We start from the raw sequence: 57,671 nt of genomic DNA, 5'->3' as shown, positions 1-57,671 counted from the left end.
GGCGGACATCATCGTGGACGACTCCGGGGTCTCCCGGCGCCACCTGGAGATCCGCCTGGCCCAGGGCAACACCATCGCCACCGATATGGGATCGACCAACGGCACCTTCGTCGAGGGCCAGAGGGTCGACGCCGTCACTCTGGTCGACGGCAACACCCTGACCATCGGCCGCACCCAGATCATGTTCTGGGATGGCACGCAGTCCGTCGGGGCCAACGGGTGAGCGAGCTCGCCTTCACCATCCTGCGGCTGGGCTATCTCGTCCTGCTGTGGGTCTTCCTGTTCCTCGTGGCGCGCACTCTGCGCCGCGATGTCGCCGAGGTATCCTCCTCGGCGCCCCGGCGCCGCTCGGGCCAGCAGCCCTCAGCCGAGGCCCCGCGCGGCCGCCGCCGCTCGGCCTCCCGCCTGGTCATCACCGAGGGCCCCCTGGCCGGGTCGACGGTGCCGCTGAGCCCGTCCTCGATCATCATCGGCCGATCCCCGTCATGCACCCTGGTGCTGGACGACTCCTACGCCTCCTCCCGGCATGCCCGGGTCTTCCCCAAGGATGGCGCCTGGTGGCTGGAGGACCTGGGGTCCACCAACGGCACCACCATGGACGGCAGGCCGGTTCACGGCGCTGTTGAGCTTCCCATGAACATTCCTGTCCGCATCGGCCAGACGACGCTGGAGCTGCGCTCATGACCATCTCCCTGCGCTTCGCCGCCCGTTCTGACGTCGGCCTCGTGCGCCAATCCAATCAGGACGCCGGCTATGCGGGCCCCCACCTGTGCATCCTGTGCGACGGCATGGGCGGGCCCGCCGGGGGCGACATCGCCTCGGCGGTCGCCGTCGAGCACCTCATGCCCCTGGACGCCGACTCCCACCAGGCCGGTGAGCTGCTCGGACTCATGCGAGAGGCGGTTCAGGCGGCCCACGGCGAGCTCGTGTCCCTGTCCGCCCAGGACCCCGAGCTCGCGGGCCTGGGCACGACCTGCATCGCGGTCATGCGCAGCGGCAACAAGCTGGCCATGGTGCATGTGGGGGACTCGCGCGCCTACATGCTGCGCGATGGCACGCTCACCCAGGTCACCACCGACCACACCTTCGTGGAGTACCTGGTGGAGACCGGGCGCCTGACCCGCGACCAGGCCCGCCAGCACCCCCAGCGCTCCGTTCTGCTGAGAGTCCTGGGCGACGCCGAGGGCGATGTCCAGCTCGATGAGTCCATCCGCGAGGCCGTGCCCGGCGACCGCTGGCTGCTGTGCTCCGACGGCCTGAGCGGCCCGGTGACCGCCGAGACCATCGGCGAGGTCCTGGCCACGGTCCCCGACCCCGGGCAGGCGGCCGACCAGCTCATCGACCTGGCTCTGCGCGCAGGCGGGCCGGACAATGTCACCGCGGTGGTCTTCGACGTCGTCAGTGACGACCCCGAGACCGGCACCGACCCGCAGGTCGTGGGCTCGGCCGCCACCGAGCGCCTGGCCCGCGAGCGCGCCGCCGCGGCCGCCCGCTCCCAGCAGCGCAGCGCGGCGCGGAGCGCTGATGAGGAGAGCCAGCCCTCCACCCCGGCGGCCAAGGCCGCCGCCCTCATGGCCACCCTGGACGACAAGGGCGAGTCCCCGCGCTCGGAGGTCGATGAGGCCATCGCCGCGGAGGCGCAGGCCCAGGCCACGGCGCGCCGCAAGAACCGCAAGCGCGCCGTGTTCGGCTTCGTGCTGCTGCTGGTCGCCCTGGTGGGCGCCGGCGCCCTGTTCTACTCGTGGACCCAGACCAACTACTACGTCGCCTCCCACAACGGCCAGGTGGCGATCTACCGGGGCATTCCCCAGTCCCTGGGCCCCGTCAAGCTCAGCCATGTGGTCCAGGTCTATGACAAGCCGGCCGTCAAGGATCTCGACCAGCCCATGCAGAGCCGACTGGAGGAGGGGGTTCACTACAACTCCCTGGAGGCGGCCCGCAAGTACGTCGAGAGCACGGTGACCGCTCGCGCCGAGCCCGAGGCACCGCCCTCGCCCAGCGGCTCGCCCAGCGCCCCGCCGTCGGGCAGTGCCTCGCCGGGGGCCTCGCCCAGCTCATCCGCCAGCCCCACGGCCACCGGCTCGCCCAGCGCGGGCTCGGCCTCGCCGAAGCCCTCGGCCTCCACGACCCAGGGACCCTGAGATGAGCTCCCTCCCTGCTTCCGGCCCCGCGGGCGTGGCCACGATACGCCCAATGCCCCGCAGCTCGGGCCGCTGGGCCGAGGCGGCGCTGCTGGGCATCGCCCTGATCATCGGTCTGGGCGGCTTCCTGCTGACCGCGCTGAACCGCACCGGCTCCTCTCCGGCCCAGATCGCGGTGCTGGGAGGCTCCCTGGCCGCCATCGCCCTGCTGGTCCACCTGTGGGTGCGCTACACGGCGCCCTGGGCCGATCCGGTCATCCTGCCCACGGCGGTGGCCCTCAACGGCATCGGCCTGGCCATGATCCAGAGGCTGGACCAGTCCTATCTGGCCAGCGATCAGATGCAGTACTACGTGGGCAACAAGCAGCTGGTGTGGACGATCCTGGGCGTCATCCTGTTCTGCGCGGTCCTGCTGCTGCGCGATCATCGCCGTCTGCGGCGCTGGGACACCTGGGCGATGTGGACGGGCCTGGGCTTCCTGGTCCTGCCCTTCCTGCCCTTCATCGGCCGGGAGATCAACGGCGCCAGGATCTGGATCGTGGTGGGCCCGATGAGCTTCCAGCCCGCCGAGCTGTCCAAGGTGCTGCTGGCGGTGTTCTTCGCCTCCTTCCTGGTGGCCAACCGCGACAACCTGGCCCTGGCGGGCCGGCGCGTGCTGTGGATGAACCTGCCGCGCGCCCGCCACCTGGTGCCCCTGCTGGTGGTGTGGGGCGTGAGCATCCTGGTGCTGGTCCTTCAGCGGGACCTGGGATCCTCGGTGCTGATCTTCGGGCTGTTCGTCGTGGTGCTCTACGTGGCCACGGACCGGCCCTCCTGGCTGCTGATCGGCGGGGCCCTGTTCCTGCCTGCCGCCTGGTTCGCCGCCACCAACCTCAGCCACGTCCAGCAGCGGATCAACGGCTGGCTTCACGCCATGGACCCGGAGGTCTACGACGCCGCAGGCGGCTCCTGGCAGCTGGTGACCGGCATGTTCGGGCTGGCCTCCGGAGGCCTGATGGGCACGGGCTGGGGGAAGGGCTACCCGACCCTGGTGACCTTCGCGAACTCCGACTTCATCATCGCCTCCCTGGGTGAGGAGCTCGGGCTGACCGGCTCACTGGCCATCCTCATGCTCTACCTCATCCTCATCCAGCGGGGCCTGCGCACGGCGATGAGCCTGCGCGACGGCTTCGGCAAGCTCCTGGCCACGGGCCTGTCCTTCGCCATCGCCCTGCAGGTCTTCGTGGTGGTGGGGGGCGTGACCCGCCTCATCCCGCTGACGGGTCTGACCATGCCCTTCCTCGCCTACGGGGGATCCTCGCTGATCTCCAACTGGATCATCCTGGCCCTGCTGATGCGCCTGTCCGACGCCGCTCGGCGCCCGGCCCCCCAGGCTCCCCGCATCATCGACACCGCCGAGCTCCCCACCTCCCTGCGCGAGCAGGTCCAGTCCGCCGAGGAGGATCAGTCCTGGGCCGACGACGCCGAGGTCGACCCGCATGAGGACCCGGGCGGCTCGGGCGGCTCGGGCGGCTCGGACGACCCCGACAACCCGGCGCCCTCGCCGTGGCCCACCGGCGCCCAGGGCTCGGGGCATGGGGCCCCGGCTCCCGGCGTCCAGGCCCAGCGGCCCCGGTTGCGCGGCCATCAGGCTCCCGCCGCCCCGATGCCCGGGCATCCCCAGGACGCCCAGCCCACAGGGGTGGTCCCCGCGATGCCCGGGCCTGAGGCGCCTCAGCCGCCGGCAGTCCAGGCCCCGCCGGCGCCCGCCCCGCCCGAGCGGCAGAATCAGGGGCCCACCGTCATCCGGCCGCAAGGGGAGGAGCACGCATGAACCGTCAGATCCGGCAGGTCACCGTCCTCATCTTGGCGCTCTTCCTGTCCCTGGCCCTGTCCCTGACCTCGGTGCAGGGGCTGGCGCGCCCCTCGCTGTGGGAGGCCGCCTCCCCCCTGGGGACCCTGACCTCGGACTCGCGCAACATCCGCACGGTCTACGCCGAGTTCGGCACCGACCGCGGCGCGATCCTGGCCGGGGACCTGGTCATCGCCGAGACCGTCGAGTCCGATGACAACTACGCCTACCAGCGCCAATACCCCGGCGGGGCGGCCTACGCCCCGATCACCGGCTACTTCTCCACCGCCTTCGCCTCGATGACGGCCATGGAGAAGGCCGGCAACTCGGTGCTCAACGGCGATGACCCCTCCTTGTTCTCCTCGCGGGTCAAGTCCCTCATCACCGGGGGCTCTCAGCGCGGGGGCTCCCTGGAGTTGACCATCGACCCCGAGGTTCAGCAGGTCGCCTATGACGCCCTGGACGGGCGCGAGGGCTCCGTGGTGGTCATGAACCCGTCCACCGGCGCCATTCTGGCCATGGTCTCCACCCCCTCCTACGATCCCAACACCCTGGCCAGCCATGACAATGCCGCGGCCTCCAGCGCCTGGGACTCTCTGAGCCAGGACGCGAGCAGCCCCCTGGTCAACCGGGCGATCGGCGGCAACCGCTACCCGCCCGGCTCGACCTTCAAGGTGATCACCACCGCGGCCGCCATGCGCGCCGGGATGGTCACCCCCGAGACCGAGGTCGCCGCCCCGGACACCCTGACCCTCCCGGGCACGGAGCACGCGCTGAGCAACTACGCCGGCGAGTCCTGCGGCGACGGCACGGTGACCTTCTCCCACGCCTTCAAGGAGTCCTGCAACACGCCCTTCGCCCAGCTGGCCATCGACCTGGGGGACAAGGCCCTGGCCCAGGAGGCCGCCGCCTGGGGCTTCGACTCCGAGCTGTCCATCCCCCTGAAGGTCACGCCCTCGGTCTACCCGACCAATGAGACCCAGGCCCAGACCGCCATGGCGGGCATTGGCCAGGCCTCGGTGCAGGCCACGCCCCTCATGATGGCGATGGTGGCCTCCACCGTGGCCAACGACGGCGACCAGATGACCCCTCACCTGATCGCCCGCACCCTGGACCCCGATCTCAACGTGGTCCAGACCACCTCGCCCAAGCGGGCCCGCAAGCCGATCGACAAGGCCACCGCCGACTCCCTGACCGATCTGATGATCGAGACCGTCCAGGACGGCACCGGGCGCACCGCCCACGTCGCCGGGGTCACGGTGGCCGGCAAGACCGGCACCTCGGAGACCGGCTCGGAGGAGGGCGGCCCCACCACGTGGTTCATCGGCTTCGCGGGCACGGATATCGACAAGCCCGACGTCGCGGTCGCCGTCGTCCTGGACGGCGGGGCCCAGACTGAGGACACGGCCACCGGCGGCTCCCTGGCCGGCCCCATCGCCTCCAAGGTCATTGACGCGGCGGTGGACCAGTGAAGCCGGCAGCCGGACTGGAGATCCAGGGGCGCTACGAGCTGGTCGAGCGCATCGCCCTGGGCGGCATGGGTGAGGTGTGGCGCTCCCGCGACCTGCGCTCGGGGCGCAATGTCGCGGTGAAGATCCTGCGCCCCGAGCTGGCCGGTGATGAGATCTTCCTGTCGCGGCTGCGAGCCGAGGCCGCCAACTCCCGGGGCCTGCGCCACCCCAACCTGGCAGTCACCCTCGACTCTGGGGAGAAGGGCGGAACGGGGTGGATCGTCATGGAGCTGGTCCAGGGCCGGGCGCTGTCGGAGATCATCGAGGAGAAGGGGACGCTGACCCCCGCTGAGATCCTGCCGATCCTGGCCCAGGTGGCCCGCGCCCTCCAGGTGGTCCACGACTCCGGCGTCGTCCACCGCGATGTCAAGCCCTCCAATATCCTCATCAACCGCGAGGGCCTGGCCAAGCTCACGGACTTCGGCATCTCCACGGGCCTGAACCAGCGGCCCCTGACGGCCTCGGGCATGGTCATGGGCACGGCCCAGTACCTGGCCCCCGAGCAGGCCATGGGGAATATGGCCACGCCCGCCGGGGACCTGTACGGCCTGGGCATCATCGCCTATGAGGCGCTGGTGGGATCGCGGCCCTTCTCCGGCGCCACCCAGGTGGATATCGCCTTCGCCCATGTCAACGACGATGTCCCCGCCCTGCCCGCCTCCATCCCCCCCGCGGTCAGTGACATGGTGATGCGCCTGCTGGCCAAGAAGCCCGCGGACCGCCCGCCCACGGCGCGGGATGTGGCGCGCGCCCTGGATCGCCTGGTGGTCAACCTGCCCAAGGACTGGGACCCGGCCGAGCCGCAGTGGGCCGCCACCGGCAGGCCGGGCCGGCATGCGGCCGCGTCTGCGTCCGCACCCGCGGGACCGCGGCCGGTGGCCCCTCCGGCCGCGCCGCCTCGTCACCGGGTGGTGGAGCTGGCCGGCGCTGAGCGGGCCGCCGCCGAGCGCTCGGGCATTGGCGAGGCGATGTCGAGCGGTGCTCCGGCTGGAGCGTCCGGGGAGGGGCAGAGCCCCACCCCGCGCCAGGGAACGGCCTCCCAGGAGGCGGCCGGCTCCGATCCTCTCTCCGGCGCCCCCCGGCACGCCTCCGGGCGCAGCTTCATGGGGATGCGCCTGCCCTCCATGAGGTTCTTCTCGTTGAATCTGGCTGTGATCGCGGTCCTGGCGGGCCTGGGTACGCTTGACCCAGTGCACCCGACCATGACCTCAATGGTCGAGATCCTTGTCAAGGAGGTACCGTGACCGGTCAGTTCCCCCAGGTCCTCGCGGGCCGCTACGAGATCCGCGACCTGATCGGGCGAGGCGGCATGGCCGAGGTGCACCTCGGATACGACACACGGCTCTCGCGCTGGGTGGCGATCAAGCTGCTGCGCTCCGACATCGCCGGAGACCCCACCTTCCAGGCCCGCTTCCGCCGGGAGGCCCAGTCGGCCGCGGCCCTCAATCACCCCGCCGTCGTGGCCGTCTACGACTCCGGCGAGGAGGAGCTGGCCCAGCCCTCGGGCGCCCATCGCCTGGTGCCCTACATCGTCATGGAGTACGTCGAGGGCCACTCGGTGCGCGAGCTGCTCAGCGAGGGGGAGGCCGTCCCCATCGCCGAGGCCGTCGAGATCGTCTCGGGCGTGCTCGACGCCCTGGAGTACTCCCACCGCGCCGGGATCGTTCACCGCGACATCAAGCCCGGGAACATCATGCTGACCTCCACCGGCGCGGTGAAGGTCATGGACTTCGGCATCGCCCGCGCCATCGAGGACTCGGCATCCACGGTCACCCAGACCCACACCGTGGTGGGCACGGCCCAGTACCTGTCCCCGGAGCAGGCGCGCGGGGAGAACGTCGACGCCCGCTCCGACCTGTACTCCACGGGCTGCCTGCTCTACGAGCTCCTCACCGGCCAGCCTCCCTTCCAGGGGGACTCGGCGGTGGCGATCGCCTACCAGCATGTGCGCGAGATCCCCAAGCGCCCCTCGGCCCTGGCCGCGGATGTGCCCGAGTCACTGGACCGGGTGATCCTCAAGTCCCTGGCCAAGAACAGGGACGATCGCTATCAGGATGCCTCCCACATGCGCACCGAGCTCATGGCCGCCGCGCGCGGCATGGCGGTGGCAGCGCCTGCTGCGGACTCCTGGAATGAGGCGACCTCCGTCATCGCCCCGGCGGCGGCGGCCACTGCGGCGCAGCCGGCTGAGGCCGCCGCGGCGAGTGAGGAGGAGGAGCCGCCCAAGAAGCGCACCTGGCTGTGGGTGCTGGCGGCGATCCTGCTCATCGGCGCCGCGGCCCTGGCGGGCATGTGGACGGCCGGCGCCCTGGGCGGCAGCCCCGCCCCCACTCCCACCCCCTCGGCGGCGGCCGTGGTGATCCCCGACGTCAAGAACATGTCCGAGGCCGAGGCGAAGAAGGCCATTGAGGACCTGGGCCTGGTCTACGCCCGGGCGGAGACCGACGTCGCCAATGACGAGGTCGCCATCGACCATGCGGTGGAGTCGAATCCCGCCGCGAACTCCAAGGTACCGGCGGGCTCCACGGTGACGGTCACCTTCTCCGGCGGCTCGGCGATGATCAACGACATTCCGGACGTGGCCGGCAAGAGTCAGACCGAGGCCCGCCAGATCCTGGAGGATGCCGGCCTGACGGTGGGCAACTCCACCAGCGAGGACCATCCCACGGTCCCCAAGGACCACGTCATCCGCACCGACCCCTCCAAGGGCCCGGTGCAGCGCGGCTCATCAGTCTCCCTGGTGCTGTCCACCGGTGAGACCACGGTGCCCGACCTGCTGGGCATGACCCAGGAGGAGGCCCGCCAGGCGCTCTCCGACGCGGGACTGAGCGTGGGCAACGTGACCTACGAGGAGTCCTCCGACTACCCCGAGGGCCAGGTCGCCCGGCACAGCCCCAACAAGGGCGGCCAGGTCGACCAGGGCAGCGAGGTCGATATCGTCATCTCCTCGGGCTCCAAGGCCACGGCCTCTCCCACGCCTCAGCCCTCGGGCGGCGCATCGGCGTCGCAGCAGGCGCAGGTCACCGTCCCCGATGTCACGGGCAAGTCCCTGTCGGATGCTGTCGCCGCCCTGCAGTCCGCGGGGCTCGAGGTCGAGTCGGAGGGCGACCAGGTGCCCTCGGACTCGGTTCCTGAGGGCAACGTCATCAGCTCCAGCCCGGGAGCGGGCTCCCAGGTGGCTCCCGGCTCCAAGGTGCGCCTGACGGTCTCCAGCGGCCCGAACAACTGATCGGCGCCGGCCCGCGCCCGCCGACCAGAGGCCTCTCGCCAGGCGTCGGCGGGCGCTCGCCCGGGGTCAGTCGTGCGCCCGTGCGCGCCTCATGGGGTTGTGGGGCCGCCTGCGGGACGGGGCTCAGCCGACGTCGGCGTTGCCGGACAGGTCCCAGGTCTCATTGGCCCAGGGGAAGACCACCTCCATGAGGAGGTAGACGGCTCCGGCGATGAGCAGGAGCGCCTCAATGGCCCGCAGCCAGGTGGGACCGGGAAGGTGCCGCCAGATCCACCCGTACATCAGTTCACCTCCGGGTCGTTGAGAACGGATGCGGGGCGCCCCTCGGAGCGCTCCATCCAGTAGGAGAGCTCTGCGTGGACGATCCACCGGTGGTCATTGCCCCATTCGCCGGTGGTGATGCCGTGGCAGGTGGTCAGGGTGATCATCGGCTTGGTGGGGGCGGCGTCGGGCTGCCCGGGCACCGGGGCCAGGACCTCGACCTGGTCGGGGGTGACGATCTCGTGGCTGGTGACGGTGTACACGTACCAGGTGGAGGCCGTCGAGACGATGATCTCGTCGCCCTCCTGGAGCATGTCGATGCGGCGGAACGAGTTGCCGTAGGTGCGCCGGTGGGCGGCCACGGCGAAGTTGCCGTTCTCGCCGAGTTGCTGGGTCTCCGTGTAATGACCGGCGGCCGCCTGGTCCAGGACATCGTGCCCGGTGCCCTCGAGGATGGGCATGTTGTTGTTGGTCACGCCGTACCACTTGGGCACGACCAGCATGCCGATGGTCTCCCCGTAGCCCACCGGGTCCATCACCGGGGGGGCGTCAGTGCGACGGGTGCCCTCGACCTGGGGGGACTCGACCTGTGTCTGCTGGAAGCTGGTGGCCACGGTTGCCGCCGACGCGTTGGCGTCGATGCCCGTCCACCACAACTGCCAGACCAGGAAGAGCGCGATGACCAGACCTGCGGTGATGAGCAGCTCGCCCACACCGGTCAGGATGCCGTTGACGACGCGCACGGCGCGGCTGGCGCGCCGAGCACGGGCGCGGTGCCGCACGGGGCTGTTGCCTGCCATGACACCTCTTCACTGTTGCGGATACTGCTGATCGCCGACCAGTCTACGGGCGCGGGCAACCGCACCCCGCTGATGGTCGGTGGTGGACGGATCACAGTACCAACACCCAGGAAGCCCCAAAGTTTGCTCTAGGCTTGCTGCTGGACACCGTTGGCATGAACTGGAGGGGTGTCTGTTGGACAACCGATCGCCAGTGAGGAGACCTACGTGGCCCTGAGCAAGACGTCCGGTAAGGACTCCAGCAAGGACTCTGGGAAGGACTCGAAGAAGAAGAGGACTCCCCGCCCCGAGCGCTCGGGCAATCCCGCCAAGGCGGCCAAGGCCCGTGAGGAGTCGCGCGCCGCGGCCAACCGCGTCTCGCGCGCGCCCAAGAAGATCAAGGACACCGCCTCGCCTCGCTGGTACGCGCCCTCCATGGTCACCCTCATGGTCATCGGCCTGCTGTGGGTGGTCATCACCTACCTCTTCCAGGGCCGCTACCCGATCCCCTACTTCGTGGAGAACCACGCCACGGACTGGCTGATCAACGGCAATCTCTACGTGGGCTTCATCATCATGATGGTCGGCTTCCTGGGCCTGCTGCGCTGGAAGTAGCCCGCACCCGCCCGCCGCGCCCCAGCGGCGCGCCTGACGCGAAACGGCCCCCGGACATCCGCTCCGGGGGCCGTTCGTCATGCGCTCCTCCCGGTCATCACCCGATCAGCGGCCCTCTGCCCCCAGTCACCTGTGGATCCGTGGAGACCAGAGTCCCCAGGAAGCCACCCTCCTCATCCCCAGGTGTGGAGACGAATGTGGAAAACTACACCGATGTATGTCCACAGGTGTGTCCACAGATGTGGATGAACAACATCCATGTCATTCGCCAAGCCGACACGCCGCACGATGCCCGCGCAGGACACGCTCTACCGCCCTCTACCGCCTCCGCAGCACAAGGCTCACCCGGACGCGCCGGGCACGCACGTCACACCAGGGCGGCCCGCAGGGCGATCAGCCCCACCAGCGCCACGGCCAGGCCCACCGTCCCGGCCAGGCCCACCTGGGTGCGCCGCCCACGGGGGGCCCAGGCGAAGACCGCGGCCAGGGCGCCTCCGGCCAGGAGCCCGCCCAGGTGCCCCTGCCACGAGATATTGGCTCCCATCACGGAGATCGCGGCATTGATGACCAGCAGCACCACGATCTGCGAGGTGTCCCGGCCGAATCGCCGCTGAATGATGAACATGGTGGCGAACAGGCCGAAGACGGCACCGGAGGCCCCCACGGTCACCGTCCACCAGGCATCGGTGCCCGGCGAGGCCAGCCAGTAGATCGCCGTCGAGCCGCCCAGGGCCGACAGCAGGTAGAGGGAGGTGAAGCGCCACCGCCCCAGCAGGGGCTCCAGGCTCCCGCCCAGCACCCACAGGGCCCACATGTTGAAGGCCAGGTGCATGATCCCGCCGTGCAGGAAGGCGGTGGTCAGGAAGCGCCAGGGCTCGACGACGGCCACCACCGGGGCGAAGCCCAGCTGCGTGGTCAGGCTCGGGATGACGAACTGGGCGCCGTAGGTCACCAGGCACAGGCCGATGAGCGTGGTGGAGACCAGGGAGCCCTGCCCCGGCGTGGCCCCCAGGACCGTGCGCGCACCGCGGCGCCTCGATGAGGCCGCGCGGGCGCAGTCCACGCAGTGCACGCCCACCGCGCTGGGAACCTGGCAGGCGGGGCACACGGGCCTGTCGCAGCGCTGGCAGCTGACATAGGCGACGGTGCCGGGGTGGCGGGGGCAGGTCGGCGCATCCGGCAATGACTGGGTCATCAGGCCCTCCTCATCGGGGTCTTGCTCATGCGCGACGCCGCCGGGCCCAAGGGCTCGACGGCGTCGCAACGGGGGAATCGCACGGCTCAGTGAGCCGCATCACTGGGAGACGGTCACCGAGGTGATGACGACGTCCTCCAGGGGGCGGTCGCGGGGGTCGGTGGCCACCGCGGAGATCGCGTCGACGACCTGCCGGGAGCCCGCATCGGTGACCGCGCCGAAGATCGTGTGCTTGCCCTGAAGCCACTCGGTGGGGGCGGTGGTGATGAAGAACTGGGAGCCGTTGGTCCCCTTGCCCAGTCGCCGCCCGGCGTTGGCCATGGCCAGGACGTAGGGGGCGGCGAAGCTCAGCGAGGGGTCGATCTCGTCGTCGAAGACGTAGCCGGGGCCCCCGGTGCCGGTGCCCAGGGGGTCGCCGCCCTGGATCATGAATCCGGGGATGACCCGGTGGAAGATGACATTGTCGTAGAGGGGCTCATGGGACTCCTCTCCACTGCGCGGGTCGGTCCATGCCTTCTCGCCGGTGGCGAGGCCCACGAAGTTGGAGACGGTCTCGGGGGCCTGCTCGGGGTACAGCTCCAGACGGATGTCGCCCAGGGTGGTGTGAAGTGTCGCTTCCATGGGTGTCATGGTCGCATGTCAGGGACGCTGAGGCACGGGCCTGGCGGGGAGTGCGACACTGTTCACCCCAGGCAAAACGCTTGTTCTCATTGTGTGTGCATTGCTCCAACAGTGCGACGATAGTGCGCGTCACACATGACCGTCCTGACCAGGGAGACACCCATGATCTGCAGCAAGACCCTTGACAAGATCCACGGCAACCAGTTCCGCCAAGGAGCCGTCTCCCTCGCCGAGTCCCTGGCCGATCAGGCCGAGCGCGCCGCCATCTGGGCCGCGCCCCGCGTGGCGCGCGCCCAGCAGGAGGTCACCCGTGCCGCCAGGGACGCCCAGGTGCGCCTGGAGCCGGTGGTTGAGGAGGCCCGCACCCGCGTGGTGGAGGACTACATCCCCCGCGCCCAGCGCGCTGCCATCGCCGCACAGGCCGCCGCTCACACTGACGGTCCCCTGACGGAGCGCGCCCAGCGCGTCGCCGTCGCCGCAAAGTCCGCCGCATTGGAGGTTCCCGTGAAGAAGAAGAAGCACCGCGTGCTCAAGACCCTGGGCTGGCTCGCCGTGGCCGGCGTGGCTGCTGGTGCGGCCTATGTCGCCTGGCGCCGCAGCCAGCCCGTGGAGGACCCGTGGGCCGAGGAGTACTGGGCCGACTCGGCCGATGACGCCGAGTACGGCTTCACGCCGGTCCAGGAGGCCCCGGCTCCCGCTCCGGCCCCGGCCCCGGAGGCCTGAGCACCAGCGCTGATCACGACGGCGTCCCACTCCACGACGGGACGCCGTCGTCGTCTGCCCACTAGCCTGGGGGCATGGACGCCTCGCCCGCACCCGTCATCGCTCTGACCAACGGCACCGGCGGTGCCCAGCTGAGCATCCCTCAGCTCGGATTCGGCACCTACAAGATCCCTGACGACCAGGCCCAGGAGGCCGTGACCACCGCCTTGAGCGTGGGCTACCGCCATATCGACACCGCGCAGATGTACGGCAACGAGGCCGGGGTCGGCCGGGCGATCGCCACCTGCGGCCTGGCGCGCGACGACCTGTTCATCACCTCCAAGCTCAACAACCCCAACCACCGGCGCGATGACGCCCTGCGCTCCTTCGACGAGTCGATGCGGGCCCTGGGCCTGGATGTCCTGGACCTCTTCCTCGTGCACTGGCCCCTGGCGGACTCACCCGGCATCGACCTGGCGGAGACCTGGTCCACCATGATCGAGATCCTGGAGTCCGGGCGCGTGCGCGCCATCGGGGTGTCCAACCACCAGCCCGAGCACCTGCGCAGGATCATCGAGGCAACGGGCGTGACACCCGCGGTCAACCAGATCGAGCTCCACCCCCGACTGATCCAGTCCGAGCTTCGGGAGCTGCATGCCGAGCTGGGGATCGTCACGGAGTCCTGGTCACCGCTGGGCCGGGGCCGGATGCTGGAGGTGCCCGACGTCGTCGAGATGGCTGAGCAGATGGGGGTCAGCCCCGCCCAGGTGATCATCCGCTGGCACCTGCAGCACGGGCTGGTCGTCATCCCCAAGTCCACCCATCGTGAGCGCATGTCCTGCAATGCCGAGGTTCTCGGCTTCGAGTTGAGCGCCGAGCAGATGGCTGCCCTGGATGCGCTGGACCGCGGTGAGCGCACCGGCTCCCACCCCGACCGCGTCCAGGTCTGAGCAGGTCTGAGGACGAGGCGCGCCCGGCCAGGAGAGCCGGGCGCTCAGAGTGATGCGCTAGCGTCATGCGCATGCAACTCATCATTCCGCACTTCTGGATGCAGGGCACGGCCGATGAGGCCATCGCCTTCTACACCGAGGCCTTCGCGGCCATCGGCAAGCACTCTGAGGTCACGCACCGCTCGACCTACCCCACTGAGGGCCTGCTGGACTTCCAGCGGCCGATGGCCGGCAAGACCCTGGCGGCCACGCTGACCATTGACGGATTCGACCTGGGGCTGATCAATGCCGGGGCCGAGTTCCGCCCGACTCCGTGCCTCAACATCATGGTCACCATGGATCCGGCCGTCATGGAGGACGCCCCGGCGGCCGTGGATCGGCTCTGGGCCGCGCTGGTCGAGGGCGGCGAGGTGCGCATGGAGCTGGGCGCCTACCCCTTCTCCCAGCGCTACGGATGGGTGGAGGACCGGTTCGGGATCAACTGGCAGCTGATCCTCACCGACCCGGAGGGAGAGCCCCGCCCCTTCCTCATGCCCAGTCTGCTCTTCGGCCCGGATTCGCGCGGCGCGCGCCAGGCCGTTGACCACTACCTGAGCTTCTTCCCCGAGGCGCGCCTGGGAAGGCGCGAGCTCTACCCGGACAATGAGGACCTGGTCCTGTTCTCCGACTTCCAGCTGGGCGGTCAGTGGCTGACGGCGATGGACTCCAGCTTCCCGCTCCCCTTCGACTTCACCCCGGGCTCATCCCTCATGGTCTGCGCCTCCACCCAGGAGGACATCGACTACTACTGGGAGCACCTGTCCACGGTTCCCGAGGCTGAGCGCTGCGGCTGGTGCCAGGACGCCTTCGGGCTGAGTTGGCAGGTCACCCCTGCGGCGGCCGAGCTGGCCAACCTCGGCCCCGAGCAGTACCAGGCACTGATGGGCATGACCAAGATCGACCTGGCGGCCCTTCGTCGCTGAGGGGTCGGTGGCCCCTGCCCAGGGCCGGATAAGCGGCGTGCTCAGGGGGCTCAGGCCCGGTGCTGGTGGACGCGGTGGCCCGGGCCGATGGTGTTGTCGGCGACCAGCTCGGTGAAGGCCTCGGGTGCCGCCAGTGCCGGATCGGCGATGTACCCGGTGATGGTGTCGACCCCGGCGTCGAAGAGCAGGGGGTGCAGGGGCGTGGAGGGCCCCACGAGCACTGAGTGGGCCGATTCGGACAGGGCGATGAGCCGCGGAGCCGTCTTGTTGACGAAGCTGGCTGAGGAGATGAAGACGACGTCGCACTCGGGCAGCAGGTACTCGCAGGCGGTGTCCGGGTAGTCCCCGGCCTGGAGGATGCGCTCCAGGCAGAGGTACTCTCCGGCGCCGGCCAGAGCATCCTGGGCGAAGGGGAAGTGCCCGATGACGGCCACCCGCTTGCCGGCGATCATCTCCCGGTAGGGGTCGAAGACCTGCCGCCAGGTCAGGCCCTCCCCGGTGGGGATGAAGCCGTTGTCCTCAGCGGCCTGGGGCGAGGAGTACCAGGAGTTGATCGCCGCCTGGCCGATGCTCGCCTCGGCGAGGTTCCAGGAGCGGACCAGGGAGGCGATGTCGCGCAGGGGTCGGCCCTGGGGGTCGTCCTGGCTGAGGGGCGGGCGGCTGCGAACATCCATGGTCCAGGCCGAGCCGACCGACCCGGCGGAGTTGAGCACCCGCGTCCAGCGCGGCCCCTGACCCACCGCGGTGACGAGGACGTCGCCCGGCAGGGAGTCGATGAGGGCGTCGTAGATCTCCCAAGGGTTGCTCATGTGTTCCTCTCGTTCCGGACGGCAACTGCGAACTAAGGTGATCCTAAGCCAGGAAGCTCTCTGATCGCGACCGCGGCTCAGATGTGCTGCGGTGATGGCCGCGCTAGGCTCATGTTGTCCCGGATGCGGCGATGACGAGAGTGATGGCGAGGGAGACTCATGTCGACGACGCTTGTCGCCGGTGCGACCGGCTACCTGGGCCGGTATATCGTGGCCGAGCTGCATCGCCGCGGTCACAGTGTTCGAGCCGTCGTGCGCCACCGCGCACGAGCCGAGGGTGAAGGGCCGTGGGGTTCACCTGGCCTGCGCGGCATGGTCAGCGAATGGGTCGTGGGTGAGGTCACCGATGCCTCCTTCACTCGCGATCTCGCGGCAGGGACTGAGCGCATCGTCTCCGCACTGGGCACGACGCGTCAGGGAAGTGACCCGTGGGAGGTGGACAATCAAGCCAATCGCGCCCTCTTGAGCTCCGCGCTTGCCCACGGCGCCCGATCATTCACCTACGTCAACGTCCTGGGTGGAGATCACTGTCCAGCCGAGCTCACACGGGCCAAATCGGCTTTCGCCCAGATGCTCTCCACGTCCACGATCACGTCCCAGATCATCAACCCGACCGCATATTTCTCAGACATGATGGAGATCATGAATATGGCCAAGCGAGGGCTGGTGCCCGTGCTCAGTCCGACAACTCGCGTCAATCCCATTCACGGCTCAGACCTCGCGTCTTTCATCGTCGATCATCTGGACACCGACGAGAGTGGCTCCTGGGATGTTGGCGGGCCAGAGATCTTCACCTGGCGTGAACTGGCGCATTTGGCATTGCAGTGCGCGGGCAGACGTCCACGGACGATGAAGGTGCCGAGCGTGCTGCTGACTCCCACCATACGAATCACAGGTCTCTACAGCCCGCGCCTCGCTGATATCATCCGCTTCATGGTCTGGAACATGACCCACGACTGCGTCGCCCCGACAACCGGCACGCATCGCCTCGCGGACTTCTACGCCAAGAACCGGCCCACCGCTGCCTCATGAGAGAGCCCCATGACGACCTCAAGGCCCGCGCTGACGAGTTCGCTGATGCCTTCGAGAACTACGACCCGATGCCCGGCGACCAGGACGCGCCCCTTCCACCAACGATGGCGGTCAGGCTCGCCGCGTGGCGACGTGATACCGCTGAGAAGGAACTCGCTGAAGCGGTGCGAGCTGCGCGCGAGCAGAGCGTCTCCTGGCGCGAGGTCGGCGAGGCGATCGGCACCAGCGGCGAAGCCGCCCGGCAACGCTACGGTGCCTCATCATGACCAGCGTTCCACGCTGGGTCGCGTTGATCATCAAGGACTTGATAGCGTGAGTCCCATAGAGGCGAACACTGTGGACAACAACCTGAAGGTGGCCTGTTGATGTCGAGCAAGAGTTCTCACCGCACTGAGTCGTTAAGTGCGCTGCGCCCCGACATGAGCGTTCAGGAGTTCGATGACAACTACTACTACGCCACTGAACTGAAAGAATTCGCCCGCACACTCGGTATTCCGATCGGCAATCGCCGCAAGATCGAACTGGAGCAACTCATCCGAGAGTACCTTGTCACCGGCCGTGTTCAGACCAGTAAGCCTGTGTTGCCACGCACCTCCGGCGAGCCTCGCGATCGCCTCGCACCCGAGGTCATTGTCAGGAACTACGTAGGAGACAAGTCAACCAAGACGTTCCTCCTGGAGCTTGTCCGTGCTCAGAGCCCCGACCTGCGCGACAAATCCGGACAGTGGTACTGGCTGAATGACTGGCGGCGAAGGAAGCAGGAGGAGAACGCGACGTTCACCTACCAAGACCTCGCAGACCGACTACGAGAACTCATGCAAACCAGTGGTCGTCTCCCGCAGATCCCCTCGGCGCGCATGAATAATTTCATCACCGACTTTCGAGCGGATCCAGCCAGTCCGCCGCTGTCACGGGAGCAAGTGCTGCAGGAGTGGCAGTGGTTGAAGAAGCAGCCGGGCCCCAACACCTATGAGGAATACCGGCGACACAAGCCGCACGATCGCCCCACATGACGACCGTCGTGGAGGACATTAACCTCGCTAACCGAACGGTATGAAAAGGTAACCATACGATGACCTGGGGCTCTGAGAAGGAGCCCTGGCGTGCCCCCGTTTAATCCCCTCCACAACGGTCGCCAGTCAGCAGCCCTCGTGATGATCAGGTCTGCGGTTCGTGGACAAGTACGGTCTTGCCGATGGTCGATCCCTGGCGCAGGGCGGCGATGACGCGCGGTGCGTCCTGGATGGGGGCCCGCTCGCCGATGTGGATCCCCACCTCGCCACTGGCCACCAGGTCCACCGCTCGCCGGAGGTACTGGCCGACAAGCCCGGGATCAGCGGCAGTCAGCGCCCCCAGGTTGTCCACCACGAACAACTTTTAGGCCTGCCGCCATCAGTCGCCATCGCAAATGCGCAGGTCAGAGCGGATTCACTGCGGAAGATACATGAGCGGAAGCAGGTAAAACTGTTCACGGCGGACACATGCCGGAGCCCACCACCACGGCCGGCAGGATCAGTGCGCTGAACTATACGTGGAGCCAACGGGACTCGAACCCGTAACCCCCTGCTTGCAAAGCAGGTGCGCTACCAATTGCGCCATGGCCCCTGGGCATTCGCCGATGCTGGCCTCAATCCACCGGGTCGGTGACCTCGGCCCATGCCGCCCGCTGCATGCGGGCCGCCTCAAAGCGCAGCCACGCGGCATAGGCCGCCGCGGCCGCCAATGAGAAAACCGCGGTTGTCACGACTGCTCGGCTCCTCATGAAACCTCCTCATCGTGCCACCGCGGACAGTGGGCCTAGCTGGACTCGAACCAGCGACCTCATCCTTATCAGGGATGCGCTCTAACCGACTGAGCTATAGGCCCGTGCGACCGGAAGAGCGTATCCCACGCCCTCTCAGGCCGCCAAATCGCTCACTCGTCTGCCAGCGTGAGATGAATCCCACCGACCAGCGTGGCGGTGATGTTGTAGAGGAATGCGCCCACCGTGGCCAGGGCGGTCATGAGCACCATGTTGACCACGGCGGTGATGGTGGCCATGGACAGGGCCCTCGGCAGCTCCAGATACGCCACCAGCGCCTTGAAGGCGTTGGACTCGTCTCCGGCCACCGTGCCCACGAGGTCCTTGATGGTGGAGAAGACATGCATGGCGTCGAGCATGAACCACACGAAGGCCGTGGCCACGATCATCATGATCCCGGCCGCGAAGCTCAGCAGGAGGGATGCCTTCATCACCGACCACGGGTCCACGCGGGTCAGGGCCAGGCGAACGCGCCGGGGTCCGGCGATCGTCTTCTTGCTCTTCTTGGCACCCTTACCCTTGTCAGCGGAGACCGCCTCCGCGACGGAATCGGCGGACCCCGACTGCGGGGACTGACCGCCACCTGGCGGGATGGACAACGGCTGGCTCATGCCTCAACCTCACTCTCGTCGTCGCCCAACGCTACCTCACTCTCCCGGCCCGCGTCAGAGTGCTCCTCGCCTCCCGCCCTCGAGGACGCATCGGGAGCCTCCCCCTGGGCTGCGGGCTCGGGGCTGTCGGCGCTGGGCGCCGGCTCGGAGTCGCCCTCCTCAACGAGCTCGCGCTCGGCATTGCGGGCCACGGCGATGATGCGGTCACCCTCATCGGGCTTGGCGAAGGTCACGCCCTGCGTGGTGCGCCCGGTGCGCGAGACCTCGGCGACAGCCGAGCGCACCACCTTGCCCGAGGCCATGATGCACAGCACCTCGTCAGTGGCCGACACGGTCAGCGCCCCCACCAGGTCGCCGCGGGACTCCACCAGGTTGGCAACCTTGACCCCCAGGCCACCGCGGCCCTTGACGGGGTAGTCGGCCACATTGGTGCGCTTGGCGTAGCCGCCCTCGGTGACGACGAAGAGGTCAGCGTTCTCCCATGCCGGGTCGATGACATCCATCGCCAGCAGGCTGTCGCCCTCCCTGAAGCGCATGCCGGTCACGCCGCTGGTGGCGCGCCCCGTGGGCCGCAGGGTCTCGTCATCGCCGTGGATGCGCAGGGACTGGCCGCGCCGGGAGACCAGGAGGAGGTCCTGTCCCCGGGACAGGAGCCTGGCTGAGACGAGCTCGTCACTCGTCCCCTGCTCGTCCTGGCGCAGGTTGATGGCGATGACGCCGCCGGAGCGGTTGGAGTTGTACTCGCTCAGGCGGGTCTTCTTCACCAGGCCCCGGCGAGTGGCCAGCACGAGGAAGTCGGCCTGGTCGTAGTCCTGGAGCTCCATGACCTGGGCGATCTCCTCGCCGGGCTGGAAGGCCAGCAGATTGGCCACATGCTGGCCCTTGGAGTCGCGGCCGCCCTCGGGCAGCTCATAGCCCTTGGCCCGGTAGACGCGGCCCAGATTGGTGAAGAACAGCAGCCAGCGGTGGGTGGTGGTGACGAAGAAATGGTCGACGACGTCGTCCTGGCGCAGCGTGGCGCCCCGAATCCCCTTGCCCCCGCGGTGCTGGGAGCGGTAGGAGTCGGTGCGGGTGCGCTTGGCGTACCCCGAGCGGGTGATGGTCACCACCACGTCCTCCTCGGGGATGAGGTCCTCCATGCTCATCTCGCCGTCGAAGGGCACGATCCGGGTGCGGCGCTCATCCCCGTACTTCTCAACGATCTCGCCCAGCTCGGTGGACACGATGCCGCGCTGGCGCTCCGGGGAGGCGATGATGTCGCGCAGGTCGGCCACGCGCTCGCGCAGCTCCTCAGACTCCTGCTGAATCTTCAACCTCTCCAGGGCGGCCAGTCGCCGCAGCTGGAGGGAGAGGATCGCCTCGGCCTGGGCCTCATCGACATCGAGCAGGCCCATGAGGCCCGTGCGGGCCTCCTCGGTGGTGGGCGAGCGGCGGATGAGGGCGATCACCGCATCCAGGGCGTCGATGGCCTTGAGCAGGCCCTCGAGGATGTGAAGGCGCTCCTCGGCCTTGCGCAGGCGGAAGCGGGAGCGGCGCACGATGACGTCGATCTGGTGGGACACCCAGTGGCGGACGAATCCGTCCAGGCTCAGCGTGCGCGGGACCCCGTCGACCAGCGCCAGCATATTGGCGGGGAAGTTGTCCTGGAGGGGAGTGCGCTTGTAGAGGTTGTTGAGCACCACCTTGGCCACGGCGTCGCGCTTGAGCACGATGACCAGCCTCTGGCCGGTGCGGCCAGACGTCTCATCGCGGATATCGGCGATGCCGGTGACCTGCCCGTCGCGCACGAGCTGGGCGATCTTGTCCGCCAGGTTGTCGGGGTTGACCTGGTAGGGCAACTCGGTGACCACCAGGCACTGGCGCCCCTGGATCTCCTCGACGTTGACCACGGCCCGCTGGGTGATGGAGCCCCGCCCGGTGCGGTAGGCCTCCTCGATGCCGCGCCGGCCCAGGATGGTGGCGCCGGTGGGGAAGTCGGGCCCGGGGATGCGGGCGATGAGGGCCTCGAGCAGCTCCTCGCGGGAGGCGTCGGGGTGCTCCAGGTACCACTGGACGCCGTCGGCCACCTCGCGCAGATTGTGCGGGGGGATGCGGGTGGCCATGCCCACCGCGATGCCCTCGGAGCCGTTGACCAGGAGGTTGGGGAAGCGGGCCGGCAGGATGACCGGCTCCTGGTTCTTCCCGTCGTAGTTGTCCTGGAAATCGACGCTGTCCTCGTCGATGTCCCGGACCATCTCCATGGCCAGGGGGGCCATCTTGCACTCGGTGTAGCGGGCGGCGGCGGGCCCCAGGTTGCCGGGGGTCCCGAAGTTCCCCTGCCCGGCCACCAGCGGGTAGCGCAGGGACCACCACTGGACCAGGCGGGCCAGGGCGTCGTAGATGGCCCCGTCGCCATGGGGGTGGTAGTTGCCCATGACCTCGCCGACGACGCGGGAGGACTTGGAGAAGGAGGCATTGGGCCGGTAGCCGCCGTCGTACATGGCGTACAGGACGCGGCGGTGGACGGGCTTGAGGCCGTCGCGCACGTCCGGCAGGGCGCGCCCCACGATGACGCTCATGGCGTAGTCCAGGTAGGAGCGCTGCATCTCCATCTGGATGTCGACCGGCTGGACCCGGTCGTGCTCCCGGACGTCGGTGGGAATGGTGGTCTCGTCGCTCACGGTGGTCCTTTATCAGCTGCGGGGGCGGTGCCCGGGGTGGGGTGGCGGTGGCTCAGATATCCAGGAAGCGCACGTCGGAGGCGTTGCGCTGGATGAAGGAGCGCCGCTGCTCGACGTCGTCGCCCATGAGGATGGCGAAGGTCTCGTCGGCGTCGGCCGCCTCGTCGAGGGTGACCTGCTTGAGGATGCGCGTGGAGGGGTCCATCGTGGTCTCCCACAGCTCGTGGTCGTTCATCTCTCCCAGGCCCTTGTAGCGCTGGATGCCGCCCTCCTTGGGCAGGCGGCGGCCGGCCTGAGCGCCGGCCTTGAGGAGCTTGTCCCGCTCGGCATCGGAGTAGGCGAACTCGTGCTCGGCATTCGACCACTTCAGGCGGTACAGGGGCGGCATGGCGATGTAGGTGTGCCCGTGCTCGATGAGGGGCCGCATGTAGCGGAACAGGAGGGTGAGCAGCAGGGTGGCGATGTGCTGGCCGTCGACATCGGCGTCGGCCATGATGACGATCTTGCCGTAGCGCAGCTTGGTCAGGTCGAAGTCCTCGCCGATCCCGGTGCCGAAGGCCGTGATGAGGGAGCGGATCGTGTCCGAGGACAGGGCCCGGTCCAGCCGCGCCTTCTCCACATTGAGGATCTTGCCGCGGATGGGCATGATCGCCTGGTGCTCGGGGTCCCGCCCGCCCACGGCGGAGCCGCCGGCGGAGTCCCCCTCGACGATGAAGATCTCGCAGTCCTCGGCCACGCGCGAGGAGCAGTCGCGCAGCTTGCCGGGCATGGAGGCCGACTCCAGGACGCCCTTGCGCCGCGTGGCCTCGCGGGCCTTGCGGGCGGCCAGGCGGGCGGCGGCGGCCTGGGTGGCCTTGTTGATGACGGCCTTGGCGTCGGCGGGGTGGGAGTCCAGCCAGTCGCCGAGCTGGGCGTAGACGGTCTGCTGGACGAAGGTGCGGGCCTCGGTGTTGCCGAGCTTGGTCTTGGTCTGGCCCTCGAACTGCGGCTCGGAGAGCTTGACGGAGATGACGGCGGTCAGGCCCTCGCGGATGTCGTCACCGGTGAGGTTGTCGTCCTTGTCCTTGAGCAGGCCCTTGTCGCGGGCGTACTTGTTGACCAGCGTGGTCAGGGCCGTGCGGAAGCCCTCCTCATGGGTTCCGCCCTCGGTGGTGTTGATGGTGTTGGCGTAGGTGTGCACGGACTCGGAGTAGGCGCTGGTCCACTGCATGGCGATCTCCAGGCTGATGCCATGGGTCTCATCCAGCGCCTGCTCGGCCTCGAAGTCGATGATCTCGGCGTGGATGAGCTCGCTCTTCTTGGACTTGTTGAGGAACTCCACGTAGTCGCGCAGCCCATGGTTGTAGCAGTAGGTCACCGAGCGGTGGCCCACCACCGGGTCGTCGGCCGGGCCGCCCTCATCCCCGGTGATCTCATCCCCGGCGTCCTGGACCCCGGCGCGCTCATCGGTCAGGGTGATGCGCAGGCCCTTGTTGAGGAAGGCCATCTGCTGGAAGCGGCGGCGCAGGGTCTCGTAGTCGAAGACCACGGTCTCGAAGATGGAGGGGTCGGGGTAGAAGGTCTGGGTGGTGCCGGTGGCCTGGGTGGCCTCGCCCTTGACCAGCTCGGTGATCGGCTTGCCGCCGTCGGCGAAGGACATGCGCCACACGTGACCCTGGCGGCGGATCTCGGTGTCCACGCGCGTGGACAGGGCGTTGACCACGGAGATGCCCACGCCGTGCAGTCCGCCGGAGACGGCGTAGCCTCCGCCGCCGAACTTCCCACCGGCGTGCAGGATGGTCATGACCACCTCGACGGTGGGCTTGCGCTCCGTGGGGTGCTCATCGACGGGGATGCCGCGGCCGTTGTCCTCCACGCGCACGGCGCCGTCGTCCTGGAGGGTGACCTGGATGTGGTCGCAGTGACCGGCCAGGGCCTCATCGACGGAGTTGTCGACGACCTCGTAGACCAGGTGGTGCAGTCCGCGCTCCCCGGTGGACCCGATGTACATGCCGGGCCGCTTGCGCACGGCCTCGAGCCCCTCCAGGACGGTGATGTCCGAGGCCCCGTAGTCGCGGGCCTGCGTGGTCGGCTCCTTGGTCGCTTCAGGCTCAGTGGCCACAGCGGCGTCCTGCTCAGACACGTGTCAGTTGCTCCTCATCGTTGCGCGCACGGAAGGACCCTGGTGGTCCGATGTCTCCGTCCGAGCCCTTCACGCGCCGATCCCGGCTGGGATCCCGCATGCGCGTAGGTGGGTACCTCAGGGCGGTCCTGTGCGCACCATGGGCGGTTCCAACGCATTCTAGCGCACAGGGGCATGAACCTGATGTTCACGGGCGCTGCTGGAGAGTGCCCGTCATCACCTCAGTCACGGCCGCATCACCGACCAATCGCCCTGATATTGCCCAGGAACCATCCAGAAGATCCTCTGGCCCGATCTCATCCGTTCTCATCCATAGGTGTCCCGGGGTCCTCGCGCTCCGCGAAGCCCCACACCGCGGCGCTTCCAGGTGGGGCCCGCCGGGCCCAGGATCCGCAGTTCGATGGGAGCGGGCCCCCTGCCGGCCGGGGCTCCGGGGGCTGAGCGCAGCGCCTGGGCCACGCGGGCCTCGATAACCGGCTGCATGAGGCGCAGCTGCTGGGCCCAGCTGGAGGAGGAGGCCCGCAGGGTGATGCGCCCGGCCTCGAAGGACTCGATGGCGCAGTGCTCGGCGACCTGCCGCCCCACGATCTCCTCCCATCCGGCCACGACGGCGGCCATGGCCAGCTTGCCGCCCCATCCGCGCTTGTCCACCATGCGGGCCAGCTCGCGCGAGCCGGTGCGCGGATCGAAGCGCGTGGGCCCGGGTCGATCGCGGCCCGGGGGCAGGCCGGGGCCACGGTCCTCGGGATCATCCTCGCCCAGGGCCCGGGCCCTCTGGCGGCGCTGGTCCCAGGGGGCCAGCCCCTGGCCCTCGGCGCTCGGGCGGGCCGGTGACCGCCCGGTGCCCGCCTCCCAGGCGCTGCGCTGGGCGCGGGCCAGGGCCCGGCCCGCTAGGGCATCGGCCTGGGCGCGGGTGGGCAGGGAGGGCTCCTCAGACACGGCTCACCTCCCCGTCCTCCACCCGGAATCGCGCCCCGGTCAGCTCACCGGGGATGTCCTCGTCGACGGCGGCCGTCAGCAGGACCTGCTGAGCCCCGGCCACCATGGTCACCAGTGCCTGACGACGCCGCTCATCCAGGGAGGCGAAGACGTCGTCGAGGATGAGAACGGGCTCGCCGTCGCCTCCGTAGGCCTCCACGTCATGGCGCAGCATCTCGTAGGAGCCCAGCCGCAGAGCCAGGGCCAGCGACCACTGCTCCCCGTGGGAGGCGTAGCCGCGGGCAGGCAGATCACCGATGAAGAGATCGAGGTCATCGCGGTGGGCGCCCACCAGGTTGGCGCCCCGGTCGATCTCGCGGGAGTGGAGCCCCGCCATGGCGGCCTCCAGGCGCGCGGCCGTGGTGGCGGCCTCGCCCAAGTCGGCCTCGCCGGCCAACCAGGCGCCCTCATCGCGGGGATCGGGCTCGGCGGCCCCCTCGGTGATGAGCAGGCTGGAGCGGTAGGCCATGCGCGCCTGGCCCCGGCCGTCGGCCACCGCATGGTAGGCGGCCTCCACCCAGGGGCGCAGGCGCGTGATGACCTCGATGCGCGCGGCGATGAGCCGAGCGGCCGCCGCCGCCAGCTGGGCATCCCAGACCTCAAGGGTCGCGAGCATGGAGGCGGTCGAGCTCCTGGCCGCCCGAGCGGATTTCAGCAGGCTGGCCCGCTGGGCCAGGATCTTGTCGTGCTCGGCGCGCACCCCGGCCAGGCTGGGGCGCAGGGTGACGACCAGATCATCCAGGAGCCGACGGCGCAGCCCCGGCTCACCGCGCACCAGGGCCAGGTCCTCGGGGGCGAAGATGACAGCGCGCAGGACGCCCAGAAGATCCCGGGGCCGGCAGCTTCCCCGATTCAGGCGCGCCCGATTGGCCTTGCCGGCGATGATCTCGATCTCCAGAACACTGGGCCGCTGGCCGTGGACGGCCTTGGCCCTGAGCACCGATCCGGCCGGCTGCTCCATGCCGGGCGCGGCCCGGCGCACCAGGGCGGTATCCGCCCCTGCTCGGTGGGAGGACAGCGAGGCGAGGTAGCCGATGGCCTCGACCAGGTTCGTCTTGCCCTGGCCGTTGGCGCCCACGAAGGCCGTGGGCCCGGGCTCCAGGGACAGCACCAGCCGCTCATAGGAGCGGAAGTCGTCCAGGGACAGGTCGGAGACGAACACCGGCGGGGATCAGGCCCCGAATCGGATCGGCATGATGAGGTAGCGGAAGCTCTCGTCCTCGGTGCCGCCGATGGCATCCACTCCGGTCAGCACGGCCGGCTTGGAGGCGTGGGTGAAGTCGAAGGTGACGTAGGGCTGGGTCAGGGCGCCCAGGCCGTCGAGCAGGTAGGTGGGGTTGAAGGCGGTGGTGATGTCCTCACCATCGAGGTGGGCGACGAGCTGCTCGGAGGCCTGCGCGTCGTCGCCCTGGCCCGCGTCCAGGGCCAGGCTGCCCTGGGTGAAGCTCATGTGGATGGGGGTGGCGCGGTCGGCCACGAGGCTGACGCGTCGGACCGCCGCGATGAGCTCCTCGCGTCCCACGGTGGCGTGGATGGTCGTGTTCTCGGGGAAGAGGCGGCGCACCGGCGGGTAGTCGCCGTCGGTCAGCAGGGAGGTGGTGCGCCTCCCGCCGGCCTCGAAGCCGATGAGGCCCGCCGAGCCGGTGCTGGAGTCGCTCAGGGCGATGGTGACATCCCCCGAGGAGGTCAGGGACTTGGCGACGTCGGACAGGGTCCGGGCCTTGAGCAGGGCCGTGGTGGACAGCTCCGGGGAGTCGGGCGACCAGGTCATCTGCCTCATGGCCAGGCGGTAGCGGTCGGTGGCCATGAGCACCAGGGAGGATCCCTCGACCTCCATCTGCACGCTGGTCAGCAGGGGCAGCGTCTCGTCGCGGGAGGCGGCGATGGAGACCTGGGCCACGGCGCGCGCCAGGTCATGGGCGTCGATGGTGCCGGCGACGGCGGGCATGGCCGGCAGGGCGGGGTAGTCGTCGGCGGCCATCGCGGCCAGGGAGAAGTGCGCCGCTCCGCAGGTCACCGCCACCTTGGTGCCCTCGAGCTCAAGATCGACGGGCTTGTTGGGAAGCGCCTTGGCGATGTCAGCCAGCAGACGGCCCGAGACCAGGACGATGCCCTCATCCTCCACATCAGCGGCCACCTCGCAGTGGGCTGAGACCTCATAGTCGAAGGACGACAGGATGAGGCTGGAGCCGGTGGCCTCCACGCGCACCCCGGCCAGGACCGGCACCGGTGGGCGGGCGGGCACGGAGCGCGCTGTCCAGGTCACTGCCTCGGCAAGGATGTCGCGATCGACCCTGAGCTTCACGATAGGTGCCTCCGTTGCAGGTGGATGGTCCGGGCGGGCGCGCTCGCCCGAGCGCGCACACGTCAGCGGGAGTCTAGACGTTCTCGGCAGCCGACGCGTGGAACTTGAAGAATCTGACGGCGAGCCTGAGCGGCCGGGCCCCACGTTGGCGGCGCGGATCGAATCGCATGTCTTTCGTTAGTAGAGGTAGTAGCACGTGTGGATCCTGGGGAGAACCCCGGTTTTGGCCGCCGTGGAGCCGATCCGCATGTGGAATCACATATGAGTGGTTCGGTTGGCTCATCGGGTCTTCGGTGGAGGACATCGAATGACAACTCTGTGCTTCCACAGCGGCCTCGTTGTCTCCCACAGCCATGCCCGGATCTGTCCACGCAGGCTCCCCAGTGACCTCCACAGCCGGTCGATCCGCGCGGACGGCCAGGGCCGGCTGGGCCGGTCGGGTCAGGCCTGGGGCGACTGCGCCGCCTGCTTGATGCGGCTGGTCAGCTCGGTGACCTGGTTGAAGGTGGAGCGGCGCTCGGCCATGAGGGTGCGGATCTTCTTGTCCGCGCTCATCACCGTGGTGTGGTCGCGGCCTCCGAACTCCCGACCGATCTTGGGCAGGGACAGGTCGGTCAGCTCCCGGCACAGGTACATGGCGATGTGCCGGGCCGAGACCATGGTGCGCGAGCGGTTGGCCGAGCACAGGTCATCGATGGTGATGTCGAAGTAGTCGGCGGTCTGGGCCATGATGAGGGAGGTGGTGATCTCCTGGCCCTCAGGGTCGGAGATGATGTCCTTGAGGACCATCTCGGCCAGGGTCTGGTCCACGGGCTGCTTGTTGAGCGAGGCGAAGGCCGTGACCCGGATGAGCGCGCCCTCCAGCTCGCGGATGTTGGTGGTCACCCGCGAGGCGATGTACTCCAGGACGTCGAAGGGCAGATCCAGGTCCTCGGCGCTGCCCTTGCGCGAGAGTATGGCGATGCGGGTCTCCAGGTCCGGGGGCTGGACATCGGCCAGAAGCCCCCACTCGAAGCGCGAGCGCAGGCGCTCGTCGAGCCCGCCCAGGGCCTTGGGCGGCTGGTCGGAGGTCAGGACCACCTGCTTGCCCGAGGAGTGCAGGGAGTTGAAGGTGTGGAAGAACTCCTCGAGGGTCGACTCCTTGCCCTGGAGGAACTGGATGTCATCCACCAGGAGAATGTCGACCTCCCGGTAGCGGCGCTTGAAGCCCTCCATGCGACCGTCATCCTGGTTGCCGTCGCGCACGCAGGCGATGAAGTCGGAGACGAAGACCTCGGAGTTGACGTACTTGACCCGGATCCCGGGGTTGAGGGTGCGGGCGTAGTGGCCGATGGCATGCAGCAGGTGGGTCTTGCCCAGGCCCGAGCCCCCGTAGATGAACAGGGGGTTGTAGGCGCGGGCCGGAGCCTCGGCCACCGCCAGTGCTGTGGCGTGGGCGAAGCGGTTGGACGAGCCGGTGACGTAGGAGTCGAAGGTGTAGCGCGGGTTGAGCTGGGAGGCGTCGTCGACCGCGGTGGGGCTCAGCAGTCCCGGGGAGGGGAGATGGGGGCCCGGCTCGACAGCGCTGGATCCCGGGGCGGCGGGGCGCCCGCCCGAGGCCGAGTGCCCGAGGTGCCCGGAGGGCCCGGGAGGCTCAGCGGATGCCGCGGCCACGTAGTAGGGCGCCTGACCGGGTTGGCCCGGTTGGCCGGGGCTTCCCGGCCCGTAGAGCATGCCGGCTGCCGGAGGGCTTCCCACCGCGGGACCTGTGGGAATGGCGATCGGAGCCGCCATGGGCGATGCGGGCTGGCCGATCATAGGAGGGGACATGGGCACCGGCGGGGCGTCGGGAGCGGTGCCCAGGGCGGGCGCCGGCAGGCTCACATAGGGCGAGGGCTCTGCGGGCCGAGGCTGGACCGCCGGGCGCATGGAGGCCTCGGAGGAGGTGTCGATGGTGACCTCGATGGGCATGGGGGTGCCCCAGACCTGCGAGACCGCCGAGCGGATCGGGGCCATCGACTGCTCCACGATGTCCTTGGCGAAGGCGGAGCCGACGACGAGGACCAGGGTGCCGTCCACATCGATGACATGAGTCATCCTGATCATGGACATCTTGCCCTGGCCCAGCTCTCCGGAGGCCGAGAGGACCTCCAGGGCTGAGAGCCACCGGGTGTTGGCGGTGTCGGGCACGACGTCCTCCTGGGGGTGGGTGAAGCATGTGGACAGGGCCGCCGGGCGGTGGCGGCCAGGCCATCCATCATGGGGTCTCTCCACAGAGTTGTCCACACCTGTGGGTCACTCGGGAGCGTTGTCCACAGTCGGCGATGACAGCCGGTCTCGCACTATGAATGACACGTGCTGACGATGACGCCATGGCGGAGCGCTCCACAGATTCACAGGGGTGTGGACCGGCCAGCGTCCACAGTAGTGGATATATCCTGGTTGTCACCCCGAACTGGCCTGGATGAAGGCTGAACGTGGTTGGCGCCTCATCCGGCGTCCGTCACATCCGTTTGACCCTGCGGGAGGGCGAAACGTATTGTGGTGCGGACGTTCGCGCGGACTCAGGCCTCGGTCCATGGGGCATCCGCACGAGCGACAGCGCCGCGACCCTCGCGATGCGCTGTTCCGATCACCTCAAGCAGGAGTACAGCCGTGAGCAAGCGGACCTACCAGCCCAACAACCGTCGTCGTGCCAAGGTGCACGGCTTCCGCAAGCGCATGTCCACTCGCGCCGGCCGGGCTGTTCTGGCCTCGCGCCGCCGCAAGGGCCGCGCGCGTCTCGCCGCCTGAGGTGCTCGACGCGGCGCACCGATTACTGCGGGGTGATGACTTCTCCTCCGCAGTGCGCACTGGTGCCCGCAGCGGCAGCCGCAGGCTGGTCCTTCACTACCGCGCCGGCGAGTCCGGGGATCATGCCCCGGCCCTCGTCGGCGTCGTCGTCCCCAAGAAGCAGGTCCCTCTGGCCACGCACCGCAACCGGATCAAGCGGCGGGTGCGGGCCATCATGGCCGAGCGCCTGGATGGCCTCCAGCCCGGCTCACGCCTGGTCATCCGCGGTCTGGCCGGGGCCGACGGCGCATCGAGCGCCGATCTGGCCCGGGACATCGATCGGCTCCTGGACCGCTGCCGGCGCCTGGCAGCTCAAGGACGGCGCAGATGACCAGGACGAGGGCGGGGCGGCTGGCGGCACGCGTGGTGCTGGCCCCGGTGCGGCTCTACCAGCACTGGATCTCCCCGGCATTACCCCCGAGCTGCCGCTACTACCCGAGCTGCTCCGCCTACGCCGTCCAGGCCGTGGAGCGGCACGGCGTGGTCAAGGGCATGATCCTGTCCGTCTGGCGCATCCTGCGCTGCAATCCCCTGACGCCCGGCGGCGTCGACCACGTGCCCGATGAGGGCAGGTGGCGCTATCACTATCCCCACGACGTTCCCCGGTTCATGCACGAGTGATGCCGGGCCGGAGCCTCAGCGGTGGCTGGGGCCCGCACGATCTCTCACAAGGAGTACAGATGGACAGCATGCTGTGGCCCCTCAAGGTGGCTGTCGCCTGGGTCATGGTCTACATCCACAAGGCACTGGTCTTCCTGGGCATGCCCGATGGACCCGGCGTGGCCTGGGTGCTGTCGATCATCGGGCTGACGATCGTGGTGCGCATCCTCATCATCCCCCTGGTCGTCCGCCAGATCCGGGCCTCGCGCGGCATGCAGCTCATGCAGCCCGAGTTCCAGGCCCTGCAGGCCAAGTACAAGGGCAAGAAGGATCCCGAGTCGCAGCGGCGCCAGCAGGAGGAGATGATGGCGCTCTACCGCAAGCACGGGACCAACCCTCTGTCCTCCTGCCTGCCGATCCTCGTGCAGATGCCGGTATTTTTCGCGCTCCTCCGGGTGCTGTCCAGCCTACCCAACGTGGCCAACGGGACCTACCCGGGCGGTGACTCGATCGGCCCGCTGACCGCGAAACTCGCCGCTGATGTCCAGGCCTCCACGTTCCTGGGCGCCCACCTGTCCGACTCCTTCCTGGGAAGCTCCGATCTCCAGGTCAAGATCGTGACGGTGATCATGATCATCATCATGTCGGCGACGCAGTGGTACACCATGGCCCAGCTGAGCATGAAGAACATGCCGGAGTCCGTCAAGAACTCCGACAACCCCATGATGCGCTCCCAGCGCATGATGATCACGGTCATGCCCATCGTCTTCGCCTTCTCCGGCGTCTACTTCCAGATCGGCGTGCTCGTCTACTGGCTGACCTCCAATGCGTGGACCCTGGGGCAGCAGTACTTCACCATTCGCAACATGCCGGCCCCCGGATCTGATGCGGAGAAGAAGTACCGCGCCCGCATCAACGCCAAGCGGGCGCGCAAGGGCCTGCCCTCCCTTGAGGAGGAGGAGCGGGCCGCCGCCGCGGCCAAGGCCGAGGCCGAGGGGCGCACCGGCGGCCAGCGCGTCCAGCCGGTGCGCAAGAATCGGCAGAAGAAGCACGGCTCCCAGGTGGCCGGCGAGGCGCGCGGTGGGGAGTCCGTGGATCAGACCCCCGATCCCGACGAGGTCGATGAGGGCGGTGAAGCCTCCTCGGCGCATGGGCTCACCGATGAGGAGATCGCGCGCCGCCGTTACGAGAGGCGGGCCCGCGCCCGCCAGCAGGCCGCTGCCAAGCGCAAGAAGCAGGCCAAGAAGCGCAAGCAGCGCTGAGCAGTCCCCACTCTTAGTTTGACAACCCGCGAGTAGATACGGATCAGCACATGACTGAGAACACCGGTTCCGACAGCAGTGTCTCGCGCCTGGAGGAGGAGGGTGAGATCGGCGCCGACTACCTCGAGGAGCTCCTGGACATCGCCGACCTGGGCGGCGATATCGATATCGACGTCGATCACGGCCGGGCCTCCATCGCCATCCTGGCCTCGGAGGAGGGCGATGAGCGCGAGCTCGCCGATCTGGTCGGCGCCGACGGCGAGGTCCTGGAGGCCGTTCAGGAGCTGACGCGCCTGGCGGTTCAGGCCCGTACGGGCAACCGCTCCCGCCTCATGCTCGACATCAATGGCTACCGCGCCGCCCGGCGCATCGAGTTGACCGAGGTGGCTCAGGAGGCGGTCACCAAGGTGCTTGCCACCGGCGAGGCGGTGTCACTGACGCCGATGAACCCCTTCGAGCGCAAGGTGTGCCACGACGTCGTCGCGGCTGCCGGCCTCTACTCGGAGTCCGAGGGCGGTGAGCCGCACCGCTACGTGGTGGTGCTGCCAGCTCAGGATGAGGAGTCCGCAGCAGTGGATGATGAGGCCGAGCAGGACTGAGCATGACCGAGATCCAGGTGGAGGAGCCCACCGAGGAGATGCGCGAGCTCTTCGGACTTGCCTTCGCCGGCGCCGAGCACTTCGCAGACATGCTCGCCCGGGAGGGCGAGCTGCGCGGACTGGTGGGGCCGCGCGAGCTGCCTCGCCTGTGGAGTCGGCATATCGTCAACTCCGCGGCGGTGGTTCCCTTCCTCCCCTCTCGGGGGAGCGTGGCCGATGTGGGATCCGGGGCCGGCTTTCCAGGAGTCGTGGTCGCACTGCTGCGGCCGGATCTCGACATCACCCTCATTGAGACGATGGAGCGCCGCGCGCAGTGGCTGAGCGACGTCGTCGCCGAGCTCGATCTGGACAATGTGTCCATCCGTCGGGCTCGTGCCGAGGAGATCAAGGATCGCTATGACGCGGTGACCGCCCGGGCGGTGGCCAACCTGTCCAAGCTGGTGCGTTTGACCTCGGGGCTGTTGCGGCCCGGGGGCGCTCTGCTGGCACTCAAGGGTGCCAAGGCTGAGGCGGAGGTTGAGGACGCCGTGTACGTGATTAAAAAGGCTAAGTTATCAAAAGCCGTTATTCATGAGGTTGTCACATCAGATGATGATGTCACCCGAGTGGTTGAGGTTCGCCGGCCGAAGAAGGCATGAGGCGCGCATCGGAGCCACCAGGTAGAGGTCGCTGGGCTCGCGTAGACTGCTGAGTGTCAAACTGGCTTCAGCAGTCGGGTAGTCGTTTCAGGAGGAGCAGCGTTGTCTGGATCGTCTATTTTCGATCAGCTCCAAGCCGATCACATCGCTCTTGATGCGGTGGCGGAGGAGGGTCATCCACGTCCCGGGCGCACGCGCATTGTCGCCGTCGCCAACCAGAAGGGTGGTGTCGGTAAAACCTCCACCGCCGTCAATCTGGCCGCGGCCCTGGCCGAGGGCGGTTTGAACGTGCTGCTCATCGACGCCGACTCCCAGGGAAATGCGTCGACTGCACTAGGGGTGGAGCATGGTGAGGACTGCGCCTCGATCTACGATGTGCTGGTTGACGATCTTGCCATCAAGGACGTCGTCACCCCCACCAGATTCAGTAGCACTCTGCTGTGCGTCCCGGCCACGATCGACGTGGCGGCGGTGGAGATCGAGCTGATCGAGACTCCGCAGCGCGAGTCTCGGCTCCGCTACGCCCTCAACGACTATCTCGCCTATCGCGAGACTGAGGGCATGGAGCGACTGGACTACATCATCATCGACTGCCCTCCCAGCCTGGGCATTATGACGATCAATGCCTTCGTTGCTGCTGCCGAGGTTCTTATCCCCATGCAGGCTGAGTACTACGCACTGGAGGGGCTGGCTCTCCTGACCCGTTCGATCGATCGCATCGCGCGGATCCACAACCCCGAATTGGCAGTGTCGATGATCGTGTTGACGATGTTCGATGGTCGCACCACTTTGGCCCGCGAGGTCGAGTCGGAGGTGCGCGACTACTTCCCGCACGCCACGTTGGACACCAAGGTCCCACGATCCATCAGGGTGGCGGAGGCCCCCTCCTTCGGCGCCCCAGTGGTGTATTGGGACCCGCGCTCCTCGGGCGCAGTGGCATACAAGAAGATGGCTCACGAGGTCGCTCTTCGGGGCGCCTCCATGACTGAAGGCGAGGATGCCTAATGGCTCAAAAGCGGCGCGGCCTGGGTCGAGGCCTGGAGGCGCTGATCCCCGATTCCCAGAAGGAGACGTCAACCCCTACTCGACGTCCTTCCGATGTGTTCTTCCCTGAGAGTCGTGCTGAGGAGGATGCCTCTCAGGAGGGAGAGGCATCGGAGGAGCAGAGCGAGCGTCGGGGACGTGATCTCACTGCTTCCCTCATGGCACCGCGCAAGCGTGAGAAGACCACGAGGCCCCGTCGCGCCGCCAAGACCGAGGAACCTGCTCGTGCGACCAAGACCGCGTCGAAGGCCTCGGTTTCACGTGAAACACGGAGTAAGAGGAACTCCTCCGAGAAGCCTCGGTCCACAACGAGTCGCGCCCGCGCACGCGCTGAGGATGCCGAGGCCACTAGAGCTGAGGCTCTGCCCGCCGAGGATGCAGGCTCGGAGGCGCCCATCGAGTCGGTATCTGAGATTCCGACCGACCAGAAGCAGGTCAGTGCGTCATCCTCGGTTGAGAGTGTGGACGATGTTTCACGTGAAACCGAGGCCGAGACCGAGGACGAAGGACTTGTTCCCGTTCCGGGAGCGACCTTCGCCAGCCTTCCTGTTGATGTCATCCAGCCGAATCGTCGGCAGCCGCGGCAGGTATTCGATGAGGATGACATCGCCGAGCTGGCGGCCTCCATCCGCGAGGTCGGTCTGCTTCAGCCGATTGTCGTCCGCCGGTCGCCGGAGGACGAGACTCACTATGAGCTCATCATGGGCGAGCGACGACTGCGTGCCGCGAAGGACGCAGGGCTGGAGACTATCCCCGCGGTTGTACGTGACACCGATGAGGTCGATCTGCTCCGGGACGCACTGCTGGAGAACCTTCACCGCGTGCAGCTCAACCCGCTGGAGGAGGCGGCCGCCTATCAGCAGCTTCTTGAGGACTTCAATTGCACCCACGCCGAGTTGTCCGAGCGCATCGCTCGCTCCCGTTCGCAGATTTCCAATACGTTGCGACTGATGAAGCTTCCTCCCCTGGTTCAGCGGAGGTTGGCCGCGGGAGTCATCTCCGCCGGACATGCGCGCGCACTTCTGGGTCTCGCCAATGCGGCGCTGATGGAGAGACTTGCTCAGCGCGTCGTTGCAGAAGGCCTGTCGGTGAGGGCCACTGAGGAACTGGTCGCGCTTCAGGATGAGCCCGAGGTCGCTGAGGGTCAGCCCCGGGTACTTCGGGCTCGCAGCACTCCTCTCCCGGGGCTGTCGAATCGACTGTCAGATGCTTTCGACACTCGCGTCAAGGTCACGCGTGGTGCCAAGAAGGGACGCATCACCATCGAGTTCGCCGGCCAGGAGGACCTGGCTCGCATTATCAGCGCATTGGCACCAGGAACCTCCTTGGACGAGGACTAGCACGGTTTCACGTGAAACATGGGCTCGACGCTGCGAGCGTCGGGCCCATGTTGTCCTCTGGTGCCTGTTCCCACGGAACAGCTCATGACGCATGTGGACCGGCACTCGCTGACAAGCCTTTGGCGGAGCTCCTTCCCGTGTTGCCACTGCATTCCATGTTTCACGTGAAACACTGTCACCTCGCGCGTGCGGGCACATGCCCCAAGCCACCGGGGCCCTGCCCCACAGTGCCGTCGATCTCGAGCGGGCGGATGCCCGAGGTTTCACGTGAAACCGAGTGAGTGAGTGCCGCAGTGAGTAGCGAGGCGAAGTATCCACGCGATCGGTCGACGTCTCCACGGCAAGACACCTCCTTGCGGCATCGCTGCGAGGAGGAGTGTGTTTCACGTGAAACATCTCCTTCAGTGGCAGCTGCGGCATCGATCTTGACGTATCCGTGTTTCACGTGAAACCGAGGCCATCGGGTCGACGATGTGCATCACGGGACCATCATGTTCCACGTGAAACACTGCCGACGTCGAGCGTGTGGGCACTCGAGGTTTCACGTGAAACCCTGTGGGAAGCTGCCAGTGAGCGCGATAGATTGCCCATGCGATCCGTGGACATCCCCGCGGCAAGAGGGCACTCGTAGCATGGCTGCGAAGAGATGTGTGTTTCACGTGAAACGTGAGTTGTAGTCCGGCACAACGCTCGATATCAGAGACGATGCTTCATGTGAACGCGAGGGAAGTCGCCTGCACGAGAGATCGGGTGTTTCACGTGAAACGCCGTCGACCTCAAGCATGTGGACGTCCGAGGTTTCACGTGAAACCGAGTGAGTGCGGCGGCGGTCGCGCTCAGTGAGTGTCCATGCGACCGGCGGGCATCCCCGCAGCAAGAAGCCCCCTCGCGGCAACGCCGCGAGGGGGCTTGTGTTTCACGTGAAACCTCAAGGGTGCACGAGGGGATTCCTCACGAGTGCGTCATAGAGGCTCGTCAACTCTCCCTCCGATTCGGCGGCGATCGGCAGCAGGGAGTTCTCCGTCATCCCAGGAACGACGTTGACGTCGATGAACCATGGCGTGCCCTCATCGTCAAGAATGAGGTCAGTGCGAGAGATGTTCCCGAGGCCCAGAGTGTCGTGAACCGTCAGTGCGGTCTCCTGGACTCGCTGGATGAGAGCATCGTCCAAACGCGCTGGGACAAAGTACTCAGAGCGGCCGGGGTTGTATCGGGCGTCAAAGTCGTACTGTCCTTCGGAGACGACCTCCACAGGCGGCAGAGCACGCGGTCCGTTGCCCGTGTTCACCACGGAGACCGCTACCTCGGTGCCGGTGACGTAGGACTCGATCAGGGCCCGATCGTCATAGGAGAAGCAGGCCACCATGGCAGAGCGCAGCTCGTCTGCGGTGGAGGCATAGGAGACACCGAGCCCCGATCCTCCCTGGTTGGGCTTGACCACCACCGGAAGGCTCAGATGCTCGGCCACCACTCCCAGCACCTCCTGCGCGCCGAACTGGCTGAAGTACGCACGTGGAAGTGTGACTGAGTCGGGAGTGAGCACCCCTCCTGCTCTGACAGTGGCCTTAGCGGTCGGCTTGAAGGAGGACCGCTGGCATCCATCAGAATGCGTCCCCACATACGGCAGCTCCAGTGCGATGAGGACATTCTGCAGACCGCCGTCCTCGCCGTGGCCACCGTGGGCGAGCGGCCAAACCACATCGGGGCTGAAAGCGCGTAAGGCGCCGATGGTGCGAGCATCGATGTCCAGGACGATGACGGAGTGCCCGGCGTGCTTGAGCACCTGGGCGACCCTGTGTCCGGAGCGCAGGGAGATGTCTCGTTCGTGGCTGAGGCCACCGGCAAGAATGGCGATGCGCAAGGGCTCAGTGGCGATAGTGTCGTTCATGATTCTCCTCAGATCTGGTCAGGCGCAGGTGCACTGATTCCCGCGGAGGGCCGGTCGGGAATGGGGCCGAAGAGCTCCAGGATCTCCAGATCACGTGAAACAACCTCGGAGAGCCGGCGCACGCCTTCGTGGATGTCAGCAGGCTCTGGGTAGCAGAAGGACAGGCGCAGGTGATCGCGCCCAGCACGTCCGCCGGCGTAGAAGGCTGTGCCGGAGACATAGGCGACGAGGTTGGTCACGGCGCGTGGCAGCATCTCCTTGGCGTCGACTCCGTCGGGGAGGTTCAGCCACACGTAGAACCCCCCTGCGGGCACGTTCCACCGGCAGTTGGGCAGGTACTCCTCCAGCGCCGCGATCATGGCGTCTCTGCGCCCCTTGTACATGGTGCGGAAGTCCTCGATCTGGGTCTTCCAGTCGAACTGCTCCAGGTACATGGAGATGGAGTACTGGCCCACGGAGGACGGGCACAGAATGGCGGCCTCAGAGGCGAGCTTCATCTTCTCGCGCACCGCAGGTGGCGCCACCGCCCAGCCGACGCGGTAACCCGGTGCGAAGATCTTGGAGAAGGAGCCGAGATAGACGACGTCCTCGGGGGCCAGAGTCTTCAGTGCCGTGTAGGTCTGCCCCTCGAATCCGAGCAGCCCGTAGGGGTTGTCCTCGACGATGAGGATGTGGTGGCGTCGGCAGATCTCAACGATCTGAGGACGACGAGCCTCGCTGATCGTAACCCCAGCGGGGTTATGGAAGTTCGGCAAACAATAATAGAACTTAATGTGTCGTCCGGCTCGCTCGAGCTTCTCGATCGTCTCCTCCAGGGCCTCAGGGATGACGCCATCGGCATCGATTGGTACCTGTTGCACATCAGCCTGATAGGTGGAGAAGATAGATAGCGATCCGACGTAGGTGGGAGCCTCAGCCAGGATGACGTCACCGGCATCGATGAAGAGCTCGGTGATGATGTCGACGGCTTGCTGGGAGCCGGTGGTGATGACGACGTCCTCGGGATCGGCATCGATCCCCTCAAGAGCCATGACCTCGGTGATCTGCTCCCTCAGCACGGGCAGGCCCTGACCATTGCCGTACTGGAGGGCCCTGCCACCATCGGCACGGATCATCGCGGCTGTGGCCTCAGCCAGGCGGTCCAAGGGCAGATCCTTGAGATTGGGCATGCCGCCGGCCAAGGAGACCACCTCGGGCCGAGAGGCGACGGCGAACAGTGAACGGGTCTCGGAGGCCCGCAGCCCATGTGCCCTCGCGGCGTAGCTGTCCAGCCACGGGTCGAGGCGGTTGCCATGCACCTGATTCGTATCGCTCATCTGCCACTCCCTTCTGCGCGGAACCTCCCGCACGCGACAAGTCTGCCACGGCGCACGCGTTCCGCGTTGGGTCGTGCGGGCCTGCGGCGGGCCACTGGCCCACCGGCTCCCGGGCCCAAGGCGCCCGCGCATGACCACGGGGATGGAGACCGACGACGGCTGCCCCGCTCCGGACTCGTGTCACGGGCCGGGCCCTGCCCCCTCAGTCCTGGTGCGGCTGAGTCGGTCTGAGCGCGCGCTCCTCGATGATGGCCCGCAGCGGGGCGGACTCATTGTCGATGGTCTCCACTCTCTGGGGCAGGGACAGGAGCTCAGCCACCTCCGGGGGGACCGGTGGCTCGGTGCCCAGGGCCTCGGCCACGGTCTCGGGGAACTTGGCCGCCTGAGCGGTCTCCAGGACCATGGTCGGGAAGCCCGGCTCCATGAGGCGACGGGCCGCGGTCACGCCGTCGGCCGTATGGGGGTCGATGAGCAGGCCAGTGGCCTCATGGACTGCGCGGATGGCCTCCAGGCGGTCACTGTGAGTGGAGGAGGCGGCGACGAACCCGGCCTTCCGCATGCGCGCCACCTCCCCCGACAGGTCCATGCGGCCGGTCTCCTCCAGCTCGGCCCAGCGCCGCATGAACTCCTGGGGTCCCAGCAGAGCCCAGATGAAGCGCTCCAGATTGGAGGCGCGGGAGATGTCCATGGAGGGACTGGAGGTCGCCAGGGTCGCCTCACCGCTGCGCGGGGCGTAGACGCCGGTGGAGAAGAACTCCTCCAGCACATTGTTCTCATTGGTGGCCAGGATGAGCCGGCGGATCGGCACCCCCATGGAGCGGGCCAGGAAACCGGCATAGATATTGCCGAAGTTCCCCGAGGGCACGCACACATCCACCAAATGGCCGGATCGCCGCTGATGGGGCAGGTGGTCGCTGGTGCGCAGCCAGGACCACACGTAGTAGACGGCCTGGGCGGCGATGCGACCGATGTTGATGGAGTTGACGGCTCCCAGGCTGTGGGCGGCCTTGAAGGCCGCGTCATTGCTCAGCTCCTTGACCAGGCTCTGGCAGTCGTCGAAGACGCCGCGCACCGCGATGTTGTGGATATTCGCGTCCTGCAGGGAGTACATCTGGGCCCGCTGGACATCGCTCATGCGCCCGGCCGGGGAGAGCATGACCACGCTGACCCCCTCCTGACCGCGGAAGGCGTGCTCAGCGGCTGACCCGGTATCCCCCGAGGTCGCGCCCAGGATGTTGAGCACCCTGCCCTGGCGGGTCAGCACATAGGGAATCGCCTGCCCCAGGAACTGCATGGCCAGGTCCTTGAAGGCCATGGTGGGCCCCTGGGAGAGTCCCACCAGCGTCAGGGCGTCGGCCACCTCGCCGATGGGGGTCACCGGAACCACGGGGGCGGGAAAGCGGGTCGGCCCGTAGGCGGCAGCGGTCAGCGCCTGCAGGTCCTGGCGTGGAATGTCCGTGGCGAACAGCCCGATCACCTCGGTCGCCAGCGCGGCGTAGTCCAGGCCCCTCCAGGTCTCGAGCTGCTCAGTCTCCAGTTGCGGCAGCTCGGCGGGCACCGCCAGGCCGCCGTCGGGGGCCAGACCTGAGAGGAGGACCTCGGTGAAGTCTGCCGGGGCCATCGAGCCCCGGGTGGAGATGTAGCGCATGGCCCGATCCTACGGCGTCACCCGGGTACGACGGCGCCCGCTCACCGAGGAGGCGGGCGGGCGCTTGTTGAGAGGGCTCAGTTGAGGACCTTCTCGACCTCGGACTTGAAGGAGGCCTTGGGCCGGGCGCCGGCGAACTGGTGGAAGACCTCCCCGTCTCGCACGACGGCGAAGGTCGGGATGGAGCGCACGCCGAAGGATCGGGCGGTGGCGGGGTTGGCGTCCACATCGAGCTTGACGAACTTGACGCGGTCACCCAACTCGGAGGCCACCTCGTCGACGATAGGGGCCATCTGCCGGCAGGGGCCGCACCACTCCGCCCAGAAATCGACGACGACGGGAAGCTCGGACTTCAGCACCTCGGACTCGAAGGTGGCGTCGGTGACGGCAAGTGCCTCGGACATGATGTTTCTCCTCAGGGTTGACGGGGGTGGGCTCTCATGAGCCCGCGGAGCACGGACTCAGGCCTGTGCACTCAGGTAGTGCTCGGCATCCAGGGCCGCGCGGCAGCCGGAGCCGGCGGCGGTGATCGCCTGCTGGTAGGTCGGGTCGGCGACGTCCCCGCAGGCGAAGACGCCGGGGATGGCGGTGCGCTGGGAGGGCGCATCGACGATGATGTAACCGGCGTCGTCGACCTGGAGGACATCGGCCACGAGCTCGCTGCGGGGCACCTGGCCGATGGCCACGAACAGGCCGGTGGCCTCGATCCGGCGCTGCTCGCCGGTGACCGTGTCCTGGAGGGTCAGGCCCTCCAGGGAGTCCTCGCCGTGAAGGGCCACCACGGTGGAGTTCCAGGCGAAGCTGATCTTGGGGTCGGCCTGGGCGCGCTGGGCCATCACCGCGGAGGCGCGCAGCTCGTCGCGGCGGTGCACCACCGTCACCGAGCGGGCGAAGCGGGTCAGGAAGGTCGCCTCCTCCATGGCCGAGTCCCCTCCGCCGACGACGACGATGTCCTGATCCTTGAAGAAGAAACCATCGCAGGTGGCGCAGTAGGACACGCCGTGGCCGGAGAGCCGCTCCTCTCCCTCCAGACCCAGGTGCCGGTACTCCGAGCCGGTGGAGATGATGACCGTGCGAGCCTCATAGACCTCCTCTGAGGTCGTGATGCGCTTGATCTCACCGGTCAGGTCCAGGGCGGTGACGTCCTCATAGCGGACCTCTGCGCCGAAGCGCTCGGCCTGCTCCTGCATCTGAGTCATGAGCTCGGGGCCCATGATGCCCTCGATGAAGCCGGGGTAGTTCTCCACCTCAGTGGTGTTCATCAGGGCGCCGCCCGCCGTGACCGAGCCGGCCAGAACCACCGGCTTGAGCTGGGCGCGGGCGGCGTAGATGGCGGCCGTGTATCCGGCCGGCCCTGAGCCGACGATGACGACGTCGTGGATCATGATTCTCCTGGAGTGCGGGTGCGCGAGCAGTGCGATGGTGACAACCACCGATGAGAACCCCTTGTTCCCATGGCGGAGCCTATCGAAGGGTGATCTCGGTGATAGTGGCCTTGTTGTCGCCGTCGGATGATCGCGGCAGCTCGGTGATGACCAGGACGATCGTGTCGGTCTCGGTGGCGTCGAAGGAGAAGGTGGTGCTGCCCTGGGTGAAGGGGCCCTCGGCCAGGATGGTGCCGCCCTGCGGATCATCGGCGCTGGTGGCCCGGATCTGGACGTTGCCGCCCTGGCCGGTGCCGTGGATGTCGATGCCCGAGACCGGCGCGGCCTGCTCCAGGGTCACCGCCAGGCTCACCGGGCCCAGACCAGCGGGGTCCTTGTGCCACTGGGTGAACCACTCCTGGGAGGTGTCCCCGTCGACGAGTCGATCCTCCAGTTCAGGGTGCTGATCGCTCAGGCTCTTGGCGCCGGTGACCTTGATGGGTGCGGGCTCGGGGGCCTGCTCGCCACCGCCGCCCCCCTGCTGCTGCTGGGTGGCGGTGGGAACGGTGTCAGCGGCGGCCTTGTCAGGGTCGGTGAAGGAGATCCCGGCGAGCTGGAGCAGGTTGGTGATGGCGAAGACCATGCCCACGAGCACCACCACGACCAGCCCGATGACCACACCGGTCGTGGTGCGGCTCACCGATCGGGTGATCTCCTCGTCCTCCTCGTCGAAGTCATCGAAGTTGACCTCGAAGCTGCCCGTGAAGGGCTCGGCGGGGACAGGTGCGGTGGCCGGAGCCGTCTCAGAGACATTCGTCAGGACGCTGGGGATCGGGTTGACCGGGCCGGTGACCTCGACGTACTGCGGGGCCGCCTCCAGCAACTCGTCCTGGTCGGCCTCGATGAGGGCCGGTTCGGCCAGGGCATTGGCCTCGGCGTTGATCGACTCGGCGGACTCGATGAGCTTGAGGTCCTCCTCGGGCCCGGCCTCGAGCTGCGCCGGCTCCGCGGAGGCGGATCGCTCCAGGGCCGCCGTGGAGGGGGCCTGCTGGGAGGCGATGGCCGGTGCGCTGCTGGAGCTGCGGCGCAGGCGACCCAGCACACCACGGGCCGCGCTGGCGACCCCTGTGCTCGAGGCGGCCCCGGCCGCCGCTCCTGCTGCTGTCCCTGCCGAGCCCGCCGAGGCGGTGGAGCGGGTGTCGGTGTAGCCCTTGACGTCCTCCCAGCTGCCCAGGGCCCGGGCGACCTCGGCGGCCGAGATCGGGGGCTGGCCGCTCCAGGTGCGCACGCACAGGTCGTCGAGGATCGGGTCGATGCCGGCCACGAGGGTGGAGGGAGTCACCGGCACGCCGCCCAGGCGCGGCGCCGAGGGGATGCCGGGGCGCTTGCCGGGCCACCGGCCCGTCAGGCCGTAGTAGAGGATCTCCACCAGTGCGCGGGCGTCGGCGCGATCGGCGGCCATGGGGTCATTGCCGGCGATCCGGTTCTCCAGGTCCAGGGCGGCGGCCTCGATGCCCAGGCCGGAGACCTTGACCTCCCCGCCGGGCAGGACGCGGATCGCCTCGGGTGAGAGATTGAGGTGGTGCAGGCCCTTGCGGGCGCCGGCGTCCAGGGCCTGGGCGGTCTCGCCGATGATGGCGCGCACCTGGGTCGCTGAGATCCCCCGGGAGACCAGGGAGGAGAAGGTGCGTCCCGCCAGCGGTTCGGTGACGATGATGGAGGGCTCGGAGCGCTCGACGTCGTAGACGCGCTGGAGGCGCCCGTCCTCGACCAGGACGGCCCGTGAGGCCGATTCGAGCACGTTGTCCCGGTGGATGGAGGCGTCGGTGAGAACGAGGATCGTCACGTCGCGATCCAGGATCGTGTCGATGCCCCGGTGACGGACGATGCGGGGCAGTGTGGTGGACAGGGTCCCAAGGAGCCCATAGCGGCCACTGCCGATGGGCGTCGCCTCAGACATGCGTCTCCTTCCCTGGGTGGACTGTCCATTGGACACAGTTGCACCCATTCTAACCGCCTGTCGGTTTTGCACAGACGGTGTGTGACCGGATTGGGAGGAATCCATGAGAGCGGATGCCCCTGTGGGAGTTCCGGCCGGCTGTGAGGGAGGCGGCGGGGGAGGCGGGATCAGGGGGCCGCCATGCTCCCGGGGGCCAGGAGCGGGCGCGGCGGTGTTCGCCCCGGGCGCAGGCGGTGCCATGTGGGCGCGTCCGGCAGGCGGGATGGAGGGCGGAGGCGCTGATGTCGGCGGCGCGGGCGCGGGGCCGGGACGGGGGTTCCTCCAGGGGTACTGCACGGGGGCGTTCGGATCGGGCCGGGAGCCGCCGGCCGGCGGTGCCGGCGCCGGCCCGGGATCCTGGGGAGGCGGCGGGGCGGTCAGCGGAGCGGGCGCCGGGGTGATCCACGCGGCCAGGGCCAGTGCCGCCCGGCCCGCGGGCCCGGGCAGCTTCTGCCCGACCTTGGTCAGGATGCGGGAGACCGGGCGGAAGGCCACGATGATCTCCTCAACGTGCACCACCCGCCCCATGACCAGGTAGATCAGGGACATGATCGTGGCCACGATGAGGACCTGGATGAGTGCGGCCACCGCCCGGGCCATGGAGGCCTCGGCGTCGGCCGGGCCCATGATGGCCAGCAGGACCATGCCCACGATGGTGGCCGGCGCCGCGGCGATGCCCAGGCGCAGATGCGTGGTGGTCACCCGTCGCCCATCCAGGCTGGGCAGATGGCGGCGCATCAGGGGCACGACGACGGCGCAGGCCGCCACCTGGCTGAGCGTGTTGGCCACCGCCGCCCAGGTCATCCAGTGGTTGGCGGGGGCCACCACATAGGCCAGGGCGCAGATGGCCACGGGCAGCACGCCCACCACGGCGTCGGCGATCAGCAGTCTCTTGGTGTCCTCGTAGGCCAGCATGACCCGCTGGGTGGCGAACCAGAAGCCCTGGGGGACGATGCCCAGGGCCAGGGCGATGAGCACCGGGGCGGTGGCCTGGGCCTCGGCCAGGGAGATCGAGGGGGTGAAGATCTGGATGGCCGGCACTGCCAGCACGCAGATGCCCACGGTGGCCAGCATGGTGAAGACCCCGGCTGAGCGCAGCCCCAGGGACAGGTCGTCGCGCACTCCGAGGACGTCTCCGGCCGTGGCCTTCTCGCTCATCCGGGTGAACAGTGCGGTGACGATGGAGGTCACCACCAGTGACTGGGGAAGGATGTAGACCAGGTAGGCGGAGTTCCACATGGTCAGGGAGGGCACGATGACGCCGTCGTACTCCGGGGTCTCCGAGGCCGTCACGGCGGCCGAGCCCAGGTTCGTCGTCGCCCAGGTGCTCAGGGAGACGATGGCCACGCCCAGCAGCGCCCACATCGCCACCTTCGAGGAGTGCCCCAGGCCCAGGCCGCGGATCCCGAACACGATCCGGGGGCGGAAGCCCGAGCGCACCAGGGGGATGTAGAGGATGAGCGCCTGGGCGGCGATCCCCAGCGTGGTGGTGGCGCCCAGGAGCGTGATGCGGCCGGCGTCCCAGACTTCGGGGCCCTGGCCCGGGGTGTAGGAGCCGTAGATGCGGATATAGGCCAGCAGTGCCGTGATGGAGATGATGTTGTTGAGAACCGGGGACCACATGTAGGGCCCGAAGCTCGAGCGCGCATTGAGGACCTGGCCCCACAGGGCGTAGAGGCCGTAGAAGAAGATCTGCGGCATGAACCAGAAGGCGAAGGCGAAGGCCAGTGGCTGCCAGCGCCCCGAGGCCAGGGTGGCGGCGTTGAGGGAGAAGACCAGGGGGGCGGCGGCCGTGACCAGACAGGTGATGATGAGCATGAGGGTGGCCGCCGCCGTCAGCAGGCGGTTGACCAGCTCCTCGCCATTGCGCTTGCGCAGGGCTCGGACGATCTGGGGCACGAGGATCGCGTTGAGCACCCCGCCGATCATCATGTTGTAGAGGTTGGTGGGCAGGTTGTTGGCCGTGTTGAAGGCGTCGGCGGCACCGGAGTTGGTGGCGCCCAGGGCCACGATGATCAGGGCGCCTCGCACCAGGCCCAGCACACGCGAGACCAGGGTCCCCGAGGCCATGATGGCTGAGGAGCGGGCCAGGGAGGCCTGGCTGCGGCTCTGGCTTGGTGCGAACAGTGAGCGCCGGGCGCGCGCGTGCCGGGGCGTGGTCATGCAGTCTCCTGTGCCGGGGCCAGGGCAGTGCGCCGGCCGCGGCGCACCGTGCGCACCACTCCGGCGACGAGAATGATCACCAGGACGCCGCCGACGACGGCGGTGCCCACGGACTCCCAATCGGCGCGCACCCGCATGTGCACGGTGGTGGGCGTTCCCACCTGGGTGCCATCGGCGGCCAGGACCTGGACGGTCAGGTTGACATCCCCTGAGCCGACCGCTGTCACCGGCACCATCACCGTGGCCTGCCCCTTGGCGGGGACCTTGATGGTCTCCCGCTCGGGGATCTGGAGGCGCTGGTTGTCCGTGCTCAGACGCACCTCGACGGTGACGTCCTGATCCAGTCCCGAGGCGACGCGCACGGGCAGATTCGCCTCGGAGTTGATGATGTTGATGGTTGAGGAGGGTGAGGCGGTCAGGGACCGTCTCACCTCGCTGCCGGCGGCCTGGGCGTGCTCCAGGTGGGCGGTCCGGGCCGCGGGACTGGCGCGCCAGGAGGCGGAGGAGACCACCGAGGGGAGATCGCCGGCCCGGCCAAGGGCCGAGGGCGGGTCGGAGAGCACCGAGGCGATGGAGGTCAGCACCACCGCCGTCTTCTTGGCCTGGGCCAGGGTCTCGGCGGAGACGGCCTCGGAGTCGTCGATGAACTCCGGTGGGGCGCTGCGCTCGGCGTAGGCCTCGCCCTGCGCCTGGGAGGCTGAGGTCAGCAGCGGCTCCAGGCCCTGCGCCGCGGTCCAGGAGGTGTCCCCCAGGGAGGCCAGGCGCTCCTTGACGACCTGGGGATCGGCGGCGGAGGCCGCCTGGCGGTCCATGACCACCACCAGGTCCCGGCCCAGGGCGGGGGCCTGGCGTGAGATGACCGCCGTCTGCCCGCGCAGCAGTTGGCGGGAGTCCAGGTCACTGAGCTGGGACTGACCATCGGAGTCCTGATGGAGCGGGGTGCCCGACATCGCCGAGGACAGCGAGGGGTCGGGCAGCAGGATGGTGCGGTCGTGGTAGCTGGTGGCTCCTGAGGCCGTGTAGGTCAGGTCGTCGATCACCGGCATCGAGCCCGGTGGGGCGATCACCGTGGTGGTGGTCTGCGGCAGGGAGGCCAGGGTGGAGGCCTCCAGCTCCTCGGAGGCCGGCCAGGCGGCGGTGGTGATGGCGCCGGCCGCGGCCAGGGCCGAGTCCTGGGTGCGTGACATCGAGGCGTTGATGAGTGCCGACTGACCGGTGTTGGCCAGTGCTGCCGTGTCGGCGTCGTCCCAGGGCAGAGCGATGACGTCGCCTGCCGCCACGGCCCGGGTCAGTGCGGTGGTCAGCTCGGATACGGCGGCGCTGGACAGTCCCAGCGGCGGTGCCGGCGAGGGCGACTCGTCCTGGGGCTCGGGGCTCGGCTGCGCCGCCGCCGGCTCACGGGAGTCAGCGGCAGCGCTGTCGGCGCTGTCAGCGCCGTCGTCCCCGTCGGGGTCGGGATCGCCGGGCTCGGAGGCGCCCTCGGCTGCGCTGGAGGGGGTGGGCGAGGGCGTCTGCCCGCTGGTGCTGCCCTGGGAGGGGGCCTTGTCCTGCAGGGTGCCCCGGAAGGTGTCGGCGCGGATCCCCAGGGCGTCGGTCAGGGCCGGGTCGATGGCTAGGACGACGCCGTCGCCGGCCAGCTCCAGCAGGCCCAGCACGCGCTTGCGGATCGAGTCGGCGGTGGGCCCCGTGGAGTCGCGCTGGGAGGCGGGCAGGGTCAGGACGGCCAGCTCCTCGGCGGAGGCGGTCACCGGGATGACGGTGGTGATGTTCAGGGGGCTCACGGTGGCTGAGGAGTCCCAGACCACGAGGGAGCGGTCCTCGGCGATGGAGGCCGCGCCATTGGTCACCGCCACCTGGACCCCGCGCGGGCCCCACTCATCGGTGTCCTCCAACGGGAGCTGGTCGGCGCTGACCACCAGGGAGAATGACGCCTGCTGGCCCGGTGCGATTTGGTTGTCCATGGCCGTGATGGCGGGTGTGGACATGGGGGTGTCGCGCTGCCCGTCCACCCACAGGGACAGGGTCTCGGTGGTGATCTCCGTGCGCTCCTGGACCTGGGCGACCAGCGACAGGCCCGAGATGGTCCCCTCGGTGCCGTTGGTGATGGTCCCGCTGATCTGCAGGTCCTCGCCCTCGTGGATGACCTCGGGGGCCAGGGCGCTGATATCGACCTCGACCTGGCCAGAGGCCGCGCTCGTGTCAGCATCGCTGGTCGAGGCCGGCTTCGCGGTCGCCGGGGACTGGGCCGCCGCCGAGGCTGGGGCCGCGGTGGCGGCTGAGGGGACGGGCTGGGCCGGCCCGGGCCGGGCGGTGGCGAAGGTGAAGGCCGCGACCAGGGCGAGCACCCCCAACAGCGGAAGCACCGTGGCCGCGGCCCGCATGCGGGCTGAGCGCGTCGAGGGTGCTGGCCTCATGCATCCCCCACAAGGATCTTGCGAGCCGCTGCGACGATCCGGCGCTCATTGGGGTAGGCCAGGCGGCGGGCGACCTCGTCCAGGGCGACCCACTCGACCTCCTCGGCCTCCTGGTCCGGGTCGTTGGCCGTGGTCAGGTCACCGCTGACAGCCTCCAGCAGGAAGTGGTGGACCACCTTGTGGACCCGGTGCTCGTCCCCGGCGAACCAGTAGTCGATGGTGGCCAGGTGGCGCAGAACACGGCCGGTGATGCCCGTCTCCTCGGCGATCTCGCGCACAGCCGCCTCCGGGGGCGTCTCATCGCCCTCCAGGTGGCCCTTGGGCAGGCACCACTCCAGGCGCCCGCCCCGGTTGCGCCGCGCGATGACCGCGGTGAAGGCCCTGCCGTCCTGAACATCGACCACCAGGCCGCCGGCGCTGGTCTCATCGACCACCGGCAGGGCGCGCGCACTCGCCCGCGAGGCCAGGGCGGCCGTGCGGGACGTGCGAGTGCGGTGGGTCGGCATAGGGACACTGTAGGTGCAAGACGCCGGTGGATGGAGGCAGGCCGGAGTGGGTCGCGCCGCACAGGCTGGCTGATCGGCCCGCCCTTGGCTCCCCGTGGAGTCGCCGCAGGGGTGCGCAAGGGGGTGTGCGGGGTCAGGACGTGGGCTGGCGGGGCTCCCCGGGTGGCTGGGCGCCCGACCCCCGGTGCGCGGGAAGGGATGCGGGGCGGTTCGTGGCAGGCTTGGCCCGATGACTCCACGCGCTGCCCTCCCCGACGATCCTGCCTCCGCCGGCTCTGCGACCTCTGCCGGCCCTGCGGCCCCTGCTCAGGTCGGTGCGCCTGAGCCCGCTGCTGCCTCGATGGCATCTGGAGGGCCGAGTGGGCGTGCAGAGCAGGTGCAGCGGGCTGGGTTGGCCGGTCGGACTGGGCGCGTTGGGCCGGCCGGTCGGGCCGGGCGAGCTGAGGCCTCGGGCCTGACTCCGCGAGCCCGCGAGGCGCTCGCGGGCCTGCCCATCAACCTGGCGGCCCTGAGCCACGCCTTTGTACGCGCCGGGCATGAGATCGCCCTGGTGGGCGGGCCTGTGCGCGATGCCTTCCTGGGAACCGCTCCCCATGACCTTGACCTGACCACCTCCGCCAGACCGGAGCAGACCGAGGCGCTGCTGGAGGCCTGGGGCGACACCTGCTGGGATGTGGGCCGGGACTTCGGCACCATCGGGGCGCGCAAGGGCGACACGGTTGTGGAGATCACCACCTATCGCACCGAGGACTACGAGGTCGGCTCGCGCAAGCCGGCCGTCAGCTACGGCGAGACCCTGGAGGGCGATCTCACGCGCAGGGACTTCACCGTCAACGCCATGGCCCTGCGCCTGCCCGATCTGGTCCTCGTTGATCCCTGCGGAGGCCTGGCGGACCTGGAGGCCGGGATCCTGCGCACCCCGGTGGGCGCCGTGCAGTCCTTCGACGATGACCCGCTGCGGATCATGCGGGCGGCCCGATTCGCCGCCCAGCTGGGATTCGATGTTGAGCCCGAGGTTCTTCGCGCCATGGAGGACATGGCCGGGCGCCTGGAGATCGTCTCCGCCGAGCGGGTGCGCGCAGAGCTGGAGCGCCTCCTGCTCAGTCCCTGGCCGCGCCGGGGCCTGGAGCTGCTGGTGCACACCGGTGTGGCGGAGGTGGTCCTGCCCGAGCTGGCCGCGCTGCGCGAGACCGTCGACGAGCACCGGAGGCACAAGGACGTCTACGAGCACACGCTGACGGTCCTGGATCAGGCCATGGCGCTGGAGACCGGGCCCGACGGCCCTGTCCCCGGGCCGGACCTGGTGCTGCGCCTGGCCGCGATCCTCCACGACATCGGCAAGCCCGCCACCCGGCGCTTCCTGCCCGGTGGCACGGTCACCTTCCACGGGCACGACCATGTGGGGGCGCGCATGACGGCCAAGCGCATGCGGGCGCTGCGCTTCGACAAGCAGACGATCAAGGACGTCTCCCGGCTGGTTGAGCTGCACCTGCGCTTCCACGGGTATGCGGAGGCCGGCTGGTCGGACTCGGCGGTGCGCCGCTATGTCACGGATGCCGGTCCACTCCTCGAGCGCCTTCACCGCCTGACCCGCGCTGATGTCACCACGCGCAACAAGCGCAAGGCGCGGATGCTGGATGCCGCCTATGACGATCTGGAGGCGCGCATCGCCGGCCTGCGCCAGGCCGAGGAGCTGGCGGCGATCCGCCCCGAGCTGGATGGGGGCCAGATCATGGCCGAGCTCGGCATCGAGCCCGGACCCGTGGTGGGGCAGGCCTATCGCTTCCTGCTGGACCTGCGCATGGAGAAGGGGCCGCAGGGCGAGGAGGCCGCGCGCCAGGCCCTGCACTCCTGGTGGGCGGCGCGCCAGGACTGAGGCGGCAGCACCCGCCCCGGGAGGGGCAGGTGCTGGTGTGGAGGGGATTGGGCCGGAGCACCGCCGGGACGTGATGAGCAGTGCCAGGTGACGGCTCAGTTTCGTTGAGATATGACGAGGGCGCGGGCGTGAATGTCCTCCACAATGGTCGGTGGCGCCGCTAGGTTGAGGCGCATGACGAGGATGAGGGTTGGCGTTGTGGGGATCGGGGCGCGCAGTCCCCTGGCCGCGCTGGTGGACTCCTCCCCGGTGCCCGCCCGGCTCGTGGCCGCGGCGGACACCGCGCCTGACGCGGCTGCGCGCGCCCGGCGCTTCCTGCCCGCGGGCGTGGAGGTAGTCCCTGATCACCGCGAGCTGCTGGGGCGAGGCCTGGACGGCGTTGTCATCGCCACGCCGGATGACACCCACGAGGAGCTGGCGGTGGACTTCCTGCGTGCGGGGGTGGCCGTCTACCTGGAGAAGCCCCTGGCGGTGACCACGCAGGGGGCGGACAGGGTGCTGCGGGCGGCGCGGGCCAGCGGGACGCGCCTGTACGTGGGGCACAACATGCGGCATATGGCGGTGGTGCGCCGGCTGAAGTCCATCGTGGACTCGGGGCGAATCGGCCAGGTCAAGGCGATCTGGTGCCGGCACTTCGTGGGCAATGGCGGGGACTACTACTTCCGCGATTGGCATGCCGAGCGCTCGCGGGTCAACTCCCTGCTGCTGCAGAAGGCGGCGCATGACATCGACGTCATGCACTGGATCGCGGACTCGAGCGCGCAGCAGGTGGTGGGCATGGGCGGGCTCATGGTCTATGACCGGGCGGGCCGGCGCGACGAGGGCACTGATCCCCAGGGGAGCATGAAGGACTGGTTCAGTTACGACAACTGGCCCGCTGAGGAGCTTGAGGGACTCAACCCGGTCATCAACGTGGAGGACATGTCGATGCTCATGATGCGCATGCGCAACGGGGTCATGGCCTCCTACCAGCAGTGCCACTTCACCCCGGACTACTGGCGCTCCTACACGGTGATCGGCACGCGGGGGCGGGCGGAGAACTTCGGTGATGGTGCAGGCGGCGTGGTGCGGGTGTGGACGCGGCGATCGGAGTACGCCGAGCGGGGCAGCCAGGAGTACCCCATTGAGGAGGAGGGCAGTGGGCATGACAGCGCCGACCAGCTGACGATCGATGAGTTCCTGCGCTTCGTGAGCGCGGGCGGGACGACGGACGCCTCTCCCCTGGCCGCCCGGGAGGCCGTGGCCGCGGGGGTGGCAGCCACCGAGTCGCTTCGCAGCGGCTCGCAGCCGCAGCAGGTGCCTGAGCTCGAGCCGGAGCTGGCGCGGTACTTCGAGCGGGGTCAGTGGGAGTGATATTGCCCGTGGTGAACATGCTCCGGCAGCGGGATTGCCGCCTAGATCTCTGATCTCCATCGATGTGGGTCGTGTGCTGGCATCCTCCGGTGACCCATGGCGCTTGGGCGCATCACGGGCATCCGAGGTGAGTCTCCTCGAGCGCTGGACACCGCCACGGGCGCATGTATATGGTCCTGTGACATACGGCAGTATCCAGCGGCTGGAGGGATCCTCAGGTGACTAAGCCCAAGAAGGAAGACTACAAGGAAGTGCTCACGGCGGTGACGAGCGCTCGTTCGACACTGAATCTGGCTGACGGTTCAACCGAACCGACAACCTTTGGGCAAGGGCTCTCTGAGGCATGGACGTCCACCAAGGCCACTGAGTACGAGGAGTCGATCAAGTCGGGCTTGAATCAGGCGGTGACCCTGTGGTCGAGCCTGCAGACCGAGGTGCAGAACAAGCACGACTCGGCACCAGAGTGATGGTGGACGGGTACGAGGACTGAGGAGATCATCATGGCATACATTTACCTGAGCGAAGAGAAGATGAAGACGTATATCCAGTCATTGAAGGACAAGGGTAATGCGCATCAAGCACAAGTGAATGCTGTTAACACGAAGAACAAGAATAATGGTGACGATGCGGATATCGCTGACCATGTGACCCCTGCGGCTAGTATGACTGAGGGGACCACAGTATCCAAGCTCAGCGACGTCGACCCGTATATGGATAGGCTCGCAAGCGAGTTGAAGGTGCGGCTTGACAACGCCATCGCCATGAATTCCTCGGGTGTGACCATCAAGAATGAAGATGGAATGATCGCCTACTACCTCCCTGATGAGGGCGCATACTCGGAGGACACAGTCGCGAATGTCAAGGCATTCAACACCGAAGCCGAGGCCAATGCCAAGCAGGATGCCACGGCTCTTGATCAGTCGCTGAAGAGCCCTGACGGTGTGGCCAGCGACGGCCGGACCACTGAGCAGATCCTGGAGGAAATGTCGAAGAGCCGGGATGTGCCTGCCTACGGTGCGAGTGTTATCAACACCTTCGGTGTTGAGGGCTACCTGGACCTTCCCATGAGGCTTCAGAATCACTACACGTCATACAGTACTGAAGGTGGCACCTATGCGACTCATGCCTTGAGTGGCAAAACGACCTTGGACAGGGAGGCGTTGACGTCGGCAATCGAAACTTTGGGTCACGTCACCGCTGCAGCGACCTACACGGCGAAGCCTGCCGGCTATGATTCATGGAGTGAGGCTTTTCATATGGCCTCGCGAAAGCCGGGCCATCGTGGTCGAGCGTCCAGTCTTAATGCACTACTCGCTGTTCCTGATGCCGTGTATGAGACCGATACGCTCGTTGATTTGGCGGAGCGAATGGAGGAAGTTCCCTATTCAGGAGACGCTGCGGGTAGTACTCCATCTCAAATGAGTGGATGGCATCATGACAACTACGGCAACTTCTATAATGAGGGGGCGGCACTCGCTGGCTACTCGTTGGATCCCATGTATGGCGTGACGAGCGCGATGGGGAACAACGCTGAAGCTGCTCGTCGATACTTGGTTCCGGATGGCAGCGTCGACAGTAACGGCAACTGGGATCCTGGAACAAAGACTGAAGAGCGTTGGAAGTTGTTGAAGTCCCGGAACTGGGACCCTGATGTCGGCTTGGACGGCTTCAGTGCGGCGCAGGCCGCGGTTTCGACATTGCGCGGAAGTAGTGATTCCGCCACGGCCGCAGCGGCGACCTGGTCAACCGCCGAATCGATCAAGTACGCGGTGAACAATGTATCTGCCGACGATTTCACAGACACGATGAAGGAGAACTGGTCGGTGATGTTGGCCAACTCGGCCGATGAGTTGGACACAGTGGCGACCGGGTCGAGTCTCGAAGGTAAAGATACTAAGGGTGGGCTGGCAGGTAAGGTTACTGATAGCGAGTTTGAAAGTCTGGTGTATCGGGTCATTGACAATGAGAATGCGGTTGGAACTATTTCTGCAGGTCTGGGCGAGCACTATCGTAAGTCGATCGAAGCAGTGGTTCCTGAGGCCGACGATCCTGCCCTAAAACTTGGAGAGCAGTATCAGGCCGCAGCAAGCTCGATGGGTTATCTCGACGCGATGGCAGAGAAGAAGGCCGGAACGAATCAGGAAGCTTTAGATAAGGCTAAGGAGAACACCAGCACTGCATTGAGTGTGATGTCGACGGTGATCGGATCGGGAGTGGGGGCAGTGACCGCAGGGACTGGAGCTGCCGTGGTAGGGCCTTTGGCCTACGATGTGACATCGACGATTGCTCAGCCGATGATCGTGGATGAGGTGACAAAGGATTGGAAAGTTCCCGACACCGTGGCTGCTGATGAAGTTCGGACTGTGTTGCAGGCACAGTCATATGTTGATGCGGCCCGGTATGGACTTCTTCAGGATTCGACGATCAAGGTGGCGGCAGATGACCCACGCACCGGCGATAATCCATTTACTGACGAGATTGAGAACGACGATCCAGACACTGAGAGGGTGGAGAAGGCTGATCCCAATAATCCAATCCCTGCGGACCCAGATCCGTTCAGTTTCTACTCCGAAGTCGATGGCAAGCCGGTTATTAATGCGCCGGCAGTTATGACTCCTGCGGAAGCTAGTTCGTACATCGAATGGCATAGGGCTGTGACGAAAAGTCCGGTTAGTGAGCAGGTTATGGCAGATAATGACAAAGTGATCGGAGTCGGCTGGAATGCGGGAGTTGAGAATGGGAAGGGAGCTGATGTTAAGTGAAACTAATATCATTTTTTAGTAAATTTGACGATTGCTTCACTGGGCGCGAACCTGTTTGGCGGGCGGGTCTCATCGCAGGAGTTTTAATTTGTCTGAGCATTAGTTCGTGCGCGGCGGTATCTCCAAATTCAACTGCTAGCAATTCGTCACCCACACCCCTGGAGGGTAACAATCTCTGTGACGTGGTGTCCAGTGAGACGGTGATGAACGCTCTTAAATTTCCTGTACACAGATACGGATATGCGCATTGGGGTAACTCTGGGAGTTCTGATAGATGGTTGTGCAATCTCACGTCTCTTAATGATCGGGGGCTCGATGAGGGACGAATCTCTATCGAGTATACGGCCAATGATACTTGGAAAACGATCGCTGGTCGAGTCTGGTCTCCGCTTAACACATCAGCACCAGGTGATGAGACTTTGAAGGTTGAGTCGGTGGCCTTGCCTGGTCATGAAGGGCAAGGGTGGATCATTGGTCGAGCGGAGAAGGCGGAAGACTATGGCACGTTCGTTTGGCACTATCCTAGTGGATACTACTTGGTGATATGGGTTGCCTATGGGGATATTCCCGCTCCCGCGAGTACCTCGCAAGGCCTTCAGGACCTGGCTGTCACAATCGTGGACAAGATCCCCCCGATCGCTGCTGGTCCTGACATTCCGTACACCGTCTATCCGGAGAATAAGACCACCGCGGCGGTTGACAATTAGTACGGATCGCCATCTGCTGGCGGGTCCATGACAGCAGTCCAGTCATCGCCCTTATCACTTGCAGTCGGTCGCCGTGTGCTGGACGCAGGTTGTGACCTGCCTGAAGGGTCCCTAAAACCGCCACTTCGCTCTACCTGTACCGCTGGCGAGCCTTGACTCAGGCTGTCATTGCATTATACATTTTTCAGGTGTTTACTATCAGTGGCTACGTACCGTTATCCCAATCCATGCTATGACTGAGCACCCTGACCAGCAGGACGCGGAGAAGATCTCCAATCGCCGGCCCGGGCAGCCCTTTGAACGCTATCTCGAGATCATGGCATGGAGGGCGAAGAAGAAGGAACGGCGTGATCCCGCGCTTCGCGTCATGGGGAGAACTGGGCCGCCATCCCCGTAGCGGAGGTCACCAATATCCCTGGGACCGATGCCACTGTGGTGTCTTGGCATGATGATGAAGAAGCCGTGGCGGGCTGGTATCAGGGAGACTCTGCGGTTGTCTTATCCACCAATGATCCCATCGACTCCGACACCGTCCAGGCCACAGCACATGCCCTGACCCAGGCCGTCATCGCACGCGCTCCCCAGATGCTCGCTATCACCGGCTACGGGCCCACACCATGACACGCTCTCTCAGGGTGGAAGAGAGCCCATCGACGAGGATCATGCCAAGTTTTTGAAGTTGCTGGAGCTTGTGGTGGATAGAGTCCCTAGATGACCTCAGGTCCAGACCAGCCACTGGTCATCGTCCCCTCACCAAGCCCCGATCCTGAATCGAGGTGACGGGCCACCGGCATACAACGACCCGACTGGAGTTCCGGCTGGAGTGGCGCCGCATGGAACCATCTCCACCGTGGCGTTCGTCATATGCGGGGCGGACACTGGAGTGCCGTCACACACCGATGCGGCGAAGGGGGTGGACAGGCGGGAGGTCACGAGTATATTACGGCGAGGTTCGTGTCTCCGATCCTTGGGAGGACCGTCATGAGCGCATCATCCGCGTCATCGCCGCGAGGACTGGCCGTCGCAGCGGCAGCCGCGCTGGCCGCCAGCCTGGTGGCCTGCTCATCCGGGCAGAACGCCGGTTCTGAGGCATCACTGCCCAGCTACAACCCCTCCGCCAACCCATCAGCCACCGCAGGCCCCTCAGGAGTACCCGCCTCAACCGGTGCCTCCTCCGCGGCCTCAGGCGACTCCACGGCCGCTGCGGCCACCATCACCGCCGAAGAGCTCTCCCAGCCCGACATTGAGTACACCGTCACCGGTATTCCGGAGGAGCTCAGTGCAGAACAGGTCGAGGTTCTCAAGGCTTACGTCACCTATGACGCACGCACCTGGAAAGGGGCGAGGGAGGTTAGCGGAATCGAGAGCATTGAACCGTTGATGAGCGGCACCGTTCTGGACAACTACCGTTCACTTTACAACGAGTTGCAGTCATCCGGGACTCATTATGAGGGCTCGTATGCGGTGGAGATTCTCTCGATTGAAGTCGCGCAGGATGGTGATGCTGCAACGGTGCAGACCTGCAACGATCACACTCGTACGAAGCGAGTCGCTGAGACGGGTCAGGAGGACCAAAACACAGAGAAGCGCGCATATGAGTTGGCTCATATTACGATGAATAAGATCGAGGGAAAGTTGCTCGTTCTCAGTGTTGACGCAGGACCAGTGGAGACATGCTAATGCGCTTTCGGAACATATTTTCTTTGCCCACGGTGGCTTCCACGGCATTTATTCTCTCCTTGTGTCTGACTGTTGGAGTGCCGGCTCACGCTTTTGAGACGAACTCCGGTGGATCCTCCGAGGAGTCCGCTGATGGCTCAGTGACGATCACCGTCTCCGTGGAGTCGACGTCGGCCTCCGGTGGCTCATCAGGTGGTGGCGGCGGAGCGACCACCACCTCAAGCAGCGTGGAGACCACAGTCAAACCGATCTGCTACTACAAGCCCTCGTATACCAATGAGCAGGTCATCGAACTCTATGATGACCTCAAGGATCGGTTCAAATGGTCTGAGAAAACGCGGGATGAAAGGCGCAACAGGCTCTACCCGGATGCGGAGTCCTACGTGGGTCAGGCCGGGCAATGGTACAAGTCGTTCTGCGACCGAACCCGCGCCGAGGATGATGAGCAATTCAGGGCGGCCGTCAAGGCCTTCGCGCCAGGCCGCGTCTACGCGAAGTGGGTCCCTGCCGGCTCACCGCCTCCCATCCCGCCCGTGGACGGCAAGACCCTGGCGCGGGCCGCCATGAAGGCCATCACCATCCCCCC

Annotated in this window: 51 protein-coding genes and 2 tRNA genes (2 of these 53 running past the window's edge); 29 read left to right on the top strand and 24 right to left on the bottom strand. The window is 67.5% G+C overall.

Annotated features, from left to right (window positions below; translation table 11 throughout):
- The 7 genes in view from EL266_RS02845 to pknB are tightly spaced (at most 52 nt apart) and all read left to right on the top strand, a layout consistent with a single transcriptional unit that may run on beyond the window.
- On the top strand, positions 1–223 hold the end of the coding sequence (locus EL266_RS02845) for an FhaA domain-containing protein (protein WP_026426284.1). The gene continues 485 nt to the left of window position 1, outside the view; 223 of the gene's 708 nt are visible here — the last part of the coding sequence; its start codon lies beyond the left edge, outside the window; its stop codon occupies positions 221–223.
- A complete protein-coding gene (locus EL266_RS02840; protein ID WP_026426283.1) occupies positions 220–684 on the top strand; it encodes an FHA domain-containing protein FhaB/FipA in 465 nt (154 codons plus the stop codon). The genes EL266_RS02845 and EL266_RS02840 overlap by 4 nt, the downstream gene beginning before the upstream one ends.
- On the top strand, positions 681–2,141 hold the full coding sequence (locus EL266_RS02835; protein ID WP_026426282.1) for a PP2C family protein-serine/threonine phosphatase: 1,461 nt from the start codon (positions 681–683) through the stop codon (positions 2,139–2,141). The genes EL266_RS02840 and EL266_RS02835 overlap by 4 nt, the downstream gene beginning before the upstream one ends.
- A 52-nt stretch (positions 2,142–2,193) precedes the next feature.
- Positions 2,194–3,954 (top strand): FtsW/RodA/SpoVE family cell cycle protein, encoded by a 1,761-nt coding sequence (locus EL266_RS02830; RefSeq protein WP_232012093.1) that lies wholly within the window; start codon positions 2,194–2,196, stop codon positions 3,952–3,954.
- Entirely contained in the window at positions 3,951–5,444 is a 1,494-nt protein-coding gene (locus EL266_RS02825) for a peptidoglycan D,D-transpeptidase FtsI family protein (RefSeq protein WP_026426281.1), read from the top strand. Before EL266_RS02830 ends, EL266_RS02825 begins: the two co-directional genes overlap by 4 nt.
- Complete coding sequence (locus EL266_RS02820) at positions 5,441–6,727, top strand: serine/threonine-protein kinase (RefSeq protein ID WP_026426280.1); 1,287 nt, start codon at positions 5,441–5,443, stop codon at positions 6,725–6,727. Before EL266_RS02825 ends, EL266_RS02820 begins: the two co-directional genes overlap by 4 nt.
- Positions 6,724–8,712, top strand: coding sequence for a Stk1 family PASTA domain-containing Ser/Thr kinase (gene pknB / locus EL266_RS02815; RefSeq protein WP_034514617.1), 1,989 nt, complete (start codon positions 6,724–6,726; stop codon positions 8,710–8,712). The genes EL266_RS02820 and pknB overlap by 4 nt, the downstream gene beginning before the upstream one ends.
- A 123-nt stretch (positions 8,713–8,835) precedes the next feature.
- On the opposite strand, the gene EL266_RS13365 is transcribed toward pknB, so the two are convergent.
- Together EL266_RS13365 and EL266_RS02810 are read right to left on the bottom strand one after the other, a co-directional pair.
- Entirely contained in the window at positions 8,836–8,994 is a 159-nt protein-coding gene (locus EL266_RS13365) for a hypothetical protein (protein WP_026426279.1), read from the bottom strand.
- Complete coding sequence (locus EL266_RS02810; RefSeq protein ID WP_026426278.1) at positions 8,994–9,773, bottom strand: class E sortase; 780 nt, start codon at positions 9,771–9,773, stop codon at positions 8,994–8,996. Before EL266_RS02810 ends, EL266_RS13365 begins: the two co-directional genes overlap by 1 nt.
- Positions 9,774–9,980: 207 nt before the next feature.
- On the opposite strand from EL266_RS02810, the gene EL266_RS02805 reads away from it, so the two are divergent.
- Positions 9,981–10,367, top strand: a complete 387-nt coding sequence (locus tag EL266_RS02805; RefSeq protein ID WP_232012092.1) for a cell division protein CrgA — start codon at positions 9,981–9,983, stop codon at positions 10,365–10,367.
- 367 nt (positions 10,368–10,734) lie between these two features.
- Here the strand turns inward: EL266_RS02805 and EL266_RS02800 are convergent, their stop codons facing one another.
- Together EL266_RS02800 and EL266_RS02795 are read right to left on the bottom strand one after the other, a co-directional pair.
- Positions 10,735–11,562 (bottom strand): rhomboid family intramembrane serine protease, encoded by an 828-nt coding sequence (locus EL266_RS02800; protein ID WP_026426277.1) that lies wholly within the window; start codon positions 11,560–11,562, stop codon positions 10,735–10,737.
- A 99-nt stretch (positions 11,563–11,661) separates the two neighbouring features.
- Positions 11,662–12,183 carry a peptidylprolyl isomerase gene (locus tag EL266_RS02795; RefSeq protein WP_026426276.1) on the bottom strand — a complete coding sequence of 174 codons (522 nt, stop codon included), beginning with the start codon at positions 12,181–12,183 and terminating at the stop codon, positions 11,662–11,664.
- Between the two features lie 162 nt (positions 12,184–12,345).
- Here EL266_RS02795 and EL266_RS02790 point away from each other — a divergent pair, with 162 nt between their 5' ends.
- From EL266_RS02790 to EL266_RS02780, 3 genes are all read left to right on the top strand, one after another.
- Positions 12,346–12,906, top strand: coding sequence for a hypothetical protein (locus EL266_RS02790; RefSeq protein ID WP_408608483.1), 561 nt, complete (start codon positions 12,346–12,348; stop codon positions 12,904–12,906).
- Between the two features lie 74 nt (positions 12,907–12,980).
- Complete coding sequence (locus tag EL266_RS02785; protein ID WP_026426274.1) at positions 12,981–13,835, top strand: aldo/keto reductase; 855 nt, start codon at positions 12,981–12,983, stop codon at positions 13,833–13,835.
- Positions 13,836–13,906: 71 nt separating this feature from the next.
- Positions 13,907–14,797: a VOC family protein gene (locus tag EL266_RS02780; RefSeq protein WP_197719265.1), complete on the top strand. Its 891-nt coding sequence runs from the start codon at positions 13,907–13,909 to the stop codon at positions 14,795–14,797.
- Between the two features lie 50 nt (positions 14,798–14,847).
- Here EL266_RS02780 and EL266_RS02775 read toward each other — a convergent pair whose 3' ends face one another.
- A complete protein-coding gene (locus EL266_RS02775) occupies positions 14,848–15,606 on the bottom strand; it encodes a Rossmann-like domain-containing protein (protein WP_026426272.1) in 759 nt (252 codons plus the stop codon).
- Between the two features lie 159 nt (positions 15,607–15,765).
- Here EL266_RS02775 and EL266_RS02770 point away from each other — a divergent pair, with 159 nt between their 5' ends.
- From EL266_RS02770 to EL266_RS02760, 3 genes are all read left to right on the top strand, one after another.
- Entirely contained in the window at positions 15,766–16,638 is an 873-nt protein-coding gene (locus EL266_RS02770) for an NAD(P)H-binding protein (protein WP_026426271.1), read from the top strand.
- Complete coding sequence (locus tag EL266_RS02765) at positions 16,635–16,904, top strand: hypothetical protein (protein WP_026426270.1); 270 nt, start codon at positions 16,635–16,637, stop codon at positions 16,902–16,904. The genes EL266_RS02770 and EL266_RS02765 overlap by 4 nt, the downstream gene beginning before the upstream one ends.
- A gap of 99 nt (positions 16,905–17,003) precedes the next feature.
- Positions 17,004–17,651: an SAP domain-containing protein gene (locus EL266_RS02760; RefSeq protein WP_026426269.1), complete on the top strand. Its 648-nt coding sequence runs from the start codon at positions 17,004–17,006 to the stop codon at positions 17,649–17,651.
- Positions 17,652–17,796: 145 nt separating this feature from the next.
- Here the strand turns inward: EL266_RS02760 and EL266_RS02755 are convergent, their stop codons facing one another.
- The 11 genes from EL266_RS02755 to dnaA all read right to left on the bottom strand — a co-directional run bounded on the left by EL266_RS02755 (position 17,797) and on the right by dnaA (position 29,284).
- Entirely contained in the window at positions 17,797–18,006 is a 210-nt protein-coding gene (locus EL266_RS02755) for a zinc-binding dehydrogenase (RefSeq protein WP_232012091.1), read from the bottom strand.
- A gap of 164 nt (positions 18,007–18,170) precedes the next feature.
- Positions 18,171–18,243 (bottom strand) — tRNA-Ala (locus EL266_RS02750).
- 22 nt (positions 18,244–18,265) lie between these two features.
- A complete protein-coding gene (locus EL266_RS13615) occupies positions 18,266–18,400 on the bottom strand; it encodes a DLW-39 family protein (RefSeq protein ID WP_211227931.1) in 135 nt (44 codons plus the stop codon).
- 30 nt (positions 18,401–18,430) lie between these two features.
- A tRNA-Ile gene (locus EL266_RS02745) sits at positions 18,431–18,504 on the bottom strand.
- A gap of 48 nt (positions 18,505–18,552) precedes the next feature.
- Entirely contained in the window at positions 18,553–19,050 is a 498-nt protein-coding gene (locus EL266_RS02740; protein WP_026426267.1) for a DUF3566 domain-containing protein, read from the bottom strand.
- Positions 19,047–21,710 carry a DNA gyrase subunit A gene (gene gyrA / locus EL266_RS02735; protein ID WP_034514616.1) on the bottom strand — a complete coding sequence of 888 codons (2,664 nt, stop codon included), beginning with the start codon at positions 21,708–21,710 and terminating at the stop codon, positions 19,047–19,049. Before gyrA ends, EL266_RS02740 begins: the two co-directional genes overlap by 4 nt.
- A 52-nt stretch (positions 21,711–21,762) precedes the next feature.
- Positions 21,763–23,811, bottom strand: coding sequence for a DNA topoisomerase (ATP-hydrolyzing) subunit B (gene gyrB / locus EL266_RS02730; protein WP_026426266.1), 2,049 nt, complete (start codon positions 23,809–23,811; stop codon positions 21,763–21,765).
- Positions 23,812–24,138: 327 nt separating this feature from the next.
- Positions 24,139–24,771: a DUF721 domain-containing protein gene (locus EL266_RS13480; RefSeq protein ID WP_197719264.1), complete on the bottom strand. Its 633-nt coding sequence runs from the start codon at positions 24,769–24,771 to the stop codon at positions 24,139–24,141.
- Positions 24,764–25,972, bottom strand: coding sequence for a DNA replication/repair protein RecF (gene recF / locus EL266_RS02720; protein WP_026426264.1), 1,209 nt, complete (start codon positions 25,970–25,972; stop codon positions 24,764–24,766). Before recF ends, EL266_RS13480 begins: the two co-directional genes overlap by 8 nt.
- A gap of 9 nt (positions 25,973–25,981) precedes the next feature.
- Complete coding sequence (gene dnaN, locus EL266_RS02715; RefSeq protein ID WP_026426263.1) at positions 25,982–27,115, bottom strand: DNA polymerase III subunit beta; 1,134 nt, start codon at positions 27,113–27,115, stop codon at positions 25,982–25,984.
- Between the two features lie 441 nt (positions 27,116–27,556).
- On the bottom strand, positions 27,557–29,284 hold the full coding sequence (gene dnaA, locus EL266_RS02710; protein WP_026426262.1) for a chromosomal replication initiator protein DnaA: 1,728 nt from the start codon (positions 29,282–29,284) through the stop codon (positions 27,557–27,559).
- A gap of 465 nt (positions 29,285–29,749) precedes the next feature.
- On the opposite strand from dnaA, the gene rpmH reads away from it, so the two are divergent.
- From rpmH to EL266_RS02670, 8 genes are all read left to right on the top strand, one after another.
- Complete coding sequence (gene rpmH, locus EL266_RS02705; protein ID WP_026426261.1) at positions 29,750–29,887, top strand: 50S ribosomal protein L34; 138 nt, start codon at positions 29,750–29,752, stop codon at positions 29,885–29,887.
- Position 29,888: 1 nt separating this feature from the next.
- Positions 29,889–30,257, top strand: a complete 369-nt coding sequence (gene rnpA, locus EL266_RS02700) for a ribonuclease P protein component (protein WP_084500443.1) — start codon at positions 29,889–29,891, stop codon at positions 30,255–30,257.
- On the top strand, positions 30,254–30,547 hold the full coding sequence (gene yidD / locus EL266_RS02695) for a membrane protein insertion efficiency factor YidD (RefSeq protein ID WP_034514615.1): 294 nt from the start codon (positions 30,254–30,256) through the stop codon (positions 30,545–30,547). The genes rnpA and yidD overlap by 4 nt, the downstream gene beginning before the upstream one ends.
- A gap of 59 nt (positions 30,548–30,606) precedes the next feature.
- Positions 30,607–31,788, top strand: a complete 1,182-nt coding sequence (gene yidC, locus EL266_RS02690) for a membrane protein insertase YidC (RefSeq protein ID WP_026426258.1) — start codon at positions 30,607–30,609, stop codon at positions 31,786–31,788.
- 50 nt (positions 31,789–31,838) lie between these two features.
- A complete protein-coding gene (locus EL266_RS02685; RefSeq protein ID WP_034514614.1) occupies positions 31,839–32,387 on the top strand; it encodes a Jag family protein in 549 nt (182 codons plus the stop codon).
- Positions 32,388–32,389: 2 nt separating this feature from the next.
- Positions 32,390–33,025: a 16S rRNA (guanine(527)-N(7))-methyltransferase RsmG gene (rsmG, locus tag EL266_RS02680; protein WP_026426257.1), complete on the top strand. Its 636-nt coding sequence runs from the start codon at positions 32,390–32,392 to the stop codon at positions 33,023–33,025.
- 102 nt (positions 33,026–33,127) lie between these two features.
- Entirely contained in the window at positions 33,128–34,030 is a 903-nt protein-coding gene (locus EL266_RS02675; protein ID WP_026426256.1) for a ParA family protein, read from the top strand.
- The gene (locus tag EL266_RS02670) at positions 34,030–35,409 is read left to right on the top strand and encodes a ParB/RepB/Spo0J family partition protein (protein ID WP_026426255.1); all 1,380 of its coding nucleotides are present in this window, start codon (positions 34,030–34,032) and stop codon (positions 35,407–35,409) included. The genes EL266_RS02675 and EL266_RS02670 overlap by 1 nt, the downstream gene beginning before the upstream one ends.
- Positions 35,410–36,337: 928 nt before the next feature.
- On the opposite strand, the gene EL266_RS02665 is transcribed toward EL266_RS02670, so the two are convergent.
- The 8 genes from EL266_RS02665 to EL266_RS02630 form a co-directional block, all read right to left on the bottom strand.
- Positions 36,338–37,285, bottom strand: coding sequence for a D-alanine--D-alanine ligase family protein (locus EL266_RS02665; protein WP_197719284.1), 948 nt, complete (start codon positions 37,283–37,285; stop codon positions 36,338–36,340).
- A 20-nt stretch (positions 37,286–37,305) separates the two neighbouring features.
- Entirely contained in the window at positions 37,306–38,613 is a 1,308-nt protein-coding gene (locus EL266_RS02660; protein WP_026426253.1) for an aminotransferase-like domain-containing protein, read from the bottom strand.
- A 202-nt stretch (positions 38,614–38,815) separates the two neighbouring features.
- Entirely contained in the window at positions 38,816–40,261 is a 1,446-nt protein-coding gene (gene thrC, locus EL266_RS02655) for a threonine synthase (RefSeq protein ID WP_026426252.1), read from the bottom strand.
- A 77-nt stretch (positions 40,262–40,338) separates the two neighbouring features.
- Positions 40,339–40,665 (bottom strand): thioredoxin, encoded by a 327-nt coding sequence (trxA, locus tag EL266_RS02650; protein WP_026426251.1) that lies wholly within the window; start codon positions 40,663–40,665, stop codon positions 40,339–40,341.
- A gap of 57 nt (positions 40,666–40,722) precedes the next feature.
- Positions 40,723–41,646 carry a thioredoxin-disulfide reductase gene (gene trxB, locus EL266_RS02645; RefSeq protein WP_026426250.1) on the bottom strand — a complete coding sequence of 308 codons (924 nt, stop codon included), beginning with the start codon at positions 41,644–41,646 and terminating at the stop codon, positions 40,723–40,725.
- Between the two features lie 79 nt (positions 41,647–41,725).
- Positions 41,726–45,787, bottom strand: coding sequence for a murein biosynthesis integral membrane protein MurJ (locus EL266_RS02640; RefSeq protein WP_026426249.1), 4,062 nt, complete (start codon positions 45,785–45,787; stop codon positions 41,726–41,728).
- Complete coding sequence (locus EL266_RS02635) at positions 45,784–48,201, bottom strand: DUF6049 family protein (RefSeq protein ID WP_232012090.1); 2,418 nt, start codon at positions 48,199–48,201, stop codon at positions 45,784–45,786. Before EL266_RS02635 ends, EL266_RS02640 begins: the two co-directional genes overlap by 4 nt.
- Positions 48,198–48,707, bottom strand: coding sequence for an NUDIX hydrolase (locus EL266_RS02630; protein ID WP_026426247.1), 510 nt, complete (start codon positions 48,705–48,707; stop codon positions 48,198–48,200). The genes EL266_RS02635 and EL266_RS02630 overlap by 4 nt, the downstream gene beginning before the upstream one ends.
- A 391-nt stretch (positions 48,708–49,098) precedes the next feature.
- On the opposite strand from EL266_RS02630, the gene EL266_RS02625 reads away from it, so the two are divergent.
- The 7 genes from EL266_RS02625 to EL266_RS13475 all read left to right on the top strand — a co-directional run.
- Positions 49,099–50,583 (top strand): CCA tRNA nucleotidyltransferase, encoded by a 1,485-nt coding sequence (locus EL266_RS02625; protein WP_051280940.1) that lies wholly within the window; start codon positions 49,099–49,101, stop codon positions 50,581–50,583.
- 174 nt (positions 50,584–50,757) lie between these two features.
- Positions 50,758–51,936: a Gfo/Idh/MocA family protein gene (locus EL266_RS02620; protein ID WP_034514612.1), complete on the top strand. Its 1,179-nt coding sequence runs from the start codon at positions 50,758–50,760 to the stop codon at positions 51,934–51,936.
- A gap of 218 nt (positions 51,937–52,154) precedes the next feature.
- A complete protein-coding gene (locus EL266_RS02615) occupies positions 52,155–52,403 on the top strand; it encodes a hypothetical protein (protein WP_026426245.1) in 249 nt (82 codons plus the stop codon).
- Between the two features lie 33 nt (positions 52,404–52,436).
- Entirely contained in the window at positions 52,437–54,698 is a 2,262-nt protein-coding gene (locus EL266_RS02610; RefSeq protein WP_126412102.1) for a DUF6571 family protein, read from the top strand.
- 1,169 nt (positions 54,699–55,867) lie between these two features.
- Entirely contained in the window at positions 55,868–56,026 is a 159-nt protein-coding gene (locus EL266_RS13360; protein WP_156907636.1) for a hypothetical protein, read from the top strand.
- Positions 56,027–56,386: 360 nt separating this feature from the next.
- Positions 56,387–57,085 (top strand): hypothetical protein, encoded by a 699-nt coding sequence (locus tag EL266_RS02605; RefSeq protein WP_126412100.1) that lies wholly within the window; start codon positions 56,387–56,389, stop codon positions 57,083–57,085.
- 140 nt (positions 57,086–57,225) lie between these two features.
- A protein-coding gene (locus EL266_RS13475; protein WP_051280938.1) for a hypothetical protein crosses the window boundary here: on the top strand, positions 57,226–57,671 show its 5' portion. 436 nt of this gene lie beyond the right edge of the window; 446 of the gene's 882 nt are visible here — the first part of the coding sequence; it begins with the start codon at positions 57,226–57,228; the stop codon falls past the right edge of the window.

Source organism: Actinomyces slackii, from assembly GCF_900637295.1.
Lineage (GTDB): Bacteria > Actinomycetota > Actinomycetes > Actinomycetales > Actinomycetaceae > Actinomyces > Actinomyces slackii.
The sequence above is the reverse complement of the archived record's forward strand: the minus strand, read 5'-3'. Positions and strand labels throughout refer to the sequence as shown.

Coding starts and splice junctions, on each gene's coding strand:
- EL266_RS02835 (WP_026426282.1), top strand. CDS start 681: ATGACCATCTCCCTGCGCTTCGCCGCCCGTTCTGACGTCGGCCTCGTG.
- EL266_RS02830 (WP_232012093.1), top strand. CDS start 2,194: ATGCCCCGCAGCTCGGGCCGCTGGGCCGAGGCGGCGCTGCTGGGCATC.
- EL266_RS02825 (WP_026426281.1), top strand. CDS start 3,951: ATGAACCGTCAGATCCGGCAGGTCACCGTCCTCATCTTGGCGCTCTTC.
- EL266_RS13365 (WP_026426279.1), bottom strand. CDS start 8,994: ATGTACGGGTGGATCTGGCGGCACCTTCCCGGTCCCACCTGGCTGCGG.
- EL266_RS02810 (WP_026426278.1), bottom strand. CDS start 9,773: ATGGCAGGCAACAGCCCCGTGCGGCACCGCGCCCGTGCTCGGCGCGCC.
- EL266_RS02800 (WP_026426277.1), bottom strand. CDS start 11,562: ATGACCCAGTCATTGCCGGATGCGCCGACCTGCCCCCGCCACCCCGGC.
- EL266_RS02795 (WP_026426276.1), bottom strand. CDS start 12,183: ATGGAAGCGACACTTCACACCACCCTGGGCGACATCCGTCTGGAGCTG.
- EL266_RS02790 (WP_408608483.1), top strand. CDS start 12,346: ATGATCTGCAGCAAGACCCTTGACAAGATCCACGGCAACCAGTTCCGC.
- EL266_RS02785 (WP_026426274.1), top strand. CDS start 12,981: ATGGACGCCTCGCCCGCACCCGTCATCGCTCTGACCAACGGCACCGGC.
- EL266_RS02780 (WP_197719265.1), top strand. CDS start 13,907: ATGCAACTCATCATTCCGCACTTCTGGATGCAGGGCACGGCCGATGAG.
- EL266_RS02775 (WP_026426272.1), bottom strand. CDS start 15,606: ATGAGCAACCCTTGGGAGATCTACGACGCCCTCATCGACTCCCTGCCG.
- EL266_RS02770 (WP_026426271.1), top strand. CDS start 15,766: ATGTCGACGACGCTTGTCGCCGGTGCGACCGGCTACCTGGGCCGGTAT.
- EL266_RS02765 (WP_026426270.1), top strand. CDS start 16,635: ATGAGAGAGCCCCATGACGACCTCAAGGCCCGCGCTGACGAGTTCGCT.
- EL266_RS02760 (WP_026426269.1), top strand. CDS start 17,004: ATGTCGAGCAAGAGTTCTCACCGCACTGAGTCGTTAAGTGCGCTGCGC.
- EL266_RS13615 (WP_211227931.1), bottom strand. CDS start 18,400: ATGAGGAGCCGAGCAGTCGTGACAACCGCGGTTTTCTCATTGGCGGCC.
- EL266_RS02740 (WP_026426267.1), bottom strand. CDS start 19,050: ATGAGCCAGCCGTTGTCCATCCCGCCAGGTGGCGGTCAGTCCCCGCAG.
- yidD (WP_034514615.1), top strand. CDS start 30,254: ATGACCAGGACGAGGGCGGGGCGGCTGGCGGCACGCGTGGTGCTGGCC.
- yidC (WP_026426258.1), top strand. CDS start 30,607: ATGGACAGCATGCTGTGGCCCCTCAAGGTGGCTGTCGCCTGGGTCATG.
- EL266_RS02685 (WP_034514614.1), top strand. CDS start 31,839: ATGACTGAGAACACCGGTTCCGACAGCAGTGTCTCGCGCCTGGAGGAG.
- rsmG (WP_026426257.1), top strand. CDS start 32,390: ATGACCGAGATCCAGGTGGAGGAGCCCACCGAGGAGATGCGCGAGCTC.
- EL266_RS02670 (WP_026426255.1), top strand. CDS start 34,030: ATGGCTCAAAAGCGGCGCGGCCTGGGTCGAGGCCTGGAGGCGCTGATC.
- EL266_RS02660 (WP_026426253.1), bottom strand. CDS start 38,613: ATGAGCGATACGAATCAGGTGCATGGCAACCGCCTCGACCCGTGGCTG.
- thrC (WP_026426252.1), bottom strand. CDS start 40,261: ATGCGCTACATCTCCACCCGGGGCTCGATGGCCCCGGCAGACTTCACC.
- trxA (WP_026426251.1), bottom strand. CDS start 40,665: ATGTCCGAGGCACTTGCCGTCACCGACGCCACCTTCGAGTCCGAGGTG.
- trxB (WP_026426250.1), bottom strand. CDS start 41,646: ATGATCCACGACGTCGTCATCGTCGGCTCAGGGCCGGCCGGATACACG.
- EL266_RS02640 (WP_026426249.1), bottom strand. CDS start 45,787: ATGACCACGCCCCGGCACGCGCGCGCCCGGCGCTCACTGTTCGCACCA.
- EL266_RS02635 (WP_232012090.1), bottom strand. CDS start 48,201: ATGAGGCCAGCACCCTCGACGCGCTCAGCCCGCATGCGGGCCGCGGCC.
- EL266_RS02630 (WP_026426247.1), bottom strand. CDS start 48,707: ATGCCGACCCACCGCACTCGCACGTCCCGCACGGCCGCCCTGGCCTCG.
- EL266_RS02620 (WP_034514612.1), top strand. CDS start 50,758: ATGACGAGGATGAGGGTTGGCGTTGTGGGGATCGGGGCGCGCAGTCCC.
- EL266_RS02610 (WP_126412102.1), top strand. CDS start 52,437: ATGGCATACATTTACCTGAGCGAAGAGAAGATGAAGACGTATATCCAG.
- EL266_RS02605 (WP_126412100.1), top strand. CDS start 56,387: ATGAGCGCATCATCCGCGTCATCGCCGCGAGGACTGGCCGTCGCAGCG.